Source organism: Klebsiella sp. 28 (assembly GCF_018223905.1).
Lineage (GTDB): Bacteria > Pseudomonadota > Gammaproteobacteria > Enterobacterales > Enterobacteriaceae > Klebsiella > Klebsiella pneumoniae.
In genome coordinates this window covers 1-57,166 of the sequence record NZ_JAGRQY010000125.1, presented here as the reverse complement: position 1 = coordinate 57,166, position 57,166 = coordinate 1, and the positions used below count along the sequence as shown (strand labels likewise).

The following is a 57,166-nucleotide window of genomic DNA, read 5'->3' as shown; positions in this document are numbered from 1 at the left end:
TTGCCGGTGGTCACCCCCACCGTCAGCAGCACCCGCTGCTGACGGTGGGGGTGACCACCGGCAACACGCTGGATATCGTCCGCGCGGTGGAAGAAAACCGGCTCGATCTCGGGCTGGTCACGCTGCCCGTGCAGGGGCGCAGTCTGGCGGTGACTGCGATGTTAGATGAGGAGTTCGTGACCATCTATGCCAGCCGCGAGACGGAGATGCCGGCGGTTTATACTCCCGCCGAGCTGCAGGCGCAGCCGCTCATTGCCTTCGAGGCGGGTAGCGGCACGCGGGATCTGATTGACCGCTGGTTCCGCTCGGCGGGACTGGCGGTGACGCCGGTAATGCAGTTGGGGAGCATCGAGGCGATTAAGCGCATGGTGCGGGCAGGGCTGGGCTACAGCATCGTGCCCCGCATGGCGGTGGAGCGGGTGGAGGATCGCGACGGATTACGCGTACACTCGCTGGCGCCGCGGCTATACCGACAGCTGGCGGTAGTCATGCGTCAGGACAAAATTGTGACAAAAGGTATCGCTGAAATGCTGCGCCTGCTGCATACCGTGCGCTTATAAATCGCCGACGGCAAAATTACCGCATCAAAGACAGTACTTCAGCAGCGAGCGGCTCTGCCTGCGGAGTGTGGCGCTTGCAGTATTAGAATCAAAGGATTACTCGCGGGGGGAGGGCTCGACGGTGAGCGATGACTCCTGCGACGCTTTTTTATCCTGATGATGGTACCAGGCGCCGATGGAGGAGTAGACAAAGCGTCCAAAGAAGAAGAGAAAGCTGATAAGCAGTACGATACGGGTCATGCGACGGTTAAATCGATGTCGTTTACGCATACTGGGTGCCTGACTCACAAAAGGATCCTTGAAGTATACCCGAAGATGGGCGATGGGGGTATTAAGGCACAGGAACGAGATGGGGTCAATTGATGCAGATGTAAAAGTGCGGCAGTGAAAACATTAATTAATGTTATATAAGATAATCGTCGTATTTACATGCTCACTTTATTAGCCGTGAAATGTCGGGAAAAATAAGATTTATTAATGTTGGCGTCAGCATTTGTTGATTTATATCAATAGTCTCCTTCTCTTGGCCACTAAAATCAGCGGACGTTACCGTATCGTTATTATTTACGCGGTCAGCATGGGTGGTTGGATGCCTGCCTGAATATGCCTCGCGGGAGCAGAGGCACTCTGTAGAGCACCTATGAATTTATTAAAATACTATCAACAATATCGCGACAAGTGGTGGGCTTTACCGCTCGTTCTGCCTGCGCTGTTATTACCGGTCGCCAGATGGGCGAATACCTACACCATGCTCAATGGTCATATGGTATTTTTGTATTATCTTCCCCTGGCGCTGGTGCTCAGCCTGATGATGTTTTTTGGCTGGGCGGCGATCCCTGGCATTATTATTGGCCTGCTGTTAACTCTGGCCCACGGCATGATGCTTGAGCAGTCCATCGGTGTGCTGTTCCATTTCCTTATCCCCTGCGTGCTCTGCTGGGGCGGCTACCGCATTTTTGTCCCCCAGCGTCAGCAGGTCTCACACGGCAACGTCCGACTGATGCCGCATCGTCTGTTCTGGCAAATGCTGCTCCCCTCGGTCATTTTTCTGATTTTGTCACAGATTGCCGAATATCTTGGACTTCATCCGCGCACAACGGAAATGACCGGCGTTACGCCATTTAGTTTACGTTCATTAATCACCTTTCAGGCGCTAATGGTAGGGTGCCTGACCGGCATGCCGCTGTGTTATTTTGTGTTACGGGTCATTCGTAATCCTTTTCATTTACGCGGCTTTATTTCTCAGGTTCGCTTACAAATTGATCCAAAAATAAAAAAAATTGAAATTATTTGCTGGGCGACGGTATTAATTCTGCTACTGTGGCTATTATTGATGCCGCTTAATGATAGCAGCACCATATTTAGTACGAATTATACGTTGTCATTGCTGATGCCGGTGATGCTCTGGGGTGCCATGCGTTTTGGCTATCGCTTTATCTCACTGATCTGGACGCCGGTGCTGATTGCCGTGATCCATTTTCATTACCGTTACTTACCAATTTACCCAAGCTATAACACCCAGTTGGCGATCACGTCATCAAGCTATCTGGTATTCTCGTTTATTGTCGCCTATACGGCGATGCTGGCGACACAGCAGCGGCTGATCTACGCTCGCGTCCGGCAGATGGCCTTCCTCGACCCGGTGGTTCATATGCCGAACTTGCGGGCGCTGAGCCGGGCGCTCAACGGCACGAGCTGGTCGACGCTCTGTTTTCTGCGCATTCCTGAGCTTGAACTGCTGGGGCGCCACTATGGGGTACTTTTGCGAATCCAGTATAAGCAAATGCTGGCGAACCACCTGAGAACGCTGCTGCAGCCCAACGAAGCGGTATATCATCTTGCCGGTCACGATTTAGTGTTCCGTCTCAATAGCGAAGGGCACCAGGCGCGCATTCACTTAATTGACCGCTCCCTGCGACAGTTCCGTTTCCACTGGGACGGGGTCCCCCTGCAGCCGCGGATCGGCATGAGCTATTGCAACGTTCGCTCGCCGGTCAAGCATCTGTATTTACTGCTTGGCGAGTTGAACACCATTGCCGACATGTCGTTAGCCAGCGGCCATCCGGAAAATTTACAGCGCCGCGGCGCGGGCCATGTTCAGCAGGATCTGAAAGATAAAGTCGTGATGATGAACCGCATTCTCAAAGCGCTGGAACATGACCATTTTGTCCTGATGGCGCAGCCTATCCAGGGCATTCGCGGCGATCGCTATCATGAAGTGCTGGTGAGGATGGAAGGGGAGTCGGGTGAGCTAACGGGGCCAAACGAGTTCTTGCCGGTGGCGCACGAGTTTGGGCTGTCCACGCGGGTGGACCAGTGGGTTATTGAGCATACGCTGGCCTTTATGGACGCCAACCGGCGGGCGCTGCCCGGTCTGCGGCTGGCGATCAATCTTTCTCCGGTGTCGCTGAGCCGCAGCCAGTTTCCTCAGGAGGTCGAAGCGCTGCTGCAGGCCTACAACATTGAGCCATGGCAGATTATTTTCGAGCTGACCGAGAACTACGCGCTCAGCAATCCCGAGCTGGTCTGCCAGACTTTAGAGCATCTGCGGGCGCTGGGCTGCCGGGTGGCGATCGATGATTTTGGTACCGGCTACGCCAGCTACGCCCGGTTAAAAACAATGAACGTCGACATTCTTAAAATCGACGGCAGTTTTATTCGCAATCTGCTTGCCAGCAGTCTTGATTACCAGGTCGTGGACTCTATTTGTCGTCTGGCGCGTATGAAGAACATGCAGGTGGTGGCCGAATATGTGGAGTCGCCGGAAATACGCCAGGCGGTCATCACGCTGGGGATCGATTATATGCAGGGCTATGATATCGGGGTACCGGTACCTCTGACGCAGTTGGCGGAGGAGATGACCGGCTGAGCAGCAAAAAGCCGGGCGTAAGCGCCCGGCTCGGTTGATAGCCAGAGATACGATCAGGCGTCTGGCTCTTCTTCAGCAATCTTCAGCATCCATTCCGGCACGCCTTCCCAGTACTGTTGCTCTTTTTCCAGATCCAGCAGCACCAGCGCATTCTGGCTAAACCAGTTGTGCGGAAACGTCAGCGTCCAGTGGTGAGCTTCCGTCTGCAGGCGCAGCGTCGGCGGCGTAGTGGTAGCCTGACGCTGGTTATTCAGCAGTACGCCCAGGCGCAGTAGCTGAATTAGCGGCAGAAACTGCTTTTTCCTGAATAGCGTAAAGCGCGGCAGATCGTCGAGCTTGATCGCTTTGCGATGATAGCGTACGAGGGTGGCCATCAGCATCTGCTGCTCCTGGTTGAAGCCCGGCAGGTCGCTATTTTGGAGAATGTAGGCCGAGTGACGATGCATGCCGCTGTGGTTGATATTCAGCCCTACCTCATGGAGCATCACCGCCCATTTCAACAGCGCCGCGAGGTGCGGATTGGCCAGCTTGGGATTCTGCTCCTGCCACTGCTCCAGCATCTGGGTGGTAGTTTCCAGTACCCGGCGCGCCTGTTCGCGATCGATGTTGTACTGATTTGCCAGACTCTGTGCCGTGCGGCTACGAATATCCTGGTGGCGGAAGCGGCCTTCCATTTCGTACAGCACGCCTTCACGCAGGGCGCCATCGGACAGACGAAGTTCTTTAATGGCTAGCGCGTCAAACACGCCGCACAGAATCGCCAGCCCCGGGGCAAAGACCGCTTTACGATCTTCAGAAAGACCAGGCAGACTGAGCGCGTCGAAGTTTTTATGCTTCAGCAGCTCACTGACCAGCATTTCGAGGCGCTCCGGCGTAATAAATCCGTCCTTCTCGCCCATCGCCACCAGCACTTCCTGGGCGGCTTTAATGGTGCCGGAGGCGCCCAGCGCCACGGTCCATCCCTGAATACGGAACTGCCAGGCCAGCGTCTCCAGCTTCTGCACCGCCGCCAGGCGCGCGCGCTGGAAGTTTTCTTTATTGATAACGCCGCCAGGGAAATAGGCCTGCGAGAAGCTCACGCAGCCCATGCGGCGGCTTTCCACCAGGCGGGGCTCAAAATCTTCGCCAATGACCAGCTCGGTTGAACCGCCGCCGATATCAATCACCAGCTTGCGGCCGCGCTCCGGCTGCGTGTGCTCAACGCCCATAAAAATCAGGCGCGCTTCTTCATTACCGGAGATGATCTCGATCGGGTAGGGGATCACTTTTTCCGCGCGTTTAAGAAACTCCGCCGCGTTGGTCGCCTGACGCAGCGTATGCGTCCCGACGATACAGACGCTGGAGGGGGAGAACCCCTGCAGGCGTTCGGCAAACAGCGACAGGCAGTTCAGCCCACGGGTCATGGCTTCTTCGCTCAACACCGAGTTTTCATCGAGGCCATCGGCCAGATGTACGCGCTGTTTCAGGCGTCCGATGATCTGCATGGCGCCGTCGACGACACGGGCGATCACCATATGAAAACTGTTCGAACCAAGGTCAACCGCAGCGAACTCCTGCGGCCGAGGGGTGTTATCGTTTATTGGCATAGGTTAGTCGGGTTGTTCGAGTGATTTGAGATAATCGTAAATCGCCATTTGCGCGCGCACTTTACGGCGATTGCCGCGCGGCACATAGCGGTTACTCAGTTCTTTATCAAGATAGCGCGCTTTTACCGTATCGTTGAACAGGATATCAAAAATATCCAGCACCCGCTGCTTCAGACGCGGATCGAGCAGCGGAGCGGCAACTTCGATGCGATAATCGATGTTACGCGTCATCCAGTCGGCAGAGGAGAGCCAGACCTGTTTATCGCCACCGTTTTCAAAACAGTAGACCCGGTCGTGCTCGAGGAAACGGTCCACAATACTGATGACGCGGATATTTTCGCTGATACCTTCCAGTCCCGGGATCAGCGAGCACATGCCGCGGATCAGCAGATTAACCGGCACGCCGGAGCTGGAGGCGGCATACAGTCGGTCCACCAGACCTTTATCCACCAGGTTGTTCAGCTTCAGCGTAATCCCGGACGGTTGCCCGTTTTGCGCATTGGCGATCTCGCGATCGATCATCTCATACAGCAGACGACGCGAGTTCTGCGGCGACACCAACAGGTAGTCGAAGCTAACCGGACGATAGGGGTTCTCGATAAAGTTAAACACCCGGCGGACTTCATTGGTAATGCGCGCATCGGCGGTTAACAGCGAATAGTCGGTGTAGATCCGCGCCGTCTTCTCGTTAAAGTTACCGGTGCCGATGTGGGCGTAGCGCACCACCTCATCGCCTTCTTTACGCGAGATAAGGAACAGCTTGGCGTGGATCTTCAGACCTGGCGCAGAGAAGATAACGTGGACTCCGGCTTCCGTCAGGCGTTTCGCCCAGTGAATGTTAGCCTCTTCATCGAAGCGCGCCTGCAGCTCCACCACTACGGTGACTTTCTTACCGTTGTGGGCGGCGTGGATCATCGCGTCAATGATGCGCGAATCCTTGGCTACACGGTAGATGTTGATTTTGATCGCCAGCACGCTGGGGTCGAAGGAGGCCTGACGCAGCAGCTCCAGCACGTGCTCAAAGGTGTGATAGGGATAGTAGAGCAGCACGTCGCGTTCGCGAATGGCGTCGAAGCCGTTGCGGAATTTATCAAACCACAGATGACGCAGGCGCGGCATGGGCTTATTGACCAGATTGGCCTTACCGACGTTCGGGAAGCCGATAAAGTCTTTAAAGTTGTGATAGCGGCCGCCCGGCAGCATTGAGTCATAGTTGGAAATGGAGAGCTTATCGCGCAGCATTTCGACCATCGCATCCGGCATATCGCGCTGGTAGACGAAGCGAACCGGCTCGGCGGTCAGGCGCTGCTTGAGGCTGGAGGACATCAGCTCCATCAGGCTCGACTCCATCTCATGCACCAGATCGTACTCGGCGTCACGGGTCATCTTCATCGAGTAGGCGTTCAGCGCATCGTAATCAAAGAAGCCTTTAAAAATATCGTCCAGGCAATAGCGCAGGATGTTATCCAGGAGGATCATTGGCTTGCGGCGACGCGGCGCTTCCGGCGGCAGGTTCACGAAGCGCGGCACTTTATCCGACGGTATTTCCAGCAGAGCATAGTTGATGTTTTCCCCGCGGATAATCTCCACCGCCAGATAGGTGTAATCATCTTTCAGGAACTGCACGAGGTCCGTTTCGCGGTTGATCAGGATCGGCGAGATATGCTGGCGTAAATACTGCTTGAAGTAGTTGCGCAGCCAGGCCTGCTGATTGACGGACAGCTGGCGCTCGTTGATCAGGAAGATCTGGTTACGCGCCATCTCCAGCAACAGTTCATTATACAGACTATCGAATTCCTGATCGGCCTTCAGAACGCGGGCCTGAATTTTGCCTAACAGGTGGCGAGAATGGGCGGTACTGCCTTGTTCTTCACTGATAATAATCCGGCGCTTCAGCTCAGCGAAGCGCACTTTGTAAAACTCATCCAGGTTGTTGGAGTAAATCCCTAAGAAGCGCATGCGCTCAATCAGCGGGTTACTCTTGTCCGCCGCTTCCTGCAGCACGCGTTCGTTAAAAGACAACCAGCTGAGTTCTTTTTCGATGTATAGCTTTTCCTGGCCCATTACCGCTCACACTCCGTTTTACTCACAGGACGTAGACTATTATGACGAATTTTTCTGCGTAGCGATTTACTGTGTCACAACAATATGACAGTAAGAAGAATTATTTCTGTGAGATGTTTGATTAGTAAACACTTTTAATTAAAAAAAAGCCCCGCGATGTGCACATGCGGGGCTGGTTGTTCATTCGTCGGCGGCATAGCCCTGCGGGGGAAGCTGTCGCTCATCCAGCCAGGCGTGGTTGCCTGCCATGCGCAGACGTCCATCGACGAACCAGCTGATGACCAGCGGATAAATGGCATGTTCCTGGGCCTGAACCCGCGCCGTGATTTCCTCCTCGCTGTCGCCAGCGAAGACCGGCACCTTGGCCTGCAGAATAACCGGCCCACCGTCCAGCTCATCGGTGACGAAGTGCACCGAGGTGCCGTGCTCCTCGTCACCGTTCTCCAGCACCTGACGATGAGTATGCAGGCCAGGATACTTCGGCAGTAGCGAGGGATGGATGTTCAGCAGACGTCCCTGATAGTGGCTGACGAACGCCGGGCTAAGGATACGCATATAGCCTGCCAGCACCACCAGATCCGGGGCGTAGGCGTCGATTTCATGCATCAGCTGACGATCGAACGCTTCCCGGTCGGCAAACTGACTTTGCGCCAGCGCATGGGCCGGGATGCCGGCCAGGCGCGCGCGCTCAAGGCCGAACGCATCAGCCTTGTTACTGAATACCGCACGCAGGGTGCCGTTTATCTGTTTCCGGCCGCAGGCGTCGATGATCGCCTGCAAATTGCTGCCGCTACCGGAAATCAGCACCACGATGTTTTTCATGCAATGACCACACGCTGTTCGGAATCGGAGGCTTTGATATACCCGATTTTCCACGCGTTTTCACCTTTGTCATTCAGCAGGGCAATCGCTTTGTCCGCTTCCGCTGCCGGCAGGGCGATAATCATCCCTACGCCGCAGTTAAAGGTACGGTACATTTCATGCTGGCTGACGTTACCGGCGGTTTGCAGCCAGTTGAAGACGGATGGCCACTGCCAGGAGGACTCATCGATAATCGCCTGGGTGTTATCCGGCAGCACGCGCGGAATGTTTTCCCAGAAGCCGCCGCCGGTCAGGTGGGCAATAGCGTGGACGTCAACGCTGGCGATCAGATCAAGCACCGATTTCACATAGATGCGGGTTGGCGCCAGCAGATGGTCGGCCAGCGGTTTACCGTCAAGGTCGGTAGTTTGTGGGTCAACGCCGCTAACCTCAATGATCTTACGCACCAGCGAATAGCCGTTAGAGTGCGGGCCGCTGGACGCCAGCGCCACCAGCACGTCGCCATCGGTCACTTTGCTGCCGTCGATGATTTCTGATTTTTCCACTACCCCGACGCAGAAACCCGCCACGTCGTAATCTTCGCCGTGGTACATCCCGGGCATCTCTGCGGTTTCACCACCGACCAGCGCGCAACCGGACTGCAGGCAGCCTTCGGCGATGCCGTTGATGACGCTGGCTGCGGTATCGACGTCCAGTTTACCGGTGGCGTAATAATCCAGGAAAAACAGCGGCTCAGCGCCCTGAACCACCAGGTCGTTCACGCACATGGCGACCAGGTCGATACCGATGGTGTCGTGACGCTTCAGATCCATTGCCAGACGCAGCTTGGTACCGACGCCGTCGGTGCCGGAGACCAGTACCGGCTCGCGGTATTTCTGCGGCAGTGCGCACAGCGCGCCGAATCCGCCCAGTCCCCCCATCACTTCCGGGCGACGGGTTTTCTTCACCACGCCCTTAATACGGTCGACGAGAGCGTTGCCTGCATCAATATCCACGCCGGCATCTTTATAGCTGAGAGAGGTTTTATCGGTCACTGCGAAGTCTCCACGCGTTTGCGGTAAGCAAGAAAAATCGGCGCAATTCTAACAGGGAAAGCAAACGTTTGCGAGCCTGCTTTACAGTTGGCGTAAAACCGCTGATGAATGGTTAAATTTGATACTGCTCACGAAAATGAAACCGGGTACAGTCTGGTGCTTGCCTCTACGTAAAGAAATCCTCATCATACGACTGAAACCGGTTTCCGTGTTGGTTTGCCACGCATTTTGTCGGTGATTGACGCGGGTCAGGAGAGGGATGAATGAAGATTGCGGCATTTGATATCGGTGGCACCGCGTTAAAGATGGGCGTGATGGCCCGCGACGGCAGGCTGCTGGAAACCGCCAGGCAGTCAATCAATGACAGCGATGGCGATCGGATCTTACAGGCAATGCTGTCGTGGCTGGCGGCCCATCCGTCGTGTGAAGGAATAGCCATCAGCGCGCCGGGCTATATCGATCCGCACAGCGGTTTTATCACCATGGGCGGCGCTATCCGTCGATTTGATAACTTCGCCATGAAATCGTGGCTCGAGACGCGAACCGGGCTGCCGGTCTCGGTGGAAAACGACGCCAACTGTGTGCTGCTGGCCGAGCGCTGGCAGGGCAAAGCGGCGGAGATGGCCAATTTTCTGGTGCTCACTATCGGTACTGGCATCGGTGGGGCGATTTTCTGCCAACACCAGCTGATCAACGGGGCGCGTTTTCGTGCCGGCGAATTCGGCTACATGCTTACCGACCGTCCCGGCGGACGCGATCCTCGTCGCTATTCAATGAATGAGAACTGCACTCTGCGGGTGCTGCGCCATCGCTATGCGCAACATATTGGCGCGCCGCTGGATAGCGTGACAGGCGAACTGATTTTCGACCGCTATGACGCCGGCGACCCGGTTTGTCAGCGTCTGGTCGCCGAGTTCTTCAATGGCCTGGGCCATGGCCTTTATAACCTCGTCCATATCTTCGATCCGCAGACCATTTTTATCGGTGGCGGCGTTGTGGAACGCCCAGGATTTCTGACGCTACTGCGCCAGCATCTGGCCTGGTTCGGCATTGCCGACTATCTCGATACCGTCAGTCACGGTAACGATGCCGGCCTGATTGGCGCGGTTTACCATTTTAATCAGCTGTATCGTTCGCCAGACGACGATCGACATTAGGGAGAGACTATGTCCGGATTTAAAGCAGGTTTTCTGTGGGGCGGCGCGGTCGCAGCGCATCAGTTAGAGGGCGGCTGGCAGGAGGGCGGCAAGGGGATCAGCGTGGCGGATGTGATGACCGCCGGCGCCCACGGCGTGCCGCGGGAAATTACCGACGGCGTGGTGGCCGGGAAAAACTACCCGAACCATGAGGCGATCGATTTTTATCATCGTTATCCACAAGACCTGGCGCTGTTTGCCGAGATGGGCTTCAAATGTTTTCGCACCTCGATTGCCTGGACGCGTATTTTCCCGCAGGGCGATGAGCTGGAGCCCAACGAGGCTGGCCTGCAGTTTTATGATGATCTGTTCGACGAATGCCTGAAACACGGCATTGAGCCAGTCATTACGCTGTCGCATTTTGAAATGCCTTATCACCTGGTCACCGAGTACGGCGGCTGGCGCAACCGCAAGCTAATCGACTTTTTCGTGCGCTTTGCCAGGGTCGTCTTCACCCGCTATCAACATAAAGTGAAGTACTGGATGACCTTTAACGAGATCAACAACCAGGCCAACTTCCATGAGGACTTTGCCCCCTTCACCAACTCCGGTTTGAAATATTTGCCGGATGAAGACCGGGAACCGGTGATGTACCAGGCCGCGCACTATGAGCTGGTGGCCAGCGCCCTGGCGGTGAAAGCGGCGCGCGAGATCAACCCGGCGCTGCAGATTGGCTGCATGATCGCTATGTGCCCCATCTATCCGCTGACCTGCGCCCCGGACGATATGATGATGGCGATGAACGCCATGCACCGCCGTTACTGGTTTACCGACGTCCACGTGCGCGGTCGCTATCCGCAGCATCTGCTCAACTATTTTGCCCGCCGCGGCTTTACTCTGGATATCACCGAAGCCGATCGTCAGGCGTTAACCGAGGGCTGTGTCGACTACATTGGCTTTAGCTACTATATGTCGTTCGCTACCAAAGCCACCGAAGACAACCCCTTGCTTGATTATGATGAAACCACCAGCCTGGTCTCCAACCCGTACGTCAAAAAGTCGGACTGGGGCTGGCAGATTGACCCGGTCGGCCTGCGCTATTCGCTGAACTGGTTCTGGGATCACTACCAGCTGCCACTGTTTATTGTCGAAAACGGCTTTGGCGCGATTGATGTCCGCGAAGCGGACGGCAGCGTCAATGACCAGTATCGTATCGATTATCTCTCCGCCCATATCGCGGAGATGAAAAAGGCGGTGGTCGAGGATGGCGTCGATCTGATGGGCTACACCCCCTGGGGCTGTATCGATCTGGTTTCCGCCGGCACGGGGGAAATGAAAAAACGCTACGGCTTTATTTATGTCGATAAAGATAATGAAGGCAATGGCACGTTGGCACGCAGCCGGAAAAAGTCGTTTGCCTGGTATCAGCAGGTAATTGCCAGCAACGGGGAGAACCTGTCGTAGTCGGGTGGCGCTAACGCTTAACCGACCTACAATACACGTAGGCCCGCGTAAGCGTATGGACTGCACCCCGCACCCAAGCCGGAGCCTCGCCTCCGGTTTTTTTGTCTCTAAATCACTTTGCTTGATATACGTCAAGCAAGATGGGTATGGCACAATCCGCAAAAAGCGGTATAATCCCGCGATTTTTTTTGTGGCTGCCCCTCAGAGGAGAAAGAGAATGAAGATTGTGGAAGTCAAACACCCACTCGTCAAACACAAGCTGGGCCTGATGCGCGAGCACGACATCAGCACCAAACGCTTCCGTGAACTCGCCTCAGAAGTGGGCAGCTTACTGACTTATGAAGCCACCGCCGATCTGGAGACTGAGAAAGTCACTATTGAAGGCTGGAACGGTCCGGTGGAAGTCGAGCAGATCAAGGGCAAGAAAATTACCGTTGTGCCTATCCTGCGCGCTGGCCTCGGCATGATGGAAGGGGTGCTGGAGCACGTGCCAAGCGCGCGTATCAGCGTGGTCGGTATCTATCGCAATGAAGAAACCCTCGAGCCGGTGCCTTACTTCCAGAAACTGGTGTCTAACATCGATGAACGTATGGCGCTGGTCGTTGACCCGATGCTGGCCACCGGTGGGTCGATGATCGCCACTATCGATCTGCTGAAAAACGCCGGCTGCACCAGCATCAAGGTGCTGGTGCTGGTGGCGGCGCCGGAAGGTATTGCCGCGCTGGAGAAAGCCCACCCGGACGTTGAGCTGTACACCGCCTCTGTCGATAAGGGACTGAACGAGCACGGGTATATCATTCCCGGTCTCGGCGATGCCGGCGACAAGATTTTTGGAACGAAATAAAATATACCGCGAAAAAAGCCGACTTTGAGAGTCGGCTTTTTTTTGAATAAAAGTAATCCACAGCAAATAACAGACGACTCTCAGAGGAATACACTATGACGCGCCGTGCCATCGGGGTGAGTGAAAGACCGCCGCTTTTACAGACAATCCCGCTTAGTTTGCAACATCTGTTCGCCATGTTTGGCGCAACGGTACTGGTGCCTATTCTGTTCCACATTAACCCGGCCACCGTCCTGCTGTTCAACGGCATCGGTACGCTGTTGTACCTCTTTATCTGTAAAGGCAAAATTCCCGCTTATCTGGGATCAAGCTTCGCTTTTATCTCCCCGGTGCTGCTGCTGTTGCCGCTGGGCTACGAAGTGGCGCTGGGCGGCTTTATTATGTGCGGCGTGCTGTTCTGCCTCGTCTCCTTTATTGTCAAAAAAGCCGGTACCGGCTGGCTGGATGTGATGTTCCCGCCGGCGGCGATGGGCGCCATCGTGGCGGTTATCGGCCTCGAACTGGCGGGCGTGGCGGCTAATATGGCCGGGCTGCTGCCGGCCGACGGCCAGTCACCGGACAGTAAAACCATTATTATCTCGATGGTGACCCTGGCGGTGACGGTGTTCGGATCCGTGCTGTTCCGCGGCTTCCTGGCGATTATCCCGATCCTGATCGGCGTGCTGGTGGGCTATGCGCTGTCGTTTGTGATGGGCGTGGTCGATACCACCCCGATCGCCGAGGCCCACTGGTTCGCGCTGCCGACTTTCTACACTCCGCGCTTTGAGTGGTTTGCTATCTTCACCATACTGCCCGCCGCGCTGGTGGTGATTGCCGAGCACGTGGGGCATCTGGTGGTGACCGCCAATATCGTTAAGCGCGATCTGATCCGCGACCCGGGCCTGCATCGTTCGATGTTTGCCAACGGCCTGTCGACGATCGTTTCCGGCTTCTTCGGTTCGACGCCCAACACTACCTACGGTGAAAATATCGGCGTGATGGCGATTACCCGGGTCTACAGCACCTGGGTAATCGGCGGCGCGGCGATCATTGCGATTCTGCTCTCCTGCGTCGGCAAACTGGCGGCGGCTATCCAGATCATCCCGGTGCCGGTGATGGGCGGCGTTTCCCTGCTGCTGTACGGGGTGATCGGCGCCTCGGGGATCCGCGTACTGATTGAATCGAAGGTGGATTACAGTAAAGCGCAGAATCTGATCCTCACCTCCGTGATCCTGATCATCGGCGTTAGCGGCGCTAAAGTGCACATTGGCGCCGCCGAGCTGAAAGGGATGGCGCTGGCGACTATCGTGGGCATCGCCCTCAGCCTGATTTTCAAGCTTATCAGCGTCCTGCGTCCGGAAGAGGTGGTCCTCGACGCGGCGGATAGCGAAGAGTTTAAATAACGATCGCCTGACCGGGCGGCGATCCCGCCCGGTTCTCTCCTGACCTAAATCTGTGGTAAACTCTTCGCGTTTTTCTGTAAGCCTATGTTGAGGTCCATCTGAACGCACCGGCACAGCTCTCTTTGCCACTGTATCTTCCTGACGACGAAACCTTCGCGAGTTTCTGGCCGGGTGATAATCCTTCCCTACTTGCCGCCCTCCAGAACGTACTGCGCCAGGAACACAGCGGGTACATTTATATCTGGTCACGTGAAGGGGCAGGTCGTAGCCACCTGTTACACGCCGCCTGCGCGGAGCTTTCCCAGCGCGGGGATGCGGTAGGCTACGTGCCGCTGGATAAACGGACGTGGTTTGTGCCCGAGGTGCTGGAGGGGATGGAACAGCTGGCGCTGGTGTGCATCGATAACATCGAGTGCGTCGCCGGCGATGAGCCCTGGGAGATGGCCATCTTTAATCTCTATAACCGGATCCTGGAATCAGGCAAAACCCGGCTGCTGATCACCGGCGATCGGCCGCCGCGGCAGCTGAATCTTGGCCTGCCGGATCTGGCCTCACGGCTGGACTGGGGGCAGATCTATAAGCTGCAGCCGCTGTCGGATGAAGACAAACTGCAGGCGCTGCAGCTGCGCGCCAGACTGCGCGGCTTCGAGATGCCGGAAGATGTGTGCCGCTTCCTGCTGAAGCGGCTGGATCGCGAGATGCGTTCGCTGTTTATGACCCTCGATCAGCTGGATCATGCCTCGATTACCGCTCAGCGCAAGCTGACGATCCCCTTCGTGAAAGAGATCCTTAAGCTTTAGTCCGCCAGGGGAGTCAGCTCCTGCTCCGTCAGCCCGGTCAACCGGGCGACCAGGTCGCGCGGAAGGCCGCTGTGCAGCATAGCGACAGCGATGCGCTGCGCCTCTTCTTTCCGTCCTTCCTGACGCCCCTGCGCCAGGCCCCGCTCCAGCCCCTGTTGTTCCAGATATTCCGCAATCGTCATCAACGTCTCCTTATGCTGCGGCGTACGTAACGCCAGCTCGCGAATGAATTTAATCGGCTCGCGCGTGTTGCCTGCCTGCACCAGATAGTGCATCAGGGCTTGTACCTGCGATTCCGTCGCCAGTCCAGTCAATAATAATTCGCTCAGCTTGTCGAGGAGCTGCGCCAGATCGCGTTGTCGAATATGTTTTTGCAGTAACTCCAGCGTTGCCATGCGCTGGTGGGTGGCAATCTCGTCATCCGGAATGACGGTTATGTCCGCCAGCGGAAACGCCCCGTGATAAAGGTGACCGGCCAGCTCCGGAGCGACGAATTCATCGAGCCAGCGCAGAGAGAACGGATAGGGGCTCACCAGACCGTGGTAGAAGAGAACAGGGATCACCAGCGGCAGGCGATCGTGGCCGGCATCGAGATGGCGCTGCATGGCGGCGATGGCGTAGCGCATCAGACGAAAGGCCATATGCCGGTCGGGCGTGCTCTGGTGTTCGATAAGCGCATAAATATAACCGTCGCCCGCCGTGGTTTTCAGGGAATACAAAATGTCGGCGTAAAAGGGACGCAGATCGTCTTCGACAAAATGTCCGGACTCGAGATGCAGCGTACGCAGATCGCACACTTTAAGCAGCGTCTCGGGCAGATACAGTTGCAGGAAATCACGGGCGGTATCGGGATGGGAGAGGTAGGTCTTAAACACGGCGTCATGGGGCGTGGAGGTCGGCTTTTTCATGTTCATCCGTCCAGTGGATTGAGCGATGGGTGAACAGTAGCACCGTCCGGCGGGCGGGAGATATTGGCGTGAAAGATCTGGAATCGCCCACGTAAAAAAAAGCGCCGCGCAAACGCGGCGCGGGTGAGTTAGCTTACGATCTCAAGAACCTGTTCCGGCGGGCGGCCAATACGCGCCTGGCCGCGGCTGACGACGATAGGGCGCTCGATGAGTTTCGGATTGTCGACCATCGCCTGTATCAGCGCCGCGTTGCTGAGAGCCGGGTCGGCCAGATTGAGCGATTTATACAGATCCTCTTTCTGACGCATGAGCTCGCGGGGACTCTCCATACCCAGCAGCTGCAGCAGCTGGCGCAGCGTCCCGGCATCCGGTGGCGTCTCAAGATAAAGCACCACCTCAGGATCGATGCCGCGGCTCTGCAGCAGGCTCAGCGTTTCGCGGCTCTTGGAGCAGCGTGGGTTATGGTAAATTTTTACCGCGTCGGTCATGGGGTCTCCTTACATTTTTTGATAGGGACGGAAGCGAGCCTGCAGATCGCGTAGCTGATCGATACGGGCATCGTAACGCGCCTGCTGCAGGCTACCCAGTTTCACCTGCGAGCTGGCGCTGCTGAGCAGGGAAATCGCCTGCTCCAGCTGGCCGACCAGCGCCATGCTTTCAGCCCGCGCCGCCAGCTCCTGATCGCGATTGCCCAGCGCGCCTTCCGCCTGGGCCAGCAGGTCCCAGCCGTTGCCATCCTCTTTATAGGTAAAGGTATACCGGTTCAGAATGGTCGCCGCTTCCCCGGGCTGCCCGCCCTGCAGCAGGGCGTTGGCCAGGTTCAGCTGCAGCACCGGATTAGTACGCAGCTCGCGGGCGTTTTTAAGGCGATTGATGGCGTCGCTGGTTTTCTTCTGTCCGAGGTCGATATCGGTGGCCAGATCGAGATACCAGGCATTTTGCGGGTCGGCGTTGAGCAGCGGCTGCAGCGTTTTGCGTGCCTGGTCAAAGTTGTTGCTTTCCATCGCCAGCAGAGCGCGACCATACTGGGCGGCATGCTGTTGGCGGATATTGCCTTTATCCCAGGCGTTCAGCAGATCGGTGCCCAGCTTGTTGTCGCCGTTGGTGTACATCCCGAGGGTACGCGCCTTCGCCAGATAGAAGTCCGCCGAGGACTGTACCACCACCGGGCGCATCTGGTTGGCACGGTTACGGGCATCGGCCAGTCGGCTTTCCGGTAGGGGGTGGGTGAGCAGCATTTCCGGCGGTCGCGTCGAGTAGCGCGACTCGTCAAGCAGTTTACCCATAAACATCGGCATAGCCTGCGGGTCGAAACCCGAGCGCTGCAGAACCTGAATGCCAATCCGGTCGGCCTCTTCTTCGTTCTGGCGGGTGAAGCTGATCATACCCTGCTGAGTACCGGCCAGCGTCCCGGTCAGGGCCGCCATTCCGGCCTGCGGGCTGGCCATCGCCAGCAGAATCGAACCCAGGGCACCGACCCAGGTCAGCGGCGCATTGCGCTTCTGATCTTCCATCGCGCGGGCGAGATGGCGCTGCGTCACGTGGGAGATTTCGTGCGCCATGACAGAGGCCAGTTCGCTCTCGTTATCAGAGTAGCGGAACAGGGCGGAGTGGAGGACCACATTGCCGCCGAAGAAGGCGAAGGCGTTGATCTGGTCGTTATTAATCAAATAGAAGTGGAACGGGGTACGCACCGAGTTGGCGTGAGCCACCAGACGCATACCCAGCCCGTTGATATATTGCACCAGCAGAGGGTCGTTGATCAGCGGCGCGCTACCGCGCAGTTGGCGGACGTAGTAATCCCCCATCTGCATTTCCTGACCGATTGACAGCGTGCTTCCTGCGGAGGTTCCCATGTCCGGCAGGGTATCTGCGGAGTCAGCAAAAGCAGGACCTATCGAACCCAGCGTCAGCGACGCGATCGCGGTCGCCACCAGCGTTTTCTTCAACTGCCTGAACATAACCTCTGTCCTGTAATGTGGGTGTGCCAGTTTGACCGATTGTGCGGCGTAATGTTCCCTGGCCGCATCCCAGCGAGTTTAGCTGGCGTTGGCCGCCTTGAAAATATGTTCTTCATGGCGGAGAACGGTTTGACTGCGGCGCATCAAAAAGCGAAGTCTTTTTTGTGACATTTCGATACAATTCCCCGGATTGTCGCCGCTTGGCCCTTCAGGGAAGGTTTTATGCTTGAGATGTTAATGCAGTGGTACCGCCGTCGATTCAGCGACCCTGAGGCGATAGCGCTGCTGGTTATTTTGCTTGCCGGTTTCGGCATTATGTTCTTTTTCAGCGGCCTGCTGGCCCCGTTGCTGGTGGCTATCGTGCTGGCGTATCTGCTGGAGTGGCCGACCGTTCGTCTGGAGCGCATCGGTCTGTCGCGCACCTGGGCCACCTCGCTGGTGCTGATCCTCTTTGTGGGCATCCTGCTGTTGCTGGCCTTTGTGGTGCTGCCGGTAGCCTGGCAGCAGGGGATCTACCTCATCCGCGATATGCCGGGCATGCTAAATAAGCTCTCTGATTTCGCCGCCACGCTGCCGCGGCGCTATCCGGCGTTAATGGATGCCGGCATTATCGATGCGATGGCGGAAAATATGCGCACCCGGATGCTGACGGTGGGCGACTCGGTGGTTAAGTACTCTCTGGCCTCGCTGGTGGGGCTACTCACCCTGGCGGTCTATCTGGTGCTGGTGCCGCTGATGGTCTTCTTCCTGCTGAAGGATAAAGAGCAGATGCTCAACGCGGTGCGCCGCGTTCTGCCGCGCAATCGCGGGCTTGCCGGGCAGGTGTGGAAAGAGATGAACCAGCAGATCACCAACTACATTCGCGGCAAGGTGCTGGAGATGATTGTCGTCAGCGTCGCCACCTGGATAGGCTTTATCCTCTTTGGCCTCAACTACTCGCTGCTGCTGGCGGTGCTGGTGGGCTTCTCGGTGCTGATCCCCTATATCGGCGCGTTTGTGGTGACCATTCCGGTGGTGGGGGTGGCGCTGTTTCAGTTTGGCGCTGGCACCGAGTTCTGGAGCCTGTTTGCGGTCTATCTGATTATTCAGGGGCTGGACGGTAACCTGCTGGTTCCGGTGCTATTCTCGGAAGCGGTCAATTTACACCCGCTGGTGATTATCCTGTCGGTGGTGATCTTTGGCGGACTGTGGGGATTCTGGGGCGTCTTCTTCGCCATTCCGCTGGCCACGCTGATTAAAGCAGTGGTGCATGCCTGGCCGGATGGTTTGGCGGTCGACGACTAAGGCAATGAGAATAAAAAAAGACGCCGGGCGAGGGCTTCCTCTCCCGGCGTCTTGCTTTGCATCAGGCGTTTTCTTTCAGCCAGTTCAGCACCACGTCGTGGTGATTGCTGGTTTTGAAATCATCAAAGACGTGTTCGATTTTGCCATCGGCATCGATGAGGAAACTAATCCGGTGGATCCCGTCGTAGGTTTTCCCCATAAAGGATTTTTCGCCCCAGACACCAAACTGCTCGCAAACCTGATGGTTTTCATCAGACAGCAGCGTAAAGTTCAGCAGCTCTTTTTCGGCGAAACGGGAGAGTTTTTCCGGTTTATCGGTGCTGATGCCCAGCACTTCAACGCCGGCTTTTTTCAGGTCGTCCATATTATCGCGCAAGCCGCACGCCTGTACGGTGCAGCCCGGGGTCATGGCTTTCGGGTAAAAATAAACCAGGACACGTTGTCCCTGGAAGTCGGTTAAATTTACTTCCTCGCCGTCCTGGTCCGGTAAGCTAAATTTCGGTGCGATATCACCGGCTTTCAGTGGGGTCATGGGTTAAACTCCATCCTGTTCATCATGCTGTGAATAATTAACGATGTTAATACTGCCTTGTGCGTTCAGTTCTGTACATAGGGCTTTGAACGCTTGTTCGATATTTGCTGCATTTTGCGTCGCAGGACTGTGGGCAGTTATCTGGATAAAAAGCTGCGCGGAATCGCCGTCTCCCGGCTGCGTGCGGGACACCAGCTCCGCAATATTCATATTCCATGTATCGCACAGGGCAGTAAAGCGCTCGATGATATGCGGTGAGTCCGGCACCTCAACCTGGACCCAAACGGTGTTTGGCATGGCCTGCGGCGGGCGCGCAGTGGTGCGTTTCATCACGATCAACAGCTCCAGCTCCGCGCCTTTCAGCGGCAGAGTTGATTCGATCAGGTTAATCGCATTCCACGACCCGGAAAGCAGCATGATAAACGTAAACTCATCACCGAGCATGGCCAGCCGGCTGTCTTCGATATTACAACCGCAGCTGCTGACGTGGCGAGTGATCGTATTCACGATGCCGGGACGGTCAGCCCCCAGGGCGGTAATAACCAGATAGTGTTGTAATGAGGCTGTCAAACCTGTTCTTCCTTTAAAAAGGTGAGGTAACATTAGGAAAGCATAAAAAAAACCGCCATACAACATCCCTGATGGCGTCGGGTCTCTTGCTTTTATTACAGCTCCAAACGTAACATTGAGAATCTTGTCGCACTTCTGCTCTGAGGATGGCCCATGTTCACGGGAAGTATTGTAGCGCTTGTCACGCCGATGGATGAAAACGGTAATGTCTGCCGGACAAGCCTGAAAAAACTGATTGATTACCATGTCGCCAACGGAACCTCGGCGATCGTTTCGGTAGGGACTACCGGTGAATCCGCAACGCTGAGCCATGAAGAGCATGGCGACGTGGTGATGATGACGCTGGAGCTGGCCGACGGGCGTATTCCGGTTATCGCTGGAACGGGAGCCAATGCAACCGCAGAGGCGATTAGCCTGACCAAACGTTTTAACGACAGCGGTGTTGTTGGCTGCCTGACGGTCACTCCTTATTATAACCGTCCGACCCAGGAAGGCCTGTTCCAGCACTTTAAAGCTATCGCCGAACATACTGACCTGCCGCAAATTCTGTATAATGTGCCGTCCCGTACCGGTTGCGATATGCTGCCGGAAACCGTTGGCCGTCTGGCGGAAATTAAAAATATTGTCGGTATTAAGGAAGCAACAGGGAACTTAAGTCGCGTTCACCAGATCAAAGAGCTGGTTTCAGACGACTTTATTCTGCTGAGCGGTGACGATGCGACCGGTATGGACTTCATGCAGCTCGGCGGCGTAGGCGTGATTTCTGTTACGGCCAACGTGGCGGCGCGCGAAATGGCCGACATGTGCCGTCTGGCGCTGGCGGGTCAATTTGCCGAAGCTCGTGCGATTAACCAGCGTCTGATGCCACTGCATACAAAATTATTTGTCGAACCCAATCCTATCCCGGTGAAATGGGGATGCAAGGCGTTGGGTCTTGTGGCGACCGATACGCTGCGCTTGCCGATGACGCCTATCACCGATCATGGTCGTGAAGCCGTCACTGCCGCGCTGAAGCATGCCGGTTTGCTGTAAAGTTTAGGGAGATTTGATGGCTTACTCAGTACAGAAGTCGCGCCTGGCGAAGGTTGCGGGTGTTTCGCTGGTTCTACTCCTCGCGGCCTGTAGTTCTGACTCGCGCTATAAGCGTCAGGTGAGCGGTGATGAGGCCTATTTACAGGCATCACCGTTGAGCGAACTTCACGCGCCGGCGGGGATGATCCTGCCGATTCAGGTGGGTGATTACAATATTCCGGTGGCTAACAGCACCGGCGCGGTCGGTAAAGCGCTGGACATTCGTCCGCCGGCGCAGCCGCTGGCGCTGGTGAGCGGTGCGCGGACCCAGTTTAACGGCGATACCGCGACGCTGATGGTCGAGAACGGCCGCAGCGGTTCGCTGTGGGCACAGGTCACCAGTATTCTTCAGTCGAAGAACTACGTTATCGCCAAGCGCGATGATGCGAGCCAGACGCTGAACACCGACTGGGTTGAGTGGAACCGTCTTGATGAAGATCAGCAGTATCGCGGCCGTTATCAAATCTCCGTCAAACCGCAGGGTTATCAGCAAGCGGTGGTCGTTAAGCTGGTGAATCTGGAGCAGGCGGGTAAACCGGTTGCCGATCCGGCGTCTCTGCAGCGCTACAGCACCGCTATGCTGAACGTCATTTCGGAAGGCCTTGACATGAATGCCACCAGCGCCCAGAACGCCGCCCAGCGCAGCGCGGGGGCCACCTTCGACGTGCAGAGCGCCGCCGACGATACCGGCCTGCCGATGCTCGTTGTTCGCGCGCCGTTTAACCTGGTGTGGCAGCGTCTGCCGGGCGCCCTCGAGAAAGTGGGGATGAAAGTGACCGACAGCACGCGCTCTCAGGGCAGCATGGCGCTGACCTATAAGCCGCTGTCTGACAGCAGCTGGCAGGAGCTGGGCGCACGTGACCCGCAGCTGGTCTCCGGCGACTACAAACTGCAGGTCGGCGACCTCGATAACCGCAGTAGCCTGCAGTTTATCGACCCGAAAGGCCACACCCTGACGCAGTCGCAAAATGACGCCCTGGTAGCCGTATTCCAGGCCGCATTTAACAAGTAATCAAAAGGGCTGGAGCAATCCGGCCCTTTTTCATGTATAGTGACGCAAACGTGTGCGTGGCCATATAATCCTGTAAATCGCCGCGTTAAGGCTGCTCCAGTCGCCTGACTGCAGTTCGCCCCGCAAGCGTACAGCATCCGCTCCAACGCCCGTTGCAGGATGTTATGTAAGACCGACACGTCATTTTTTGGCTCAATATCACTGGAGTAGTGAAAGATGAAAAAGCAAGCTGAGTTGTATCGTGGTAAGGCGAAGACAGTATACAGCACCGATAATCCGGACCTGCTGGTACTGGAATTCCGTAACGATACGTCAGCAGGTGATGGCGCGCGCATCGAGCAGTTCGATCGTAAAGGCATGGTGAACAACAAATTCAACCATTTCATTATGAGTAAACTGGCAGAAGCGGGCATCCCTACCCAGATGGAAGCGCTGCTCTCCGATACCGAATGTCTGGTGAAAAAACTGGATATGGTGCCGGTAGAGTGCGTGGTGCGTAACCGTGCGGCAGGCTCGCTGGTAAAACGTTTAGGCATTGAAGAAGGTATCGAGCTGAATCCGCCGCTGTTCGACCTGTTCCTGAAAAACGATGCTATGCACGATCCGATGGTCAACGACTCCTACTGCGAAACCTTCGGCTGGGTGAGTAAAGAGAATCTGGCGCGGATGCGCGAGCTGACCTACAAAGCCAACGACGTGCTGAAAAAACTGTTCGATGACGCCGGTCTGATTCTGGTGGACTTTAAGCTGGAGTTTGGTCTGTTCAAAGGCGAAGTGGTACTGGGCGACGAGTTTTCGCCGGACGGCAGCCGCCTGTGGGATAAAAACACCCTCGATAAAATGGACAAAGACCGCTTCCGCCAGAGCCTTGGCGGCCTGATCGAAGCCTACGAAGAAGTGGCTCACCGCCTGGGCGTTAAGCTCGACTAACCCGCCCGCCGCCAGAAGATGGCCTCATCTTCTGGCGTCTCTTGCTGTTTCCTGTGGTAATCCTGCGCTGAACCGCCTACGATCTCTGCTATTGATACATAACAGGGAATGAGGTGCTTATGCGCTGGCAAGGGCGTCGCGAAAGCGACAATGTTGAAGATCGACGTGGACAATCAGGCTCGCCGTTTGGCGGCGGCGGGGGCGGCGGCTTCCGTCTGCCGAGCGGGAAGGGCGGCATTGTACTGCTGATTATTGTGCTGGTGGCGGGCTACTACGGCGTGGATTTGACCGGCATGTTGACCGGCGAACCGATGCCGCAGCAGCAGACCTCCACGCAGCGCTCCATCAGTCCGAAAGACGATGAAGCGGCGAAGTTTACTTCCGTCATTCTGGCTACCACCGAAGATACCTGGGGGCCGATCTTTGAAAAGATGGGCCGCCAGTACCCGCAGCCAAAGCTGGTGCTCTACCGCGGCGCGACCCGTACCGGCTGCGGCACCGGTCAGTCGGTGATGGGCCCCTTCTATTGTCCTGCCGACAGTACGGTCTATATCGACCTGTCATTCTACGATGAGATGAAAAATAAACTGGGCGCCGACGGCGACTTTGCCCAGGGGTACGTCATTGCTCATGAAGTGGGTCATCACGTACAAAAACTGCTGGGCATTGAGCCGAAGGTCCGCCAGCAACAGCAGCATGCCACGCAGGCCGAAGCCAACCGCCTGTCGGTTAAGATGGAGCTGCAGGCAGACTGCTTCGCCGGCGTCTGGGGTCATAATATGCAGCAGCAGGATATTCTGGAAACTGGCGATCTGCAGGAGGCGCTGAACGCCGCCGAGGCCATCGGCGACGATCGTCTACAGCAGCAGAGCCAGGGACGCGTGGTGCCGGACAGTTTTACCCACGGCACCTCGAAACAGCGCTACACCTGGTTCAAACGCGGTTTCGATAGCGGCGATCCGGCGCAGTGCAATACCTTCGGCAGCGCGCTGTAATCGTCCCCCATGATGGACGCGCTGCTTAACCTCACCGCGCAAATGGCGCGGGAGGGGATCCGTCGCCTGCTGGTGCTCAGCGGCGATGAGAGCTGGACGCTGCAGCAGGCGCAGGCGCTACGGGAGAGGCTCGGCGGCGATGGCCTGTGGGTTGGCCCCGAGCCGGGTTCTGCGCCCTGCGTGGCGCCCGGCGCGCTGAAAACGCTGCTGGGGCGGGAAGTGATGCACGCCTTTTTCGATGCCCGGCGCGGGTTTGATGTGGCCGCCATGGCGGCCCTGAGCGGCACGCTGCGGGCGGGAAGCTGGCTGGTGCTGCTGACGCCCCCCTTCGCCGACTGGCCGACCCGGGCGGATGAGGACTCTCTGCGCTGGAGCGATACGCCTGACCCTATCGTTACCCCTAACTTTGTTCACCGCTGCTGTCGGCAGTTTATCGCCGATCCGGAGGTGTTGCTCTGGCGGCAGTCGGACCGGCCACGTTTCCCGCTGGCCGCCCCGCGTCCAGACTGGCATCCCGCCGATGGCCGCCCGCAGGCCGAGCAGGCGGCAATCCTTGAGCAACTGATACGCCTGCCGCCCGGTATCGCGGCGGTGACGGCGGAGCGTGGACGGGGGAAGTCCGCGCTGGCGGGCATGCTCCTGCGCCAGCTTGGGGGCGAGGCCATCGTCACCGCCCCAACGCGTAGCGCTGTCGAGGTGCTGGCCAGCTTTGCCGGGGAGACGTTGCGCTTTATGGCGCCCGATGCGCTGCTGGCGTCGAAAGAAAAGGCGGCGTGGCTGATAGTCGATGAGGCCGCGGCTATCCCGGCTCCGCTTCTCCGGCAACTGGTGAGCCGTTTTCCCCGCACGCTACTCACCACGACGGTGCAAGGGTACGAGGGCACCGGTCGCGGGTTCCTGCTGAAATTTTGCGCCAGTCTGCCCCATCTGCAATCGTTCACCCTGAGCGCCCCGATCCGCTGGGCGGCGGGCTGTCCGCTGGAGTCAGCCATCAGTCAGTTGCTTATCTTTAACGATGAGGCATTTCGCGACGCGCCGATGGCGGAGCTAGCCCTGGAGGCGGTCAATCAGTCCTGCTGGCAAACGCAGCCCGCGCTACCGGAGGCGATGTACCAGCTATTATCCGGGGCGCATTACCGAACTTCCCCGCTCGATCTGCGGCGCATGATGGATGCTCCGGGCCAGGCTTTCCGCTGCGCTCGCGCCGGCGGCGCGGTGGCGGGCGCCCTGTGGCTGGTGGCCGAGGGGGGACTTTCTCGCGAACTGAGCCGGGCGGTATGGGCGGGTTTTCGCCGGCCGCGCGGGAATCTGGTCGCCCAGTCGCTGGCGGCGCACGGCGGCAGTCCCCTGGCGGCGACGCTGCGCGGGCTGCGGGTCAGTCGGATCGCTGTCCATCCCTCCCGCCAGCGGGAAGGCCTGGGGCGGAAGATGATCGCCGATATCGCCGCCGATGCCGCTGGCTATGACTATCTCTCCGTCAGCTTCGGCTATACCGCTGAGCTGTGGCGCTTCTGGCAACGCTGCGGGTTTACCCTCGTACGGCTGGGTACCCATCGCGAGGCCAGCAGCGGCTGCTATACGGCGATGGCCCTCTATCCGTTGACCGCGGCAGGGCGCCAGCTGGCGCAGCGGGAGGCGCAGCGGCTGCAGCGCGATGAATACTGGCTTCGCCCGTGGCGAGAGGAATCCGCGCCGCTGCCGGCCGTCGCAGACGCTATGCTTAGTGATGAGGACTGGCTGGAAGCGGCGAGCTTTGCCTTCGCCCACCGCCCGCTGGCCGCGGCGCTGGGCTGCCTCAACCGCCTACTGATGCAGGCCGACATGCCGTTGCCGGCCCTGCGGGGACGACTGCAGGGCAAAGAGGAGGCCGCACTCTGCGCCGTGCTGCAGCTGACGGGGCGAAAAGCCTTGCAGGCGAGATGGCGTCGGGAGGCCGCTGACGCCTTGCGCTTCCTTGATGCAGCGCGCGCTGATGCGCTGCGTCAGCAGGTGGCGCATCTGCAATTTTTTTAACTAACTCATTCAGTTAAATGGCATGGTCATATCTGGCGAGCGGCGTACACTGCCCGCAAACACTAAGGAGACAGCCATGAAACACGATCATTTTATTGTTCAAAGTCCTGCGACGCCTGCGCAACAGCTGTTGCTGCTGTTTCATGGCGTAGGGGATAACCCGGTCTCCATGGGGCAAATCGGCAGCTGGTTCGCGCCGCAGTTTCCTGATGCGCTGATCGTCAGCATTGGCGGGGTGGAACCTTGCGGCCCCAACGGTCGGCAGTGGTTTTCGCTGCAGGGGGTGACGGAAGAGAATCGTCAGCAGCGCATCGACGCCATTATGCCGACCTTTATTGAAATTGTACGCTACTGGCAGGAAAAGAGCGGCGTCAGTCCACTGGCCACCGCGCTGATCGGTTTCTCTCAGGGGGCGATTATGTCGCTGGAGAGTATCAAAGCGGCGCCGGATCTGGCTTCGCGGGTCATCGCCTTTAATGGCCGCTATGCGACGCTGCCGGAGACGGCAACGACGGCCACCACCATTCACCTGATCCACGGTGGTGAAGATCGGGTTATCGACCTGGCGTGGGCGGTGTCGGCCGAGGAGGCGTTACAGCAGGCGGGCGGCGACGTGACCTTAGATATTGTCGACGATCTCGGGCATGCCATTGACGATCGCAGTATGCAGTTGGCGATCGAGCGTCTGCGTTATACCGTGCCGAAGCACTATTTTGATGAGGCGCTGAGCGGCAGTACGCCAAAAGGGGATGATATCATCGAAATGCTGTAACCCCGGTGAGCGGGGTTACAGGCGGGCGGTACCGCGATAAAGGCAAACTTACGGTTTCTTCGACTGGTCGTGCTTCGGCCAGTCGTCGTCATCGTCCCATTTATCGTTAAAATCACGGTGCGGCGGCAGATCGGGTTTGTTGTTGAGGAATTTTTTGTGGTCAACGCGATTCAGATCTTTAATCACGTTGATAATTACCCCCACCAAAAAGACCAGCACCAGAATCCACCAGTGTTTAATAAGCCATTCCATGCGCGCTTCCTCTTTACGTCAATTCGTCAGGCGACCAGCTGTTCCATGACGCGTTGATACATCCGCGCCAGCAGCTGCAGGTCGGCGGCGTTCACACATTCATTAATTTTGTGAATCGTTGCGTTTACGGGGCCCAGCTCAACCACCTGCGCCCCCATGCGCGCGATAAACCGTCCGTCTGAGGTGCCGCCGTTGGTTAACAGCTGCGGTTTGATCTCATTATAGTGCTCAATCGCGTTGACGACCGCATCCACCAGCTTGCCCCGTCCGGTGAGGAACGGCTGGCCGGAGAGCCACCACTCCACGCTGTAACGCAGCTGGTATTTTTCCAGCAGGGCGATCACCCGGGATTTGATCATCTCGTCCGTCAGCTCCGTACTGAAGCGGAAGTTGAACTGGACGAACATATCGCCGGGGATCACGTTATTGCTGCCGGTGCCGGACTGCACGTTGGCGATCTGCATGCTGGTCGGCGGGAAGAACTCATTGCCTTTATCCCACTCGATATTGACCAGTTCCGCCAGCATCGGCGCCGCGCGGTGGACAGGGTTATCGGCAAGGTGCGGATAGGCGACATGCCCCTGCACGCCGTGAATAGTCAGGTTGCAGGTCAGCGAGCCGCGGCGGCCGTTTTTCACCACATCGCCGACCACTTCGGTACTGGAAGGTTCGCCGACCAGACAATAGTCCAGACGCTCGTTACGCGCCATCAGCGTCTCCACCACTTTGACGGTGCCGTTTTTGGCGCTGGCCTCTTCATCAGAGGTGATCAAAAACGCCAGTCGGCCCCTGTGGTTCGGGTACTGCGCGACAAAACGCTCTGCGGCAACCACCATCGCCGCCAGCGAGCCTTTCATATCCGCCGCTCCGCGGCCAAACAGCATCCCGTCGCGGATGGTCGGTTCGAACGGGGGATTGATCCAGCGATCGGCGTCGCCTGCCGGGACTACGTCGGTGTGGCCGGCGAAGGCCAGCGTCTCGCCGTGGCCGCGCCAGGCCCAGAAATTCTGCGTATCGCCGAAATCCATCGGTTCAACGGTAAAGCCGATCGCACGCAGGCGTTCAATCATTAACGCCTGGCATCCCGCATCATCGGGGCTAAGGGAAGGGCGGCGAATAAGCTGCTGAGCCAGCTCAATGACCGGGCAAGACATAGACTATACCTCGTTAAACTGCTGATAACTTGCTTCACTAAAACCCAGCAGCATAGGACGACCGGGCGCGCAGAGCAATGGGCGTTTGATAATTGCCGGCATTTCCAGCATCAATGCGGCAGCGGCGTCGGCATTATCGATGCTATTGCGCAGCGACTCGTCGAGTTTGCGCCAGGTGGTGCCACGGGTGTTCAGCAGCGCCTGCCAGCCCAGCTCGGCAATAAAGGTATCCAGTTGCGCGCGCTCAAGGCCATCGGCGCGGTAATCATGGAAGCGATACTCAATCTGATGCGCTTCCAGCCAGCGGCGGGCTTTTTTAATGGTATCGCAGTTTTTAATTCCGTACATGGTGAGCATAGATAAACCTTTTACATTCAATTAAGCGGTTAACTCAGATATTTCCGAATATATAAGTCTTACTGAAATAATACGTGATTCAGATGAATAAATATAACTTTTTACCGGGGATCTCATTCGATATATCGGGTGGTTAAATGTTGGCCACCTGTGGGCATGATGTGAGGGCTTTAACATTATTGCAAAAATGTTGTCTGAGGTTGCTCTACGTCACATTATGTTTACATACGAAGCGGCATAGTAGCGACAACCAGAGGTTTTATCTCTGTCAGCGGTCCATAAGACAATCAGAGCAATAGGGGAGCACAACTTCCCATCGGTAATGAAGTTATATAGAATCGACCATAATAATAAGAGAGGCTATTATGATTGAACATGAACTGGGGAACTGGAAAGACTTTATTGAAGGCATGCTTCGTAAATAAATTTCCGCAATGTGAGCAGGGGAATAACGCGAAGTAAATAAGCGCGCTAGGGTTCTGAACACATAAAGAAGGCGACCACCGTGGTCGCCTTTTCTGTTATTACGCCTCGCCGCCGAAGCTCGTCGGTTTATTGCGGACGCTCCTTTAGCGGAAAACGGCGACGCACCAGCACAAAGAACAGCGGCACGAAAAAGATCGCCAGCACGGTGGCGGAGATCATCCCGCCCATCACTCCGGTGCCGACCGCATGCTGGCTGCCGGAACCGGCGCCGGTGCTGGTCGCCATCGGCAGCACGCCGAAGATGAACGCCAGCGAGGTCATCAGGATGGGGCGCAGGCGCTGACGGCAAGCCGACAGCGTGGCGCTGAGCAGATCCTGGCCCTTCTCGTTGAGCTCATTGGCGAACTCGACGATCAGAATGGCGTTTTTCGCCGACAGGCCGATCACCGTCAACAGACCCACCTGGAAGTACACGTCATTCTCCAGCCCGCGCATCCAGGTCGCCAGCAGGGCGCCAATCACCCCCAGCGGCACCACCAGCATCACCGAGAACGGCACTGACCAGCTCTCGTACAGCGCCGCCAGGCACAGGAACACCACCAGCAGAGAAATCGCGTACAGGGCCGGCGCCTGAGCGCCAGAGAGGCGTTCCTGGTAGGACATGGCGGTCCATTCGAGGCCAAAGCCGGTGGGTAACTGCGCGGCCAGCTTCTCCATCATGTCCATCGCGGTACCGGTACTGATACCCGGCGCCGCCTCACCGACGATCTCCACCGCTGAGTAGCCATTGTAGCGCTCCAGCCGCGGCGAGCCGGTCTCCCAGCGCGAGGTGGCGAAGGCCGAGAATGGCACCATCGTACCGCTGCTGTTGCGCACGTACCAAAGATTGATATCGTCAGGCAGCATCCGGTATTTCGCCGCCGCCTGGACGTAGACTTTCTTTACCCGGCCGCGATCCATAAAGTCGTTGACGTAGCTCGACCCCCATGCGGTTTGCAGCGTATCGTTGATGTCGTCAATGGAGACGCCAAGCGCCTGCGCTTTACGCTGATCGATATCGACCTGCAGCTGCGGGCTGTCATCGAGCCCGTTATGCCGGACGCGGGTCAACAGCGGATTTTTCCCGGCCAGCTCAAGTAGCGTATCGCGCGCCGCCATCAGCGCATCGTGCCCCTTCCCGGCATGATCCTCCAGCTCCATATCGAAGCCTGCCGAACTGCCGAGGCCGCTGATCGCCGGCGGGCTGCTGGCGATAACCCGCGCTTCGTTAATCTGATTAAACGCTTTGGTGGCGCGTTCAATAATGGCAAAGGAGGTGCCGGTTTGCGGGTCGCGCTGGTCCCAGTCTTTGAGACGAACGAACATACGGGCCACGTTCTGCCCATTGCCGCCGGGGCCGGAGCCAACGGTAGCGAACACCGACTCGACGTTCTTCTTCTCGTTATTGAGGAAGTAATCTTCCGCCTTCTGCACCACCTTCAGCGTCTGCTGCTGGGTGCTGCCGCTCGGCAACTGGACCGAGGTGGTGAACATCCCGCGATCCTCCAGCGGCAGGAACGAGGTCGGCAAATGCAGAAACAGGAACACCATCCCGCCGAGCAGGAGGACGTAGATCAGCATCCAGCGCAGCGAGCGGTGCAGGATTTTGCCGACGAAGGTTTCGTAGCGGCTGGCGCTGCGGTTGAAGGTGCGGTTGAACCAGCCGAAGAAGCCTGTTCTTTCATGGGATTCACCTGGCTTAACCGGCTTAAGCAGCGTGGCGCAAAGGGCAGGGGTGAGGATCATGGCCACCAGCACCGAGAGGACCATCGCCGCGACGATAGTGATTGAGAACTGGCGATAGATGGCGCCGGTGGTGCCGCCGAAGAAGGCCATCGGCACAAATACCGCCGACAGAACCATCGCGATCCCTACCAGCGCGCCCTGAATTTGTCCCATCGATTTGCGGGTCGCCTCGCGTGGCGACAGGCCCTCCTCGCTCATGATGCGCTCGACGTTCTCCACCACCACGATGGCGTCATCCACCAGCAGGCCGATCGCCAACACCATCGCGAACATCGTCAGGGTGTTGATGCTGTAGCCACAGGCATACAGCACCGCGAAAGTGCCCATCAGCACCACCGGCACGGCGATGGTCGGGATCAGGGTGGCGCGGAAGTTCTGCAGGAACAGATACATCACGAGGAAGACCAGCAGGATCGCCTCCAGCAGGGTTTTCACCACGTCGGTGATGGAAGCCTTCACGAAGGAGGTGGTCTCGTAGGCGACCTTATATTCCAGACCGTGGGGGAAAAACTGCGCCAGCTCATTGAGGCGATTGATCACGCGCTCCGCGGTGGCCATTTCGTTGGCGCCGGAAGCCAGCTTGATCCCGAGGCCTGAGGCCGGCTGGCGGTTGTAGCGGCTAAGATAGTCGTACTTCTCCGCCCCCATCTCGACGGTGGCGACATCGCCCAGCGTCACCTCTGAACCATCCTGATTGACGCGCAGAGTGATATTGCGGAACTGCTCCGGGGTTTGCAGCAGAGATTGCGAGTTGATGGTGGCGTTCAGCGCTTGCTTATCGACCGAAGGCGTCCCGCCAAGCTGGCCGACGGCAATCTGGGCGTTCTGCGAACTGATGGCGTCGGTAACATCCTTGGTGGTCATCTGGTAGCTGTTGAGCTTCGCCGGGTCGAGCCAGATGCGCATTGAGTATTGCGAACCGTAGGCGTCGATATCCCCCACGCCGTTGACGCGGCTGAGCGGGTCCTGGATGTTACTGGCGACGTAGTCGGCGATATCTTGTTTATCCATACTGCCGTCAGTGGAGACGAAGGCGAGCGTCAGGATATTGGTATCACCGGTCTTGCGCACCGTCACCCCCTGGTTTTGCACCGCCTGCGGCAGCTTACGCATCGCCGACTGTAGCTGGTTCTGAACCTGCTGCACGGCTTCATCCGGGTCGGTACCGGCGGTAAAGCTGAGGGTGATCGTCGCCTGGCCGGTGGCGCTGCTCTGGGAGGACATATACATCAGGTTATCGAGGCCGGTCATATTCTGTTCGATAACCTGAGTGACGGTATTCTCCAGGGTTTGCGCGGAGGCGCCGGGATAGTTGGCGGTGATCCGCACATTCGGCGGGGCGAGGTCGGGATACTGTTCAACCGGCAGCGACAAAATGGCAAGGGTGCCCGTCAGGCATAACAGGATTGCCAGCACCCATGCAAAAATGGGGCGATCGATAAAGAAATTCGCCATCAGAATAAAAACCTCATATGCACATTTTCTTGTTATTGCACAGCCTGTGCCACTTTAGCGCCAGCCTCTCCGGCAATCGTGGAGAAATTAAGGAGATAGTGTAATTTATCATGTTGCTTTTGCCGTATCGTAAAGAAACCTCGAACTTTCCTGCCAGCAGGTAGCGAGTCTGCTTCGTCACCGCAGACCGGCGCATTATCCCTTGCCGGTGTGAAACCTCATTTCATTTAAGTCAAAAAAATTGATCCAAAACGGATTCTCTCCAGAAAAAGTTTATCCTGGGCAATTGGACATTGTTCCGGCGTCATCTTGTCGGGTAATAAATAGGCATGCGCATTGAGGGGTTATTCACCAAGAAGACAAAAGGAAGCCATGAACCACTTTATTTTGAGCGATAGCCGAAAGTGCATCGGCTGCCAGGCCTGCGAAGTGGCCTGCGTGATGGCGCATAACGAGGAGCAACACGTGCTGACCCCGCAGCGCTTTTTGCCACGTATCACCGTGATCAAAGCGGAGGGCCAGCGTAACGCCATCACCTGCCGCCACTGCGAGGACGCCCCCTGCGTCCGCAGTTGTCCCAACGACGCCATCGCCCAGTCCGGCGACAGCGTTCAGGTCCGTCAGGAGAAATGCATTGGCTGTAAATCCTGCATGGTGGCCTGCCCGTTCGGGGTGATGCAGGTGGTGGTGACGCCGCAGGCCGCAGGCCTGGTGAAAGCCAGCGCGCACAAGTGCGATCTATGCCAGGGCCGCGAGGCGGGGCCGGCCTGTGTGGAAAACTGTCCCGCGCAGGCGCTGACCCTCGCCGACGATGAGACGTTGATCACCCTGGCGAAGCAGCGGCGACTGCGCTCGGCATGCCAGGAGGTACAGCCGTGGCAGCGCGCTACGCCGCTCTGCAGCCAGCCCAATGCTGGCGCGAAGGTCAGGCAAATGGCGATGACGCCCCCGCGCGGGGAGCCGGATAAGCTGGCGGCGGAGGTGCGTAAGAGCCACTTTGAGGAGATCTATCAGCCGTTCACCCCGCAGCAGGCGCAGCAGCAGGCCGCCCGCTGTCTCACGTGTGGGGAGCACAGTATTTGCGAATGGACCTGCCCGCTGCATAACCATATCCCGCAGTGGATCGAGCTGGTTAAAGCGGGGAATATCGCCGCCGCGGTCGCGCTTTCCCATCAGACCAACTGCCTGCCGGAGATCACCGGCCGCGTCTGTCCCCAGGACCGGCTGTGTGAAGGCGCCTGCACCCTGCGCGATGAAAGCGGGGCAGTCACCATCGGCAATATTGAGCGCTATATTTCCGACCAGGCGCTGGCCAGCGGCTGGCGTCCGGACCTTTCGCAGGTTAAGCCGAGCGGCAAGCGGGTGGCGATTATCGGCGCCGGGCCTGCCGGGCTGGCCTGCGCCGATATGCTGGTGCGCCACGGCGTCCAGCCGGTGGTCTTCGACCGTCATCCGGAGATTGGCGGTCTGCTGACCTTCGGCATTCCGGCGTTCAAGCTGGATAAATCGCTATTGGCCCGGCGGCGGGCGATCTTCAGCGAGATGGGTATCCGCTTTGAGCTCAATTGCGAGGTGGGGAAAGATATCTCCATGGCGACACTGCTGGCCGATTATGACGCAGTGTTCGTCGGCGCCGGAACCTATCGCTCCATGAAGGCGGGGCTGCCGAACGAAGAGGCCCCCGGGGTCTACGATGCGCTGCCGTTCCTCATCGCCAACACCAAACAGGTGATGGGGCTGGCGGCATCGGCGCAAGAGCCTTATGTCAACACCGCCGGGCTGAACGTGGTGGTGCTGGGCGGCGGCGATACGGCGATGGACTGCGTGCGCACCGCGCTGCGCCACGGTGCCCGCCAGGTGACCTGCGCCTATCGGCGAGATGAAGCCAACATGCCGGGCTCGAAAAAAGAGGTCAAAAACGCCCGCGAAGAGGGGGCGCTCTTTGAGTTTAACGTCCAGCCGGTGACGCTTGAGCTGGACGAGAACGGGCGGGTTAACGGGGTACGCTTTTTGCGCACCGAGCTGGGCGCTCCGGACGCCGGGGGAAGACGCCGTCCGACGCCGATCCCCGGCAGCGAGTTTGTTATGCCGGCAGATGCGGTGATCATGGCCTTTGGCTTCCACCCGCACCGCATGCCCTGGCTGGAAGCGGCGGGGGTGGCGCTGGACAGTCAGGGGCGTATTAAAGCCGGAGTGGAGAGCCGTTACCGTTATCAGACCAGTCAGGAGAAGATCTTTGCCGGCGGCGATGCCGTGCGCGGCGCAGACCTTGTAGTGACGGCGATGGCGGAAGGCCGTCACGCGGCGCAGGGGATCCTGGACTATCTGGCGCGGAAAACGACGCCGCTTCACTGACGACAAACCCGGCTCCGCAGCGTAGTATGAGGGCGTCCTTTTACGCTGTGGGGTCGGTATGTCACTCAATATTCACGTCATTAAAGATAAAATCCTCTCTGAGAACTGGTTCGTACTACGCAACATGACCTATGAGCTGACGCGGGCGGACGGCAGCGTCGTGCGCCACAAGCGCGAGGTCTACGATCGCGGCAATGGCGCCACCGTGCTGCTGTATAACCGCCATAAGCAGACGGTGGTCCTGGTGCGTCAGTTCCGTGTCGCCACCTGGGTCAATGGCAATCATGACGGCATGCTGATTGAAACCTGCGCCGGGCTGCTGGACAACGACGAGCCGGAAGCCTGCATTCGTAAAGAGGCGGTGGAAGAGACCGGCTACGAAGTGGGCGAGGTGAGAAAGCTGTTTGAGCTGTTTATGTCGCCAGGGGGCGTCACCGAGGTAGTGCATTTCTTTATCGCCGAGTACAGCGACGCGCAGCGAACCACCAGCGGCGGCGGGGTGGATGATGAAGCCATCGAGGTGCTGGAGCTGCCTTTTAGCCAGGCGCTGCAGATGGTCGCTGACGGGGAGATCCGCGACGGTAAGGCGGTCATTCTGCTGCAATATCTGCAAACCTCCGGCCTGATGTCGGGGAACTCTGACAAATCCGATTGAGTAACCCGCTGCCGTTGTCCAGGATAGGCGCCGTGGTCGGGTTTATCTGGGGTCGGGCGGTTCATGCTTTTTCGCGTCATCTTTTTCCTTTTTCTGGCGGTGCTGCCTTGCTCGCAGGCATGGTCGGCACCGACGCAGCAGCGCTTCAACGACTGGCTGGTCACCTGTAACAACCAAAATTTCTGCGTCACCCGTAACGTGGGGCTGCATCATGGCCTGGTGATGACCCTCAGCCGCAGCGCTGGGGCAGTCACTGACGCCAGTCTGCGTATCGAGCTGGGCGGCACCGGCAATCCAGTGGCGACGCTCGCGCCGATAGCGCCGCGCCTGCTGCTGGATGGTAAACCGCTGTCCCTGACCGACAAGCGCTGGCACATTGAAGATAAGTTCATTAAAACCGCCGACAGCGTGACGATCGATGCGTTTCTCCAGCAGGTTCAGGAGGGTAAAGCGCTCTCGCTGGCCAATGGCCTGCAGACCATCTCCCTGCAGGGGTTGAAAGCGGCTCTGTTTTTTATCGACGATCGGCAAAAGCGGGTAGGTAGCGAAACGGCCTGGGTCGGCAAAGGGGAAGAGCCGCCGCTCAGCGTACCGCCGGCGCCGGCGCTGCGCGCGGTGGCGAGCGCGGAAACGGCGCAGTCGCCGCTGGGGCGTGAGGAGCTCAACGATCTGATGGACTACGGTAATCAGCGGATGACCAACAGCCACTGCTCCCTCGATCCCTTCCGCCGTGAAATTCGCGTTACTGCGTTGACGGATGACAAAGTGCTGCTGATGACCAGCTGCGAATCCGGCGCCTACAACACCGTCTGGCTGGCCTGGCTGGTCTCCCGCCAGCGCCCCTATGTCGCCCGTCAGGTGCGGCTAACGTTGCCATTCCAGCCGCCGGGCGAGGCGCCGCGTGAGATTGAGCTGATCAACGCCAGCTATGATGACCGCCGCCATGAGCTGGTGACCCTGGATAAAGGCCGCGGGGCCGGCGATTGCGGGATCCAAACCCGCTGGCGTTTTGACGGCCAGCGGTTCAGCCTCTCCCGCTACGCGCAGCAGCCGACGTGCGACAACTGGCAGGGGCCAGATGCCTGGCCCACGCTGTGGATCACCCGTTAAGCACCTGTTCGGCGGTGGCGACGATATGGTCGACCGTAAAGCCAAAGAACGGGAACAACTGCTCTGCCGGGGCGGATTCGCCATAGCCGGTCATGCCGACGATCTTGCCTTTTAAGCCGACATATTTATACCAGTAGTCCGCTATCCCGGCTTCGACCGCCACCCGGGCGCTGACGTCCGACGGCAGCACGGATTCGCGCCAGGCCTCATCCTGGGCGTCAAACACATCAGTGGAAGGGAGCGAGACGACCCGCACATTTACCCCTTTGGCCAACAGTTTTTCCGCGGCCAGGACGGTGATCTCCACTTCCGAGCCGGTGGCGATGAGGATCAGGTCGGGCTTGCCGCCGGCATCCTTAAGCACGTAGCCACCCCGGGCGATATCCTGCACCTGTTCCGGGGTACGCGGCATCTGCGCCAGGTTTTGTCGCGACAGGATCAGCGCCGTCGGCCCGCCCTGTCGCGCGATAGCCGCCTGCCAGGCGACGGCGGTCTCCACCTGGTCGCAGGGGCGCCAGGTGCTGAAGTTGGGCGTCAGCCGCAGACTGGCCAGCTGTTCCACCGCCTGGTGCGTCGGCCCGTCTTCCCCAAGACCGATCGAGTCATGGGTATAGACCATGATCTGCCGGGCCTTCATCAGGGCTGCCATGCGCGCGGCGTTGCGGGCGTACTCCACAAACATCAGGAAGGTCGAGGTATAAGGAATAAAGCCCCCGTGCAGGGCAATGCCGTTGGCCACCGCGGTCATGCCAAACTCGCGCACGCCGTAGTGGATATAATTGCCCGCAGGATCTTCTTTAATCGATGTCGATCCAGACCAGATGGTCAGGTTACTCGGCGCAAGATCCGCAGAACCGCCCAGCAGTTCCGGGAGGTGCGGGCCGTAGGCGTTCAGCGCGTTTTGCGAAGCCTTGCGGCTGGCGATTTTCGCCGGCTCGGCCTGCAGTTTCGCCACGTAGTCGCGGGCGATCGCGGCAAAGTCTTCCGGCAGGGCGCCATTCATACGTCGGGTCAGCTCAGCGGCCAGCTCCGGGAACTGCTGCTGGTAGGCGGCGAATTTCTCGTTCCAGGCGTGCTCCGCTTTTTCCCCGCGCGGACGCGCATCCCAGCCCGCGTAGATCTCTTTCGGGATCTCGAACGGAGGATATTTCCAGCCAAGCTGCTGGCGGGCCAGCGCTACCTCTTTTTCGCCCAGCGCCGCCCCGTGAGACTCCTCTGAGCCGGCTTTGTTGGGCGAACCGAAGCCGATGATGGTCCGGCAGATAATCAGTGACGGTTTATCTTTCACCGCCTGCGCTTCCGTTATCGCCTGTTTGATAGCCTGCGGATCGTGGCCGTCGATATCGCCTATGACGTGCCAGTGATAGGCGCGGAAGCGTTCCGCCGTATCATCGGAAAACCAGCCTTCGGTTTTGCCGTCGATGGAGATGCCGTTGTGATCGTAAAAACCGATCAGCTTGCCCAGTCCGAGCGTGCCGGCCAGCGAACAGGCCTCATGGGAGATCCCCTCCATCAAACAGCCATCGCCCATGAACACCCAGGTGTGATGGTCAATGATCTCATGGCCGGGACGATTAAACTGCGCCGCCAGCGTCCGTTCGGCGATGGCCATCCCAACGGCGTTCGCCAGCCCCTGGCCCAGCGGGCCGGTGGTGGTTTCCACCCCAGGGGTATAGCCATGCTCCGGGTGGCCGGGCGTTTTAGAGTGCAGCTGACGGAACTGCTTCAGTTCAGACAGCGGCAGATCGTAGCCGGTCAGGTGCAGCAGACTGTAGAGCAGCATCGACGCGTGGCCGTTGGACAAGATAAAGCGGTCGCGGTCCACCCAGTCAGGGTTCTGCGGATTGTGCTTGAGAAAATCGTTCCACAGCACTTCGGCAATATCAGCCATCCCCATCGGCGCACCGGGATGGCCGGAGTTGGCTTTCTGCACGGCGTCCATACTCAGGGCGCGGATGGCGTTGGCAAGCTCTCTTCGGGACATATTTTTCTCCGTGAGACTAAAGTGACAGTTTGGCGGCAAGCAGATCTTCCAGTTTGCGCTGATCGACGGCGAACAGGCGGATCCCCTCCGCTAGCTTTTCGACCGCCATCGGATCCTGATTATGTTCCCAGCGGAACTCCGCTTCACTGAGCGGCACCGGACGCGGCAGGATCTGGCTGGCAGGGATCAGTTTGCGCACCACCGGGGTATCGCTGGCCTGCAGCTCTTTTAATAAAGGCGGGGCGATGGTCAACCGGTCGCAACCGACCAGCGCCAGGATCTGCTCGGTGCGGCGGAAGCTGGCGCCCATCACGATGGTGTTGTATTTATGCTGTTTGAAATAGTCATAGATATTGCGCACCGATTTCACCCCCGGATCTTCCTCCACCACGTAAGGCTCCAGCGGTTTGCGCGCCTGATACCAGTCATAAATACGCCCAACGAACGGGGAGATGAGATAAACCCCGGCCTCGGCGCAGGCCCGGGCCTGGGCGAAGGAAAACAGCAGCGTCAGGTTGCAGTGGATCCCCTCTTTCTCCAGCACCTCCGCAGCGCGGATCCCCTCCCAGGTGGATGCCAGCTTGATCAGGATCCGCGACTTATCAATGCCCATCTCCTGATACAGCGCCACCAGGTGGCGAGCCTTCTCGATACTTTTCTCGCGGTTGAAGGAGAGCCGGGCGTCCACCTCGGTGGAGACCCGCCCGGGAATGCTTTTGAGGATCTCCGCGCCAAAATTGACCGCCAGCTTATCGCAGGCGTGAGCCACCTGCGCTTCGCGGCCGCCACCCTGTTTTTTGGCCCAGGCGATAGCGTCGTCGATGAGGCCGCTATAGGACGCCAGGCCGGCGGCCTTCAGCAGCAGAGAGGGGTTGGTGGTGGCGTCTTCCGGATGGTAGTGGCGGATGGATTCGATGTCTCCGCTGTCGGCGACCACCGTGGTGAACTGCTTGATGCTGTCTAACTGATTCATGGATAAGTCCTCCTGGAACAAGGTGTTACATGAGTGCTTGCCGGTATACGGTATAAACATTGATGAGGTACATAACCAAAAAGCATAGCAGACAGGGCTATTATTGGCGGCGAATCCGGGTAACATAACCGCTATAAATTGATAACAACAAAATCATAACGATGGCCAGAGTTTGGCGGTGTTCAAAGTTTATCGCCCCGCCAGGAGGGATACTGTCTGCCACTGAAAGGTGAACGACAGGATGGTCATCACGCTTTTCCCCTACGAACGATACGTGAAAGAAAGGAATAGAAAATGGATGAGCAGTTAAAACAGAGCGCCCTCGACTTCCACGAATTTCCGGTTCCCGGAAAAATCCAGGTCTCGCCGACCAAACCTCTCGCCACCCAGCGCGATCTGGCGCTGGCCTACTCGCCGGGCGTCGCAGCCCCCTGCCTGGAAATCGAAAAAGATCCGCTGGCCGCCTACAAATACACTGCCCGTGGCAACCTGGTGGCGGTCGTCTCCAACGGCACCGCGGTGCTGGGGCTCGGCAACATCGGCGCGCTGGCCGGTAAGCCGGTAATGGAGGGCAAAGGCGTCCTGTTTAAGAAATTTGCCGGTATCGATGTGTTTGATATCGAAGTCGATGAGCTGGATCCGGACAAATTCATTAACGTCGTCGCCGCCCTCGAACCAACCTTCGGCGGTATCAACCTGGAAGATATTAAAGCGCCGGAGTGTTTCTACATCGAGCAGCAGCTGCGCGAGCGGATGAATATCCCGGTCTTCCATGACGATCAGCACGGCACGGCGATCATCAGCACCGCGGCGATCCTCAACGGTCTGCGCGTCGTCGAGAAGAATCTGTCCGACGTGCGGATGGTGGTCTCCGGCGCGGGCGCGGCGGCGATCGCCTGTATGAATCTGCTGGTGGCGCTGGGGATGCAAAAGCACAACATCGTGGTCTGCGATTCGAAAGGCGTTATCTATAAAGACCGTGAGCCGAACATGGCGGAAACCAAAGCGGCCTATGCGGTGGAAGACGATGGCAAACGCACCCTCGATGACGTGATCGACGGCGCCGACATTTTCCTCGGCTGCTCCGGTCCGAAAGTGCTGACTCAGGAGATGGTGAAGAAGATGGCGCGGGCGCCGCTGATCCTCGCCCTGGCCAACCCGGAGCCGGAAATCCTGCCGCCGCTGGCGAAGCAGGTCCGCGATGACGCCATCATCTGTACCGGCCGCTCCGACTACCCTAACCAGGTCAACAACGTACTTTGCTTCCCGTTCATCTTCCGCGGCGCGCTGGACGTCGGCGCGACGGCGATCAACGAAGAGATGAAGCTGGCGGCGGTGCATGCGATTGCCGAGCTGGCCCATGCCGAGCAGAGCGAAGCGGTGGCCTCCGCCTACGGCGATCAGGATTTAAGCTTTGGTCCGGACTACATCATTCCGAAACCGTTCGACCCGCGGCTGATCGTCAAGATAGCCCCCGCGGTGGCGAAGGCGGCGATGGACTCCGGTGTGGCGACGCGCCCGATCGCCAATTTTGACGCCTATATCGAGAAGCTGAGCGAGTTCGTCTATAAAACCAACCTGTTTATGAAGCCTATCTTCTCTCAGGCGCGCAAAGAGCCGAAGCGCGTGGTGCTGGCGGAAGGGGAGGAGACTCGGGTGCTGCACGCCACCCAGGAGCTGGTGTCGCTGGGACTGGCCAAACCGATTCTGGTGGGGCGCCCGAGCGTGATTGAAATGCGCATCCAGAAGCTGGGCCTGCAGATCAAGGCCGGCGTTGACTTTGAGATCGTCAATAATGAATCCGACCCGCGGTTTAAAGAGTACTGGAGCGAGTACTACCAGCTGATGAAGCGCCGCGGCATTACCCAGGAGCAGGCGCAGCGGGCGGTGATTAGCAACACCACGGTGATTGGCGCCATCATGGTTCATCGCGGTGAAGCGGATGCGATGATCTGCGGGACTATTGGCGAGTACCACGATCACTACCGCGTGGTGCAGCCGCTGTTTGGCTATCGCGACGGCGTCAGCACCGCCGGGGCGATGAATGCGCTGCTGCTGCCGAGCGGCAACACCTTTATCGCCGATACCTATGTCAATCACGATCCGTCGCCGGAAGAGCTGGCGGAGATCACCCTGATGGCGGCGGAAAGCGTGCGACGCTTTGGTATTGAACCGCGCGTGGCGTTGCTGTCGCACTCCAACTTTGGCTCTGCCGACTGTCCGTCAGCCAGCAAAATGCGTAAAACCCTGGAGCTGGTGAAGGCCCGCGCCCCGGAGCTGATGATCGATGGCGAAATGCATGGCGACGCCGCGCTGGTGGAAAGCATCCGCAACGATCGCATGCCGGACAGCCCGCTGAAGGGGGCGGCCAATATTCTGGTGATGCCGAATATGGAAGCCGCCCGGATCAGCTATAACCTGCTGCGCGTCTCCAGTTCGGAAGGGGTGACCGTCGGGCCGGTGCTGATGGGGGTGGCGAAGCCGGTGCATATCCTGACGCCGATCGCCTCCGTACGCCGGATCGTTAATATGGTGGCGCTGGCGGTTGTTGAAGCGCAAACCGAACCGCTGTAATTTTCTATTTCCCCCGCTAACGCGCGGATCCGTTTCCGCGCGCAATATCAGGCAGGCCGGTGAGTAAAAAACGCTGAGCCTGCCTTTTTAATTCCACCGCAATATTATTTTCTCTCCTGAGTGATCCACTTCACCTTTTAACCCCACTTGCCGAAATTTGTTATTTGCCGCGCTGAAATACCGTCACCATGAGGACAGATTTCAGGGGGCAATCAGTCATGGATAAAGAACGCATTATTCAGGAATTCGTACCAGGCAAACAGGTCACGCTGGCGCATCTGATTGCCCACCCGGGAGCGGAGCTGGCGAAAAAGATCGGCGTACCCGAATCCGGCGCGATCGGCATTATGACGCTGACGCCGGGAGAAACGGCGATGATCGCCGGCGATCTGGCGATGAAGGCCGCCGACGTGCACATCGGTTTTCTCGACCGGTTTAGCGGCGCGCTGGTGATCTACGGCTCGGTCGGCGCGGTGGAGGAGGCGCTTCTGCAGACCATCGGCGGATTAGGCCGCTTATTAAATTATACCTTGTGCGAATTAACGAAAAGTTAATTGAGAGCGACCATGAAGCGTATTGCGATTGTCGGCGCCGTCGGTGCAGGAAAAACCACGTTATTTAATGCCCTGCAGGGGAATTATTCCCTCGCCAGAAAAACGCAGGCGCTGGAATTTAACGATCGTGGCGACATCGATACACCCGGGGAATATTTCAGCCATCCGCGCTGGTATCACGCCTTAATTACCACCTTGCAGGATGTGGACACCCTGATTTATGTCCATGCGGCCAATGATACCGAAAGTCGCCTGCCACCCGGGTTGCTGGATATTGGCAGCCGAAAGCACCTTATCGTGGCGATCAGCAAAACGGATCTGCCGGATGCCAACGTCGCCGCGGTGCGGCAGCTGCTGGACGGGATGGGGTTTCAGGCGCCGGTTTTCGCCCTCAACGGTTGCGATCCGCAAAGCGTTGCGCCGCTGGAAAATTACTTGAGTGAGCTCAGCCAAAAGGAGGAAGGGCCAGGTGAAGAAACTCATTACCGCTAACGATATTCGTGCCGCCCACGCGCGCGGCGAACAGGCGATGTCAGTAGTTCTGCGCGCCAGCATTATCACCCCGGAAGCGCGCGAAGTCGCCGAGCTGCTGGGATTCACTATCACCGAAGACGATGGCGCCGCGCCGGCGGCGACAGCGGCGGACAGCGACAAAACGGAAAGCCAGCGGATCCGCGAAACCATCCTGGCGCAGTTGCCGGAAGGCCAGTTTACCGAAAGCCTGGTGGCGCAGCTGATGGAAAAGGTGATGAAGGAGAAGCAGTCCCTGGAGCAGGAGGCGATGCAGCCGGGATTTGAGGCAGTGACCGGCAAAGGCGGCATCAAAGTGATCGACGGCAGCAGCGTGAAGTTTGGCCGCTTCGACGGCGCCCAGCCGCACTGCGTTGGCTTAACGGACCTGGTGACTGACCAGGATGGCAGCAGCATGGCCGCCGGATTTATGCAGTGGGAGAACGCCTTCTTCCCGTGGACGCTGAACTACGACGAAATCGATATGGTGCTGGAGGGCGAGCTGCATGTGCGCCATCAGGGGGAAACGCTGGTCGCCAAAGCGGGGGACGTCATGTTCATCCCGAAAGGCGCCAGCATCGAATTCGGTACCCCGTCGACGGTGCGCTTCCTGTACGTCGCCTGGCCGGCAAACTGGCAATCGCTATGAACGATTTCATTACCGAAGCGTGGCTCAGAGCGAATCATACGCTCAGCGAAGGCGGTGAAATCCATCTTCCTGCCGATGTCCGCCTGACGCCCTCGGCGAGGGAACTGCTGGAAAGTCGGCATCTGCGGGTCAAATTTCTCGACCGCCAGGGGCGCCTGTTTGTCGAGGATGACGAACAGACGCCGCAGCCGGTGCATGTCCTGACCAGCAGCGACCATCCGCCCCAGGCCTGCTGCGAGCTTTGTCACCAGCCGGTGGGCAAAAAGCCGGACACCTTAACTCATCTGACGGCCGATACCCTGGTGGCGAAAAACGATCCGCGGCTGGCCTTCCGCGCGGTGCTGGACAGCACCATCGCCCTGACGGTGTGGCTGCAAATTGAACTGGCGGAGCCCTGGCAGCCGTGGCTGACGGATATCCGTTCGCGGCTGGGCAACATCATGCGCGCCGATGCGCTGGAGGAACCGCTGGCGGCGCAGTCGATAGCCGGATTCAGCGAGGCGCAGCTGCATCGTCTGTCCCATCAGCCGCTGCGTTACCTGGGTCACGATCACCTGGTGCCGGAGGCCCGCCATGGGCACGATGTCGCGCTGCTTAATTTGCTGCGCAGCAAAGTGCGCGAGGCGGAGGTGACCGCGGCGCAGGTGTTTATTACGCCGCAATTTGCGGTCCAGCGCGCCGATATTATGCAAGCGCTCAACCGCCTTTCCAGCGCGGTCTACGTGATGATGATCCTGGGCGTGACGGATTCGCCGCCAACCCTCAGGCAGCTACAGCAGCAGCTGGGAGGTGAAGATGATCATTGACCAGTGTCGCAAACTGGCGCTGCGCGCCCCCGCCAGGGTGGTGTTCCCGGATGCGCTGGACGTCCGCGTGTTGAAGGCGGCGCATTATCTGCAGCAGCAGGGCCTGGCGCATCCGATCCTCGTCGCCAGCCCCTTCGCGCTGCGGCAGTTCGCCCTTGGCGAACGTCTGCCGCTGACCGGGGTGCAGGTCATCGATCCGCACAGCAACCTGGCGATGCGCGAGGCGTTTGCCGCCGCCTGGCAGGCGCGCGCCGGCGATAAAGCGCCCGCTGACGCGGTCGACAAGCTGGCCGACCCGCTGATGTTCGCCGCGGCGATGGTCAGCGCCGGGCAGGCCGAGGTGTGTATCGCCGGAAATCTCTCGTCAACCGCCAGCGTGCTGCGCGCTGGTCTGCGCCTTATCGGCCTGCAGCCGGGATGTAAAACGCTCTCTTCGCTGTTTCTGATGCTGCCGCAGTATGCCGGACAGCCGCTGGGGTTTGCCGACTGCAGCGTGGTGCCGCAGCCGACCGCGGCGCAGCTGGCGGATATCGCGATTGCCAGCGCCGAGACCTGGCAAGCGATCGCTGGCGAAGCGCCGCGGGTGGCAATGCTGTCCTTCTCGACACACGGCAGCGCCCGGCATCCCTGTGTGGCTAACGTCCAGCAGGCCACGGAGATCGTGCGTCAGCGGGCGCCGCAGCTGATGGTCGATGGCGAGCTGCAGTTTGACGCCGCCTTTGTACCGGACGTCGCTGCGCACAAAGCGCCCGGCAGCCCGCTGCAGGGCCGGGCCAATGTGCTGGTCTTCCCGTCGCTGGAGGCGGGCAACATCGGCTACAAAATCGCCCAGCGGCTGGGCGGATATCGCGCCATCGGGCCGCTGATCCAGGGCCTGGCCGCCCCGCTTCACGACCTCTCGCGAGGCTGTAGCGTAGAGGAAATTATCGAACTGGCGCTGGTGGCGTCGGTACCGCGCCAGACGGACGCAAGCCGGATCCCCGACTCGTCCACGCTGGTTGAATGAATGGTCCCCTTCAGGACCCCTTATGAGAGGAAAACACAATGGAAGCATTAGGAATGATTGAAACCCGGGGCCTGGTTGCACTGATTGAGGCCTCCGACGCCATGGTCAAAGCGGCCCGCGTCAAGCTGGTGGGAGTGAAACAGATCGGCGGGGGCCTGGTGACCGCCATGGTGCGCGGCGATGTCGCGGCGTGCAAAGCTGCGACGGATGCCGGGGCGGCAGCGGCTCAGCGTATCGGTGAGCTGGTCTCTGTACATGTCATCCCGCGCCCGCATGGCGATCTGGAAGAGGTCTTCCCGATTAGCTTCAAGGGCGACAGCAACATCTAACGGGGGAGGGGTGCCGGAAAATTCTGGCCGGATAAGACGCCAGCGCGTCGCTATCCGGCCATGAAAAGGCATGAATGCCGGATGGCGTTGCGCTTTTCCGGCCTGCACATCACACGCGGAGACGGACATGAAGCTGGCTGTGGTAACCGGATATGTGGTCTGCACCGTACGCCATGAAGGTCTGGCCCACGACAAACTGCTGATGGTGGAGATGCTCAATGCCCGCGGCGAGCCCGACGGGCAATGTGCGGTCGCCATCGACAGCATCGGCGCGGGATGCGGAGAGTGGGTACTGCTGGTCAGCGGCAGCTCGGCGCGACAGGCGCACGCACACGGCGCCTCTCCGGTCGATCTGTGCGTGATTGGTATCGTGGATGAGGCTGCGGCCGATGGTCAGGTGCTCTTCCATAAGTAGGGTGAAAAATCATGAATCAACAGGACATTGAACAGGTAGTGAAAGCGGTACTGCTGAAAATGAAAGACAGCAGCCAGCCTGCCGGCACCGTTCATGATATGGGCGTTTTTGCCTCACTGGATGACGCTGTCGCGGCGGCAACGGTGGCCCAGCAGGGATTAAAGCGGGTGGCGATGCGTCAGCAGGTGATTCAGGCCATTCGTGAGGCGGGTGAAAAGTATGCCCGTGAACTGGCGGAGCTTGCGGTGACGGAGACCGGCATGGGACGCGTTGAAGATAAGTTTGCCAAAAACGTGGCGCAGGCGCGCGGCACGCCGGGCGTGGAGTGTCTGACTCCGCAGGTGCTCACCGGCGATAATGGCCTGACGCTGATTGAAAATGCGCCCTGGGGCGTGGTGGCCTCGGTGACGCCGTCCACCAATCCGGCGGCGACGGTGATCAACAACGCCATTAGCCTGATTGCCGCCGGCAACAGCGTGGTCTTCGCCCCCCATCCGGCGGCGAAAAAGGTCTCGCAAAGGGCAATTACCCTGCTTAACCAGGCGGTAGTGGCCGCCGGCGGCCCGGCCAACCTGCTGGTGACCGTGGCGAACCCGGATATCGACACCGCCCAGCGGCTGTTTAAGTACCCTGGCATCGGCCTGCTGGTGGTGACCGGCGGCGAAGCGGTGGTCGAGGCGGCGCGCAAACATACCAACAAACGCCTGATCGCCGCCGGGGCCGGCAACCCGCCGGTGGTGGTGGATGAGACTGCCGATCTACCGCGCGCCGCGCAGGCGATCGTCAAAGGTGCCTCTTTTGATAACAACATTATCTGCGCCGACGAGAAGGTGCTGATCGTGGTCGATAGCGTTGCCGACGAACTGATGCGCCTGATGGAAGGCCAGCAGGCGGTGAAACTCACGGCGGCGCAGGCCGAACAGCTCCAGCCGCTGCTGCTGAAAAATATTGACGAGCGCGGCAAAGGCACGGTCAGCCGCGACTGGGTCGGTCGCGACGCGGGCGAAATCGCCGCGGCGATTGGTCTGCAGGTGCCGGCGCAAACCCGTCTGCTGTTCGTGGAAACCCCCGCCAGCCATCCGTTTGCGGTGACTGAACTGATGATGCCGGTGCTGCCGGTGGTGCGGGTGGCGAACGTCGAGGAGGCCATCGCCCTGGCGGTGCAACTGGAAGGCGGCTGCCACCATACGGCGGCTATGCACTCGAGCAACATCGACAACATGAACCAGATGGCGAACGCCATCGACACCAGCATCTTCGTCAAAAACGGACCGTGCATCGCCGGGCTTGGGCTGGGCGGCGAGGGCTGGACCACCATGACCATCACCACCCCAACCGGGGAAGGGGTGACCAGCGCGCGGACCTTCGTTCGTCTGCGCCGCTGCGTGCTGGTGGATGCGTTTCGAATCGTATAAGGGATGAACATGGCGCACGACGAACAACGCTGGCTTTCGCCGAGACTACAAAAAGCCGCTGCCCTGTGTAACCAGGCGCCCGCCGCCAGCGAGTCGCCGCTGTGGCTGGGCATCGATTTGGGCACCTGCGACGTGGTATCGATGGTGGTTGACCGTGATGGCCAACCGGTTGCGGTATGCCTTGACTGGGCCGACGTGGTGCGCGACGGCATCGTCTGGGATTTTTTTGGCGCCGTCACCCTCGTGCGCCGACATCTTGCGACTCTCGAGCAGCAGCTGGGCTGCCGCTTCACCCATGCGGCGACCTCGTTTCCGCCCGGTACCGAGCCGCGCATTTCGATCAATGTCCTGGAGTCCGCCGGGCTGGAGATCAGTCATGTGCTGGATGAGCCTACCGCGGTGGCCGATCTGCTGCAGCTCGATAACGCCGGGGTGGTGGATATCGGCGGCGGCACCACCGGGATCGCCATCGTTAAACAGGGCAGGGTGACGTATTCGGCGGATGAAGCCACCGGCGGCCACCATATCTCCCTGACTCTGGCCGGGAATCGCGGCATCGGGCTTGAGGAGGCGGAGCAGTACAAGCGCAGCCACGCCGGGGAGATCTGGCCGGTGGTTAAGCCGGTGTACGAGAAGATGGCCGAAATTGTCGCCCGACATATTGCCGGACAAGGGATTGTCGATTTGTGGCTTGCAGGCGGCGCCTGTATGCAGCCGGGCGTGCATGAGCTGTTTCGTCAGCGCTTCCCGGCATTACCGGTGCATTTGCCGCAGCACAGCCTGTTTATGACCCCGCTGGCAATCGCCAACAGCGGGAGGGAAAAAGCGGAGGGGATGTATGCAAGCTGAACTGCAGACGGCGCTGTTCCATGCCTTTGATACGCTGAATCTTCAGCAAATGAAAAGCTTCAACGTTCCGCCGGTGACGCTGCACGGCGTCGGCGCGCTGGCGGCCTGCGGTCCGCAAGCGCAGTCCCGGGGCCTTAGGCATCTGTTTGTCATGGTTGACAGTTTTCTCCATCAGGCGGGAATGACCGCCGGGCTGGAGCGTAGCCTGGCGATGAAAGGGATTGCTATGACTCTCTGGCCCTGTCCCGCCGGCGAACCCTGCGTCACCGATGTCTGCGCCGCCGTCGCCCAGCTGCGGGACGCGCGCTGCGACGGCGTGGTGGCCTTTGGCGGTGGATCGGTACTGGATGCGGCGAAGGCGGTGGCGCTGCTGGTCGCCAATCCTGAGCAGACGCTGGGGGAGATGACGGAGCACAGCGAGTTGCGTCCACGTCTGCCGCTGATCGCGGTGCCGACCACCGCTGGCACCGGGTCTGAAACCACCAATGTGACGGTGATTATCGATGCGGTGAGTGGACGCAAACAGGTGCTGGCGCATGCCTCGCTGATGCCGGATGTGGCGATCCTCGACGCCGCGCTGACCGAAGGCGTCCCGCCGCATATCACGGCAATGACCGGGATTGATGCGCTGACCCACGCCGTCGAGGCCTACAGCGCCCGCCACGCCACGCCGTTTACCGACAGTCTGGCGATGGGGGCGATAGCCATGATCGGCGAGGCGCTGCCGAAAGCGGTGGGCTGCGGTCAGGATCTGGCGGCGCGGGAAAACATGCTGCTGGCTTCCTGCATGGCGGGGATGGCGTTTTCCAGCGCCGGGCTGGGGCTATGCCATGCCATGGCGCATCAGCCGGGGGCGGCGCTGCATATTCCACACGGTCTGGCCAACGCCATGCTGCTGCCAACGGTGATGGAGTTTAACCGCATGGTGCGCCGGGCGCGCTTCAGCCAGATCGGCCGGGCGTTAACCGGCAAGAAAACCGATGACCGCGAGGCTATCGCCGCCGTGCGCGAGCTGATCGCCGAGGTCGGTCTGACGATGCGGCTGACGGAGGCTGGCGCGACGTCCGCGCACTACGCCGCCTGGGCGCAAGCGGCGCAGGAGGACATCTGTTTGCGCACCAATCCACGCACCGCCAGCCGGGAGCAGATTATCGAGCTGTACGCGGCGGCGCGATAAATGCCGATTTTCCCGGAGGCGTGTGGCTGTGGCTTTCCCGGCTCGCGCTGCGCTTAGCCGGGCTACAGGATCACAGCCGTCTGCTATGCCGTAGCCCGGGTAAGGCGTTCACGCCGCGGCCCGGGAAAGTCGCCTGAGTGCGGCTAATGTCCCGGTATTCACAGTATCTACAAATCATAAATGACAGGGAGTAAGGGCTATGGGAATTAACGAAATCATCATGTACATCATGATGTTCTTTATGCTGATTGCCGCCGTGGACAGGATCCTGTCGCAGTTCGGCGGCTCGGCGCGCTTTCTCGGCAAACTGGGGAAAAGCATTGAGGGATCCGGCGGTCAGTTTGAAGAAGGGTTTATGGCGATGGGCGCGCTGGGCCTGGCGATGGTCGGGATGACCGCCCTGGCGCCAGTGCTGGCTCATCTGCTTGGTCCGGTGATTATTCCGCTGTATGAGATGCTCGGCGCCAACCCGTCGATGTTCGCCGGCACGCTGCTGGCGTGCGACATGGGCGGTTTCTTCCTCGCTAAAGAACTCGCGGGCGGCGACGTGGCGGCCTGGATGTACTCAGGCCTGATCCTCGGCTCTATGATGGGGCCGACCATTGTGTTCTCCATTCCGGTGGCGCTCGGCATTATCGAACCAACCGATCGCCGCTGGCTGGCGCTCGGCGTGCTGGCGGGCATTGTCACCATTCCCATCGGCTGTATCGCCGGCGGTCTGGTGGCGATGTATTCCGGGGTGGAGATCAACGGCCAGCCGGTAGCATTTACCTTCGCGCTGATCCTGATGAATATGATCCCGGTGATCATCGTCGCCGTGCTGGTGGCGCTGGGGCTGAAGTTTATTCCGGAAAAAATGATCAACGGCTTCCAGATCTTCGCCAAATTCCTCGTGGCGCTGATCACCATCGGCCTGGCGGCGGCGGTGATCAAGTTCCTGCTCGGCTGGGAGCTGATCCCGGGGCTCGATCCGATCTTTATGGCGCCTGGCGACCAGCCCGGCGAGGTGATGCGCGCCATCGAAGTCATTGGCTCTATCTCCTGCGTGCTGCTCGGCGCTTATCCGATGGTGCTCCTGCTGACCCGCTGGTTTGAAAAGCCGCTGATGCGCGTTGGTAATCTGCTAAAAATCAACAATATGGCTGCCGGCGGCATGGTCGCTACCCTGGCGAACAATATTCCGATGTTCGGCATGATGAAGCAGATGGATACCCGCGGAAAAGTGATCAACTGCGCCTTCTCGGTGTCAGCGGCGTTCGCCCTCGGCGACCATCTCGGTTTTGCGGCGGCCAATATGAACGCCATGATCTTTCCGATGATTGTCGGCAAGCTGGTCGGCGGCATTACCGCGATTGGCGTGGCGATGCTGCTGGTGCCAAAAGATGAAAACGTACCGGCGCCTGCCAACAACGAAGCGGAGGCGCACTCGTGAACACGCGCCAGCTGTTGAGCGTCGGTATTGATATCGGCACCACCACCACGCAGGTGATCTTCTCGCGCCTCGAGCTGGTGAACCGCGCGGCGGTTTCCCAGGTGCCGCGTTATGAATTCATCAAACGCGACATTAGCTGGCAAAGCCCGGTCTTCTTTACGCCGGTTGATAAGCAGGGAGAACTGAAAGAGGCCGAGCTTGAGGCGCTGATTCTGGCTCAGTACCGGGCCGCAGGGATCGCTCCACAAGCGGTGGATTCCGGGGCGATCATCATCACCGGCGAAAGCGCGAAAACCCGCAATGCCCGCCCGGCGGTGATGGCGCTCTCGCAGTCGCTGGGCGATTTTGTCGTCGCCAGCGCCGGGCCGCATCTGGAGTCGGTCATTGCCGGACACGGCGCCGGGGCGCAGACCCTGTCCCGGCAGCGGATGTGCCGGGTGCTCAATATCGATATTGGCGGCGGTACCTCGAACTATGCCCTGTTTGACGCCGGAAACGTCAGCGCCACCGCCTGCCTCAACGTCGGCGGCCGCCTGCTGGAAACCGACGCTCAGGGGCGCGTGGTCCACGCGCACCCGCCGGGGCAGCGGATTGTTGATGCGCTGTTTGGCGCCGGCACTAACGCCCTGGCGCTGACCGCCGGGCAGCTGGCGCAGGTGGCGAGCCGGATGGCGGCGCTGATCGTCGAGGTGATCGACGGCATCCTCTCACCGCTGGCGCAGGGGCTGATGCAAACCGAAGTACTGCCTGCGGGTGTTCAGCCGGAGGTGATTACCCTTTCCGGCGGAGTGGGGGAGTGCTACCGCCATCAGCCCGCCGATCCTTTCTGCTTTTCCGATATCGGGCCGCTGCTGGCCACGGCCCTGCATGAGCATCCGCGCCTGCGTGAGATGAACGTGCAGTTCCCGGCGCAAACCGTGCGCGCCACGGTGATTGGCGCCGGGGCGCATACCCTGTCCCTGTCCGGGAGCACCATCTGGCTGGAGGGGGTTCCATTGCCGCTGCGCAATCTGCCGGTGGCTATCCCGCAGGATGCCGCCGATCTGCCGAACGCCTGGCTCCAGGCGCTGACGCAGCTCGATCTGGCCCCCGAGGCGGACGCTTACGTGCTGGCGCTTCCCGCTTCACTTCCGGTGCGCTACGCCACCTTACTGACCGTAATTGACGCCCTGCTGGCGTTTGTCGCCCGCTTTCCCAATCCCCGTCCACTGCTGCTGGTGGCCGAGCAGGATTTTGGCAAAGCGCTGGGCATGCTGCTGCGGCCACAGCTTCCACACCTTCCGCTGGCGGTCATCGATGAGGTGAGCATCCGGGCGGGAGACTATATCGACATTGGTACGCCTCTTTTTGGCGGATCGGTTGTGCCGGTGACGGTGAAATCACTCGCATTTCCTTCCTGAGGGAACGACTTATGAAACTAAAGACCACATTGTTCGGCAATGTTTATCAGTTTAAGGATGTAAAAGAGGTGCTGGCGAAAGCCAACGAACTGCGTTCGGGGGATGTGCTGGCGGGGGTAGCGGCGGAGAGTTCGCAGCAGCGCGTGGCCGCCAAGCAGGTGCTCTCCGATATGACGGTAGCCGATATCCGTAATAACCCAGTGATCCCGTATGAGGAGGACTGCGTTACGCGCCTGATCCAGGATGACGTGAACGAAACCGCCTATCAGCGGATTAAACACTGGACCATCAGCGACCTGCGGGAATACGTGCTCAACGACGAGGTCACCAGCGACGATATCGCCTTTGTCCGCAAAGGGCTGACCTCCGAGGTGGTGGCTGCGGTGGCCAAGATCTGCTCCAACGCCGATCTGATCTACGGCGGTAAAAAAATGCCGGTGATCAAAAAAGCCAATACCACCATCGGTCTGCCGGGGACCTTTAGCTGCCGCCTGCAGCCGAACGATACCCGCGACGACGTGCAGAGTATTGCCGCGCAAATCTATGAAGGGCTCTCCTTCGGCGCGGGCGACGCGGTGATTGGCGTCAACCCGGTCACTGACGACGTGGAGAACCTGAGCCGGGTGCTGGATACGGTGTACGGGGTGATCGACAAGTTTAACATCCCGACCCAGGGCTGCGTGCTGGCGCACGTCACCACCCAGATTGAAGCCATCCGCCGCGGCGCGCCGGGGGGGCTTATCTTCCAGAGCATCTGCGGCAGTGAAAAAGGGCTTAAAGAGTTCGGCGTCGAGCTGGCGATGCTCGATGAAGCGCGGGCGGTGGGGGCGGAGTTTAACCGCATCGCCGGGGAGAACTGTCTTTACTTTGAAACCGGGCAGGGCTCGGCGCTTTCCGCGGGCGCTAACTTCGGCGCCGACCAGGTGACCATGGAAGCGCGTAACTATGGCCTGGCGCGGCACTACGATCCGTTCCTCGTCAACACCGTGGTGGGCTTTATCGGGCCGGAGTATCTCTATAACGACCGGCAAATCATTCGCGCCGGACTGGAAGACCACTTTATGGGCAAGCTGAGCGGCATCTCAATGGGCTGCGACTGCTGCTATACCAACCATGCCGATGCCGACCAGAACCTCAACGAAAACCTGATGATCCTGCTGGCGACCGCAGGCTGCAACTACATCATGGGCATGCCGCTCGGCGACGACATCATGCTCAACTACCAGACCACCGCCTTCCACGATACCGCGACCGTGCGCCAGCTGCTGGGCCTGCGGCCGTCGCCGGAGTTTGAACGCTGGCTGGAAACGATGGGCATTATGGCAAATGGTCGCCTGACCAAACGGGCGGGCGATCCGTCACTGTTCTTCTGATGACGCGGGGATGACACATCATGGATCAAAAACAGATTGAAGACATTGTACGCAGCGTAATGGCGTCGATGGGACAACCACAGTCGCAGCCGCAGGCCCCCGCAGCGTCGACGCCGGCCTGCCATGCCGCCTGCGCCAGCGAAGCGGTGGTGGAAAGCTGCACGCTGGACCTGGGCTCAGCGGAAGCGAAAGCCTGGATTGGGGTACAACATCCGCACCGCGCCGAAGTACTGACTGAACTGAAACGCAGTACCGCGGCGCGCGTTTGCACCGGCCGCGCCGGCCCGCGTCCGCGCACTCAGGCGCTGCTGCGCTTCCTGGCCGATCACTCGCGCTCGAAAGACACGGTGCTCAAAGAGGTGCCGGAAGCGTGGGTGAAAGCGCAGGGGCTGCTGGAAGTGCGTTCCGAGATTAGCGATAAGAACCTCTACCTCACGCGTCCGGATATGGGCCGTCGCCTCAGTCCGGAAGCGATTGATGCGCTGAAGGCGCAGTGCGTGATGGATCCGGATGTGCAGGTGGTGGTGTCCGATGGCCTGTCGACGGATGCCATCACCGCCAACTACGAAGAGATCCTGCCGCCGCTGCTTGCGGGCCTGAAACAGGCGGGTCTGAAGGTCGGGACGCCGTTCTTCGTGCGCTATGGCCGCGTCAAGATTGAAGATCAGATCGGCGAGATCCTCGGCGCGAAGGTGGTGATCCTGCTGGTTGGCGAGCGCCCGGGGCTCGGCCAGTCGGAGAGCCTCTCCTGCTACGCGGTGTACTCCCCGCGGGTGGCGACCACCGTCGAGGCCGACCGGACCTGTATCTCCAATATCCACCAGGGTGGCACCCCGCCGGTAGAAGCCGCCGCGGTGATCGTGGATTTAGCCAAACGCATGCTGGAGCAGAAAGCCTCCGGCATCAACATGAGCCGTTAAGGAGGCATCATGCCAGCATTAGATTTGATTCGACCCTCGGTTACCGCGATGCGCGTGATTGCCTCGGTGAATGACGGTTTCGCGCGCGAGCTTAAATTACCGTCGCATATACGTAGCCTCGGACTCATCACGGCAGATTCTGACGATGTGACGTATATTGCCGCCGACGAAGCGACAAAGCAGGCGATGGTGGAGGTGGTCTATGGCCGCTCCCTCTACGCCGGCGCGGCCCATGGTCCGTCGCCTACCGCCGGCGAAGTACTGATCATGCTTGGCGGCCCGAACCCGGCGGAAGTTCGCGCCGGGCTGGATGCCATGATGGCGCATATTGAAGGTGGGGCGGCATTCCAGTGGGCTAACGACGCGCAAGATACCGCCTTTCTGGCGCACGTGGTGTCGCGTACCGGCTCTTATCTTTCATCGGCCGCTGGCATCGCGTTGGGCGATCCGATCGCTTATCTGGTGGCGCCGCCGCTGGAGGCGACGTTTGGTATCGATGCGGCGATGAAGTCGGCCGACGTTCAGCTGGTGACCTACGTCCCGCCGCCATCGGAAACCAACTATTCGGCCGCCTTTTTGACGGGAAGCCAGGCCGCCTGTAAAGCCGCCTGCAATGCCTTTACCGATGCCGTTCTCGATATTGCCCGTCATCCTGTACAGCGTGCGTAATGGAGGGAGCGATGATCAATGCGCTGGGATTGCTCGAAGTGGAGGGCATGGTCGCGGCTATAGACGCTGCGGATGCCATGCTTAAGGCGGCCAATGTGCGCCTGCTCAGTCATGAAGTGCTCGACCCGGGCAGGTTAACGCTGGTGGTGGAGGGCGACCTGGCGGCCTGCCGCGCCGCGCTGGATGCCGGGTCCGCCGCTGCCCGGCGGACCGGCTGCGTGATCAGCCGTCGGGAAATTGGCCGCCCGGAAGAGGATACCCAGCGGCTGATCGGCGGGTTTTCAGCCACCGCCGCCAGCGCCCATGCCGCCTGCTGACCCGGCTTCATCGGAAGCCTTACTGACGCTGCTGGCTTCAGTTCGTCAGGGCATGACGGCCGGCGAGGTCGCCGCGCATTTTGCCTGGCCGCTGGATAAGGCCCGCCAGGCGCTGGAGCAGCTCTTTTCCGCAGGGACGCTACGAAAACGCAGTAGCCGCTATCGTCTCAAAAATCCATAACCTGTCGGAGGTGCCGGGAGCGGCTTGCCCCCGGCTTTAACGATTATGAAAAAGCGTCGTTCTGCAAATTTGCACCATCTCTGTTGCGAGGCGTTGCCGGAAGACACCAGGCTGACGCCTCAGGTTGAAATTGACAATATTCATCAACGACACACAACCGATGTGTATGAGCACGCCCTGACCATTACCGCCTGGCAACAGATCTACGATCAGCTGCATCCGGGGCAGTTTCGCGGCGAGTTTACCGAAATCCTGCTCGATGAGATCCAGGTCTTCCGCGAATATACCGGGCTGGCGCTGCGCCAGTCCTGCCTGGTCTGGCCGAACTCCTTCTGGTTTGGCATTCCGGCGACCCGGGGAGAACAAGGTTTTATCGGCTCGCAGTGTCTGGGCCGGGCAGAAATCGCCACCCGTCCCGGCGGTACGGAGTTCGAGCTCAGCACGCCGGATGATTACACCATTCTCGGGGTAGTGATTTCGCAGGAGGTGATTGCGCGTCACGCCAGTTTCCTGCACCACCCGGAGCGAGTGCTACATATGCTACGCAACCAGTCAGCGCTGGCGGTCCGCGAGCCGCATAAGGCCGCGCTGTGGGGGTTTGTCCAGCAGGCGCTGGCCACCTTTAGCGAGCATCCGGATACCCTTCATCAGCCGGCCGTGCGTAAAGTCCTGCGGGATAATCTGTTGCTGGCGATGGGCACGATGCTGGAAGAAGCGCAGCCGATGGTAAGTGCAGAGAGCGTCAGCCACCAGAGCTACCGCCGCCTGCTGGCGCAGGCGCGCGAATATGTGCTGGAAAACAGCGCGGAGCCGTTAACCGTTCTCGATCTGTGCCAGCAGCTGTACGTCAGCCGTCGCACCTTGCAAAACGCCTTCCATGCGATACTGGGGATTGGTCCTAACGCCTGGCTCAAACGGATCCGCCTGAACGCCGTGCGTCGGGAGCTGATAAGCCCCTGGTCAGAGCGCGAGACGGTCAAGGAGGCGGCCATGCAGTGGGGATTCTGGCATTTGGGGCAGTTCGCCACCGACTATCAGCAGCTGTTTGCTGAGAAACCGTCGATGACGCTGCACCATCGCCTGCGCCAGTGGGTGTGAGGGAAGAGACTCCGCTACCGGGTGGCCAGCCGCCATCCGGCCGTTACAGCCAGTCGCGCACCTGAATAAACTCGCTCAGCGCCGCCTCGGGGCTGCCGGGCTCGGGCTGATAATCATATTCCCAGCGCACCAGCGGCGGCATCGACATCAGAATCGACTCCGTACGCCCGCCGGTCTGCAGGCCGAACAGGGTGCCGCGGTCCCAGACCAGATTGAACTCGACATAGCGGCCGCGACGGTAGAGTTGAAAGTGGCGCTCGCGTTCGCCGTACGGCGTGGCTTTCCGGCGTTCGACGATAGGTAAATAGGCGTCAGCATAGCCGTTCCCGACCGCCTGCATAAAGGCGAAGCAGTGGTCAAAATCCGGGGTGTTCAGG

At 59.2% G+C, this 57,166-nt stretch carries 53 protein-coding genes and 1 pseudogene; 37 read left to right on the top strand and 17 right to left on the bottom strand.

What is annotated here, in order from left to right; translation table 11 throughout:
* Nucleotides 1-560 (top strand): LysR substrate-binding domain-containing protein (locus tag KHQ28_RS20740; protein ID WP_211777668.1); only part of this gene is annotated, 560 nt, incomplete at its 5' end.
* Nucleotides 561-656: 96 nt separating this feature from the next.
* On the opposite strand, the gene KHQ28_RS20735 is transcribed toward KHQ28_RS20740, so the two are convergent.
* Complete coding sequence (locus KHQ28_RS20735) at nt 657-830, bottom strand: YfgG family protein (protein ID WP_004174861.1); 174 nt, start codon at nt 828-830, stop codon at nt 657-659.
* A gap of 370 nt (nt 831-1,200) precedes the next feature.
* Here KHQ28_RS20735 and KHQ28_RS20730 point away from each other — a divergent pair, with 370 nt between their 5' ends.
* Entirely contained in the window at nt 1,201-3,429 is a 2,229-nt protein-coding gene (locus KHQ28_RS20730) for an EAL domain-containing protein (RefSeq protein WP_021469752.1), read from the top strand.
* 53 nt (nt 3,430-3,482) lie between these two features.
* Here the strand turns inward: KHQ28_RS20730 and ppx are convergent, their stop codons facing one another.
* The 4 genes from ppx to purM all read right to left on the bottom strand — a co-directional run bounded on the left by ppx (nt 3,483) and on the right by purM (nt 8,935).
* The gene (gene ppx, locus KHQ28_RS20725) at nt 3,483-5,015 is read right to left on the bottom strand and encodes an exopolyphosphatase (protein ID WP_004149289.1); all 1,533 of its coding nucleotides are present in this window, start codon (nt 5,013-5,015) and stop codon (nt 3,483-3,485) included.
* A 3-nt stretch (nt 5,016-5,018) separates the two neighbouring features.
* Nucleotides 5,019-7,079, bottom strand: a complete 2,061-nt coding sequence (gene ppk1, locus KHQ28_RS20720; protein ID WP_002913838.1) for a polyphosphate kinase 1 — start codon at nt 7,077-7,079, stop codon at nt 5,019-5,021.
* Between the two features lie 180 nt (nt 7,080-7,259).
* Entirely contained in the window at nt 7,260-7,901 is a 642-nt protein-coding gene (purN, locus tag KHQ28_RS20715; RefSeq protein WP_004145656.1) for a phosphoribosylglycinamide formyltransferase, read from the bottom strand.
* A complete protein-coding gene (purM, locus tag KHQ28_RS20710) occupies nt 7,898-8,935 on the bottom strand; it encodes a phosphoribosylformylglycinamidine cyclo-ligase (protein ID WP_002913836.1) in 1,038 nt (345 codons plus the stop codon). The genes purN and purM overlap by 4 nt, the downstream gene beginning before the upstream one ends.
* 263 nt (nt 8,936-9,198) lie before the next feature.
* Here purM and bglK point away from each other — a divergent pair, with 263 nt between their 5' ends.
* The 5 genes from bglK (at nt 9,199) to KHQ28_RS20685 (ending at nt 14,561) form a co-directional block, all read left to right on the top strand.
* Nucleotides 9,199-10,092, top strand: a complete 894-nt coding sequence (gene bglK / locus KHQ28_RS20705) for a beta-glucoside kinase BglK (RefSeq protein WP_004213188.1) — start codon at nt 9,199-9,201, stop codon at nt 10,090-10,092.
* Between the two features lie 9 nt (nt 10,093-10,101).
* Entirely contained in the window at nt 10,102-11,535 is a 1,434-nt protein-coding gene (locus KHQ28_RS20700) for a 6-phospho-beta-glucosidase (protein WP_004174870.1), read from the top strand.
* A gap of 217 nt (nt 11,536-11,752) precedes the next feature.
* The gene (gene upp / locus KHQ28_RS20695) at nt 11,753-12,379 is read left to right on the top strand and encodes a uracil phosphoribosyltransferase (protein ID WP_002913827.1); all 627 of its coding nucleotides are present in this window, start codon (nt 11,753-11,755) and stop codon (nt 12,377-12,379) included.
* A 95-nt stretch (nt 12,380-12,474) separates the two neighbouring features.
* Nucleotides 12,475-13,761 (top strand): uracil permease, encoded by a 1,287-nt coding sequence (gene uraA, locus KHQ28_RS20690; RefSeq protein WP_002913824.1) that lies wholly within the window; start codon nt 12,475-12,477, stop codon nt 13,759-13,761.
* Nucleotides 13,762-13,859: 98 nt separating this feature from the next.
* Nucleotides 13,860-14,561, top strand: a complete 702-nt coding sequence (locus KHQ28_RS20685; protein WP_020947395.1) for a DnaA inactivator Hda — start codon at nt 13,860-13,862, stop codon at nt 14,559-14,561.
* Here the strand turns inward: KHQ28_RS20685 and KHQ28_RS20680 are convergent.
* The 3 genes from KHQ28_RS20680 to bepA form a co-directional block, all read right to left on the bottom strand.
* Nucleotides 14,558-15,469, bottom strand: a complete 912-nt coding sequence (locus tag KHQ28_RS20680) for an Rpn family recombination-promoting nuclease/putative transposase (protein WP_002913812.1) — start codon at nt 15,467-15,469, stop codon at nt 14,558-14,560. The two genes, KHQ28_RS20685 and KHQ28_RS20680, sit on opposite strands and share 4 nt — an antisense overlap.
* A 128-nt stretch (nt 15,470-15,597) precedes the next feature.
* Nucleotides 15,598-15,957 carry an arsenate reductase (glutaredoxin) gene (gene arsC, locus KHQ28_RS20675; protein WP_002913810.1) on the bottom strand — a complete coding sequence of 120 codons (360 nt, stop codon included), beginning with the start codon at nt 15,955-15,957 and terminating at the stop codon, nt 15,598-15,600.
* Between the two features lie 9 nt (nt 15,958-15,966).
* Nucleotides 15,967-17,430, bottom strand: coding sequence for a beta-barrel assembly-enhancing protease (gene bepA / locus KHQ28_RS20670; RefSeq protein WP_002913807.1), 1,464 nt, complete (start codon nt 17,428-17,430; stop codon nt 15,967-15,969).
* 51 nt (nt 17,431-17,481) lie between these two features.
* Between bepA and KHQ28_RS20665 the strand changes: the two genes are divergently transcribed.
* Nucleotides 17,482-17,598, top strand: a complete 117-nt coding sequence (locus KHQ28_RS20665; RefSeq protein WP_004221267.1) for a hypothetical protein — start codon at nt 17,482-17,484, stop codon at nt 17,596-17,598.
* 54 nt (nt 17,599-17,652) lie between these two features.
* Nucleotides 17,653-18,714: an AI-2E family transporter gene (locus KHQ28_RS20660; protein WP_002913806.1), complete on the top strand. Its 1,062-nt coding sequence runs from the start codon at nt 17,653-17,655 to the stop codon at nt 18,712-18,714.
* Between the two features lie 61 nt (nt 18,715-18,775).
* Here the strand turns inward: KHQ28_RS20660 and bcp are convergent, their stop codons facing one another.
* Nucleotides 18,776-19,246, bottom strand: a complete 471-nt coding sequence (gene bcp / locus KHQ28_RS20655) for a thioredoxin-dependent thiol peroxidase (RefSeq protein WP_002913805.1) — start codon at nt 19,244-19,246, stop codon at nt 18,776-18,778.
* A gap of 3 nt (nt 19,247-19,249) precedes the next feature.
* Nucleotides 19,250-19,816, bottom strand: a complete 567-nt coding sequence (locus KHQ28_RS20650) for a glycine cleavage system transcriptional repressor (RefSeq protein WP_002913804.1) — start codon at nt 19,814-19,816, stop codon at nt 19,250-19,252.
* A 153-nt stretch (nt 19,817-19,969) separates the two neighbouring features.
* Between KHQ28_RS20650 and dapA the strand changes: the two genes are divergently transcribed.
* The 6 genes from dapA (at nt 19,970) to ypfH (ending at nt 26,609) form a co-directional block, all read left to right on the top strand.
* Complete coding sequence (gene dapA / locus KHQ28_RS20645) at nt 19,970-20,848, top strand: 4-hydroxy-tetrahydrodipicolinate synthase (protein ID WP_002913803.1); 879 nt, start codon at nt 19,970-19,972, stop codon at nt 20,846-20,848.
* A 16-nt stretch (nt 20,849-20,864) separates the two neighbouring features.
* Nucleotides 20,865-21,899 carry an outer membrane protein assembly factor BamC gene (gene bamC / locus KHQ28_RS20640; RefSeq protein ID WP_002913802.1) on the top strand — a complete coding sequence of 345 codons (1,035 nt, stop codon included), beginning with the start codon at nt 20,865-20,867 and terminating at the stop codon, nt 21,897-21,899.
* A gap of 216 nt (nt 21,900-22,115) precedes the next feature.
* Entirely contained in the window at nt 22,116-22,829 is a 714-nt protein-coding gene (gene purC / locus KHQ28_RS20635) for a phosphoribosylaminoimidazolesuccinocarboxamide synthase (RefSeq protein ID WP_002913801.1), read from the top strand.
* A 119-nt stretch (nt 22,830-22,948) separates the two neighbouring features.
* Entirely contained in the window at nt 22,949-23,824 is an 876-nt protein-coding gene (locus tag KHQ28_RS20630) for a neutral zinc metallopeptidase (protein ID WP_002913800.1), read from the top strand.
* Between the two features lie 9 nt (nt 23,825-23,833).
* Nucleotides 23,834-25,837: a tRNA(Met) cytidine acetyltransferase TmcA gene (locus KHQ28_RS20625; protein WP_032418565.1), complete on the top strand. Its 2,004-nt coding sequence runs from the start codon at nt 23,834-23,836 to the stop codon at nt 25,835-25,837.
* A gap of 76 nt (nt 25,838-25,913) precedes the next feature.
* Nucleotides 25,914-26,609: an esterase gene (gene ypfH / locus KHQ28_RS20620; protein ID WP_002913770.1), complete on the top strand. Its 696-nt coding sequence runs from the start codon at nt 25,914-25,916 to the stop codon at nt 26,607-26,609.
* 48 nt (nt 26,610-26,657) lie between these two features.
* Here the strand turns inward: ypfH and KHQ28_RS20615 are convergent, their stop codons facing one another.
* From KHQ28_RS20615 to KHQ28_RS20605, 3 genes are read right to left on the bottom strand one after another with little or no spacing between them, the layout of a single operon-like run.
* Complete coding sequence (locus tag KHQ28_RS20615; protein ID WP_002913768.1) at nt 26,658-26,861, bottom strand: YpfN family protein; 204 nt, start codon at nt 26,859-26,861, stop codon at nt 26,658-26,660.
* Nucleotides 26,862-26,887: 26 nt separating this feature from the next.
* The gene (gene dapE, locus KHQ28_RS20610; RefSeq protein ID WP_002913766.1) at nt 26,888-28,015 is read right to left on the bottom strand and encodes a succinyl-diaminopimelate desuccinylase; all 1,128 of its coding nucleotides are present in this window, start codon (nt 28,013-28,015) and stop codon (nt 26,888-26,890) included.
* Between the two features lie 3 nt (nt 28,016-28,018).
* Nucleotides 28,019-28,372 (bottom strand): ArsC family reductase, encoded by a 354-nt coding sequence (locus KHQ28_RS20605; RefSeq protein ID WP_002913764.1) that lies wholly within the window; start codon nt 28,370-28,372, stop codon nt 28,019-28,021.
* A gap of 365 nt (nt 28,373-28,737) precedes the next feature.
* On the opposite strand from KHQ28_RS20605, the gene ypfM reads away from it, so the two are divergent.
* The gene (ypfM, locus tag KHQ28_RS20600) at nt 28,738-28,797 is read left to right on the top strand and encodes a protein YpfM (protein WP_100181659.1); all 60 of its coding nucleotides are present in this window, start codon (nt 28,738-28,740) and stop codon (nt 28,795-28,797) included.
* Nucleotides 28,798-28,924: 127 nt separating this feature from the next.
* On the opposite strand, the gene acrD is transcribed toward ypfM, so the two are convergent.
* Nucleotides 28,925-32,038, bottom strand: coding sequence for a multidrug efflux RND transporter permease AcrD (acrD, locus tag KHQ28_RS20595; RefSeq protein WP_032418566.1), 3,114 nt, complete (start codon nt 32,036-32,038; stop codon nt 28,925-28,927).
* 372 nt (nt 32,039-32,410) lie between these two features.
* Between acrD and aegA the strand changes: the two genes are divergently transcribed.
* From aegA to KHQ28_RS20580, 3 genes are all read left to right on the top strand, one after another.
* Nucleotides 32,411-34,393: a formate-dependent uric acid utilization protein AegA gene (gene aegA, locus KHQ28_RS20590; protein ID WP_004145639.1), complete on the top strand. Its 1,983-nt coding sequence runs from the start codon at nt 32,411-32,413 to the stop codon at nt 34,391-34,393.
* Nucleotides 34,394-34,451: 58 nt separating this feature from the next.
* Complete coding sequence (nudK, locus tag KHQ28_RS20585) at nt 34,452-35,048, top strand: GDP-mannose pyrophosphatase NudK (protein WP_002913754.1); 597 nt, start codon at nt 34,452-34,454, stop codon at nt 35,046-35,048.
* Between the two features lie 63 nt (nt 35,049-35,111).
* Nucleotides 35,112-36,158 carry a DUF1176 domain-containing protein gene (locus KHQ28_RS20580; protein ID WP_032418567.1) on the top strand — a complete coding sequence of 349 codons (1,047 nt, stop codon included), beginning with the start codon at nt 35,112-35,114 and terminating at the stop codon, nt 36,156-36,158.
* Here KHQ28_RS20580 and tkt read toward each other — a convergent pair.
* Complete coding sequence (gene tkt / locus KHQ28_RS20575) at nt 36,148-38,142, bottom strand: transketolase (RefSeq protein WP_002913734.1); 1,995 nt, start codon at nt 38,140-38,142, stop codon at nt 36,148-36,150. The two genes, KHQ28_RS20580 and tkt, sit on opposite strands and share 11 nt — an antisense overlap.
* Nucleotides 38,143-38,158: 16 nt before the next feature.
* Complete coding sequence (gene tal / locus KHQ28_RS20570; protein ID WP_004174884.1) at nt 38,159-39,115, bottom strand: transaldolase; 957 nt, start codon at nt 39,113-39,115, stop codon at nt 38,159-38,161.
* A 294-nt stretch (nt 39,116-39,409) separates the two neighbouring features.
* Between tal and maeB the strand changes: the two genes are divergently transcribed.
* The 18 genes and pseudogenes from maeB to eutR all read left to right on the top strand — a co-directional run bounded on the left by maeB (nt 39,410) and on the right by eutR (nt 56,789).
* Entirely contained in the window at nt 39,410-41,689 is a 2,280-nt protein-coding gene (gene maeB / locus KHQ28_RS20565; RefSeq protein WP_032418568.1) for an NADP-dependent oxaloacetate-decarboxylating malate dehydrogenase, read from the top strand.
* 218 nt (nt 41,690-41,907) lie between these two features.
* Nucleotides 41,908-42,243 carry an ethanolamine utilization microcompartment protein EutS gene (eutS, locus tag KHQ28_RS20560; RefSeq protein WP_002913729.1) on the top strand — a complete coding sequence of 112 codons (336 nt, stop codon included), beginning with the start codon at nt 41,908-41,910 and terminating at the stop codon, nt 42,241-42,243.
* A 12-nt stretch (nt 42,244-42,255) separates the two neighbouring features.
* A complete protein-coding gene (gene eutP, locus KHQ28_RS20555) occupies nt 42,256-42,735 on the top strand; it encodes an ethanolamine utilization acetate kinase EutP (RefSeq protein WP_002913727.1) in 480 nt (159 codons plus the stop codon).
* A complete protein-coding gene (gene eutQ / locus KHQ28_RS20550) occupies nt 42,713-43,402 on the top strand; it encodes an ethanolamine utilization acetate kinase EutQ (protein ID WP_004180849.1) in 690 nt (229 codons plus the stop codon). Before eutP ends, eutQ begins: the two co-directional genes overlap by 23 nt.
* On the top strand, nt 43,399-44,208 hold the full coding sequence (eutT, locus tag KHQ28_RS20545; protein WP_032418570.1) for an ethanolamine utilization cob(I)yrinic acid a,c-diamide adenosyltransferase EutT: 810 nt from the start codon (nt 43,399-43,401) through the stop codon (nt 44,206-44,208). Before eutQ ends, eutT begins: the two co-directional genes overlap by 4 nt.
* Entirely contained in the window at nt 44,198-45,214 is a 1,017-nt protein-coding gene (gene pta, locus KHQ28_RS20540; protein WP_004185055.1) for a phosphate acetyltransferase, read from the top strand. The genes eutT and pta overlap by 11 nt, the downstream gene beginning before the upstream one ends.
* 38 nt (nt 45,215-45,252) lie before the next feature.
* Complete coding sequence (eutM, locus tag KHQ28_RS20535; protein WP_000387720.1) at nt 45,253-45,543, top strand: ethanolamine utilization microcompartment protein EutM; 291 nt, start codon at nt 45,253-45,255, stop codon at nt 45,541-45,543.
* A 127-nt stretch (nt 45,544-45,670) separates the two neighbouring features.
* Nucleotides 45,671-45,958 carry an ethanolamine utilization microcompartment protein EutN gene (eutN, locus tag KHQ28_RS20530; RefSeq protein WP_002913719.1) on the top strand — a complete coding sequence of 96 codons (288 nt, stop codon included), beginning with the start codon at nt 45,671-45,673 and terminating at the stop codon, nt 45,956-45,958.
* An 11-nt stretch (nt 45,959-45,969) separates the two neighbouring features.
* A complete protein-coding gene (locus KHQ28_RS20525; protein WP_032418572.1) occupies nt 45,970-47,373 on the top strand; it encodes an aldehyde dehydrogenase family protein in 1,404 nt (467 codons plus the stop codon).
* Between the two features lie 9 nt (nt 47,374-47,382).
* Complete coding sequence (eutJ, locus tag KHQ28_RS20520; protein WP_032418573.1) at nt 47,383-48,222, top strand: ethanolamine utilization protein EutJ; 840 nt, start codon at nt 47,383-47,385, stop codon at nt 48,220-48,222.
* Nucleotides 48,212-49,399, top strand: coding sequence for an ethanolamine utilization ethanol dehydrogenase EutG (eutG, locus tag KHQ28_RS20515; protein WP_016947278.1), 1,188 nt, complete (start codon nt 48,212-48,214; stop codon nt 49,397-49,399). The genes eutJ and eutG overlap by 11 nt, the downstream gene beginning before the upstream one ends.
* A 199-nt stretch (nt 49,400-49,598) precedes the next feature.
* Nucleotides 49,599-50,831 (top strand): ethanolamine utilization protein EutH, encoded by a 1,233-nt coding sequence (gene eutH, locus KHQ28_RS20510; protein ID WP_020325282.1) that lies wholly within the window; start codon nt 49,599-49,601, stop codon nt 50,829-50,831.
* Complete coding sequence (eutA, locus tag KHQ28_RS20505; RefSeq protein ID WP_032418575.1) at nt 50,828-52,231, top strand: ethanolamine ammonia-lyase reactivating factor EutA; 1,404 nt, start codon at nt 50,828-50,830, stop codon at nt 52,229-52,231. The genes eutH and eutA overlap by 4 nt, the downstream gene beginning before the upstream one ends.
* 11 nt (nt 52,232-52,242) lie before the next feature.
* A complete protein-coding gene (gene eutB, locus KHQ28_RS20500; RefSeq protein WP_004152001.1) occupies nt 52,243-53,604 on the top strand; it encodes an ethanolamine ammonia-lyase subunit alpha in 1,362 nt (453 codons plus the stop codon).
* 20 nt (nt 53,605-53,624) lie between these two features.
* Entirely contained in the window at nt 53,625-54,524 is a 900-nt protein-coding gene (gene eutC, locus KHQ28_RS20495) for an ethanolamine ammonia-lyase subunit EutC (RefSeq protein WP_004213213.1), read from the top strand.
* A 9-nt stretch (nt 54,525-54,533) separates the two neighbouring features.
* Nucleotides 54,534-55,193 (top strand): ethanolamine utilization microcompartment protein EutL, encoded by a 660-nt coding sequence (gene eutL, locus KHQ28_RS20490; RefSeq protein ID WP_004174905.1) that lies wholly within the window; start codon nt 54,534-54,536, stop codon nt 55,191-55,193.
* An 11-nt stretch (nt 55,194-55,204) separates the two neighbouring features.
* Nucleotides 55,205-55,691: pseudogene (gene eutK, locus KHQ28_RS20485) on the top strand (ethanolamine utilization microcompartment protein EutK).
* Between the two features lie 45 nt (nt 55,692-55,736).
* Nucleotides 55,737-56,789 (top strand): HTH-type transcriptional regulator EutR, encoded by a 1,053-nt coding sequence (gene eutR, locus KHQ28_RS20480; protein ID WP_002913642.1) that lies wholly within the window; start codon nt 55,737-55,739, stop codon nt 56,787-56,789.
* A 43-nt stretch (nt 56,790-56,832) separates the two neighbouring features.
* On the opposite strand, the gene KHQ28_RS20475 is transcribed toward eutR, so the two are convergent.
* On the bottom strand, nt 56,833-57,166 hold a 334-nt coding region (locus tag KHQ28_RS20475; protein ID WP_211777667.1), incomplete at its 5' end, for a coproporphyrinogen III oxidase.

Excerpts from the sequence above, each read along its gene's own strand:
- KHQ28_RS20735 (WP_004174861.1), bottom strand. The coding sequence starts at position 830 with ATGCGTAAACGACATCGATTTAACCGTCGCATGACCCGTATCGTACTG.
- KHQ28_RS20730 (WP_021469752.1), top strand. The coding sequence starts at position 1,201 with ATGAATTTATTAAAATACTATCAACAATATCGCGACAAGTGGTGGGCT.
- ppx (WP_004149289.1), bottom strand. The coding sequence starts at position 5,015 with ATGCCAATAAACGATAACACCCCTCGGCCGCAGGAGTTCGCTGCGGTT.
- ppk1 (WP_002913838.1), bottom strand. The coding sequence starts at position 7,079 with ATGGGCCAGGAAAAGCTATACATCGAAAAAGAACTCAGCTGGTTGTCT.
- purN (WP_004145656.1), bottom strand. The coding sequence starts at position 7,901 with ATGAAAAACATCGTGGTGCTGATTTCCGGTAGCGGCAGCAATTTGCAG.
- bglK (WP_004213188.1), top strand. The coding sequence starts at position 9,199 with ATGAAGATTGCGGCATTTGATATCGGTGGCACCGCGTTAAAGATGGGC.
- KHQ28_RS20700 (WP_004174870.1), top strand. The coding sequence starts at position 10,102 with ATGTCCGGATTTAAAGCAGGTTTTCTGTGGGGCGGCGCGGTCGCAGCG.
- upp (WP_002913827.1), top strand. The coding sequence starts at position 11,753 with ATGAAGATTGTGGAAGTCAAACACCCACTCGTCAAACACAAGCTGGGC.
- uraA (WP_002913824.1), top strand. The coding sequence starts at position 12,475 with ATGACGCGCCGTGCCATCGGGGTGAGTGAAAGACCGCCGCTTTTACAG.
- KHQ28_RS20680 (WP_002913812.1), bottom strand. The coding sequence starts at position 15,469 with ATGAAAAAGCCGACCTCCACGCCCCATGACGCCGTGTTTAAGACCTAC.
- arsC (WP_002913810.1), bottom strand. The coding sequence starts at position 15,957 with ATGACCGACGCGGTAAAAATTTACCATAACCCACGCTGCTCCAAGAGC.
- bepA (WP_002913807.1), bottom strand. The coding sequence starts at position 17,430 with ATGTTCAGGCAGTTGAAGAAAACGCTGGTGGCGACCGCGATCGCGTCG.
- KHQ28_RS20665 (WP_004221267.1), top strand. The coding sequence starts at position 17,482 with ATGTTCCCTGGCCGCATCCCAGCGAGTTTAGCTGGCGTTGGCCGCCTT.
- KHQ28_RS20660 (WP_002913806.1), top strand. The coding sequence starts at position 17,653 with ATGCTTGAGATGTTAATGCAGTGGTACCGCCGTCGATTCAGCGACCCT.
- bcp (WP_002913805.1), bottom strand. The coding sequence starts at position 19,246 with ATGACCCCACTGAAAGCCGGTGATATCGCACCGAAATTTAGCTTACCG.
- dapA (WP_002913803.1), top strand. The coding sequence starts at position 19,970 with ATGTTCACGGGAAGTATTGTAGCGCTTGTCACGCCGATGGATGAAAAC.
- bamC (WP_002913802.1), top strand. The coding sequence starts at position 20,865 with ATGGCTTACTCAGTACAGAAGTCGCGCCTGGCGAAGGTTGCGGGTGTT.
- purC (WP_002913801.1), top strand. The coding sequence starts at position 22,116 with ATGAAAAAGCAAGCTGAGTTGTATCGTGGTAAGGCGAAGACAGTATAC.
- KHQ28_RS20630 (WP_002913800.1), top strand. The coding sequence starts at position 22,949 with ATGCGCTGGCAAGGGCGTCGCGAAAGCGACAATGTTGAAGATCGACGT.
- KHQ28_RS20625 (WP_032418565.1), top strand. The coding sequence starts at position 23,834 with ATGATGGACGCGCTGCTTAACCTCACCGCGCAAATGGCGCGGGAGGGG.
- ypfH (WP_002913770.1), top strand. The coding sequence starts at position 25,914 with ATGAAACACGATCATTTTATTGTTCAAAGTCCTGCGACGCCTGCGCAA.
- KHQ28_RS20615 (WP_002913768.1), bottom strand. The coding sequence starts at position 26,861 with ATGGAATGGCTTATTAAACACTGGTGGATTCTGGTGCTGGTCTTTTTG.
- dapE (WP_002913766.1), bottom strand. The coding sequence starts at position 28,015 with ATGTCTTGCCCGGTCATTGAGCTGGCTCAGCAGCTTATTCGCCGCCCT.
- KHQ28_RS20605 (WP_002913764.1), bottom strand. The coding sequence starts at position 28,372 with ATGCTCACCATGTACGGAATTAAAAACTGCGATACCATTAAAAAAGCC.
- acrD (WP_032418566.1), bottom strand. The coding sequence starts at position 32,038 with ATGGCGAATTTCTTTATCGATCGCCCCATTTTTGCATGGGTGCTGGCA.
- aegA (WP_004145639.1), top strand. The coding sequence starts at position 32,411 with ATGAACCACTTTATTTTGAGCGATAGCCGAAAGTGCATCGGCTGCCAG.
- nudK (WP_002913754.1), top strand. The coding sequence starts at position 34,452 with ATGTCACTCAATATTCACGTCATTAAAGATAAAATCCTCTCTGAGAAC.
- KHQ28_RS20580 (WP_032418567.1), top strand. The coding sequence starts at position 35,112 with ATGCTTTTTCGCGTCATCTTTTTCCTTTTTCTGGCGGTGCTGCCTTGC.
- tkt (WP_002913734.1), bottom strand. The coding sequence starts at position 38,142 with ATGTCCCGAAGAGAGCTTGCCAACGCCATCCGCGCCCTGAGTATGGAC.
- tal (WP_004174884.1), bottom strand. The coding sequence starts at position 39,115 with ATGAATCAGTTAGACAGCATCAAGCAGTTCACCACGGTGGTCGCCGAC.
- maeB (WP_032418568.1), top strand. The coding sequence starts at position 39,410 with ATGGATGAGCAGTTAAAACAGAGCGCCCTCGACTTCCACGAATTTCCG.
- eutS (WP_002913729.1), top strand. The coding sequence starts at position 41,908 with ATGGATAAAGAACGCATTATTCAGGAATTCGTACCAGGCAAACAGGTC.
- eutP (WP_002913727.1), top strand. The coding sequence starts at position 42,256 with ATGAAGCGTATTGCGATTGTCGGCGCCGTCGGTGCAGGAAAAACCACG.
- eutT (WP_032418570.1), top strand. The coding sequence starts at position 43,399 with ATGAACGATTTCATTACCGAAGCGTGGCTCAGAGCGAATCATACGCTC.
- pta (WP_004185055.1), top strand. The coding sequence starts at position 44,198 with ATGATCATTGACCAGTGTCGCAAACTGGCGCTGCGCGCCCCCGCCAGG.
- eutM (WP_000387720.1), top strand. The coding sequence starts at position 45,253 with ATGGAAGCATTAGGAATGATTGAAACCCGGGGCCTGGTTGCACTGATT.
- eutN (WP_002913719.1), top strand. The coding sequence starts at position 45,671 with ATGAAGCTGGCTGTGGTAACCGGATATGTGGTCTGCACCGTACGCCAT.
- KHQ28_RS20525 (WP_032418572.1), top strand. The coding sequence starts at position 45,970 with ATGAATCAACAGGACATTGAACAGGTAGTGAAAGCGGTACTGCTGAAA.
- eutJ (WP_032418573.1), top strand. The coding sequence starts at position 47,383 with ATGGCGCACGACGAACAACGCTGGCTTTCGCCGAGACTACAAAAAGCC.
- eutG (WP_016947278.1), top strand. The coding sequence starts at position 48,212 with ATGCAAGCTGAACTGCAGACGGCGCTGTTCCATGCCTTTGATACGCTG.
- eutH (WP_020325282.1), top strand. The coding sequence starts at position 49,599 with ATGGGAATTAACGAAATCATCATGTACATCATGATGTTCTTTATGCTG.
- eutB (WP_004152001.1), top strand. The coding sequence starts at position 52,243 with ATGAAACTAAAGACCACATTGTTCGGCAATGTTTATCAGTTTAAGGAT.
- eutC (WP_004213213.1), top strand. The coding sequence starts at position 53,625 with ATGGATCAAAAACAGATTGAAGACATTGTACGCAGCGTAATGGCGTCG.
- eutL (WP_004174905.1), top strand. The coding sequence starts at position 54,534 with ATGCCAGCATTAGATTTGATTCGACCCTCGGTTACCGCGATGCGCGTG.
- eutR (WP_002913642.1), top strand. The coding sequence starts at position 55,737 with ATGAAAAAGCGTCGTTCTGCAAATTTGCACCATCTCTGTTGCGAGGCG.